We start from the raw sequence: 55,162 nt of genomic DNA, 5'->3' as shown, positions 1-55,162 counted from the left end.
GGATGTCGAGGTCCGGCTGACGCCACGGGCTCCCGCTGCCTGAACTGAGGTGCCAGTGCCGCTCGGAAGTTCACTATCACGCGCCGAGAGCTTTGGGAGGCTATTGCGGCATCGGCGGCACCAACGTCAAGCCAGGTGTCCCGTCCGAGTGGGCCGTATGCCAGACGGAATTGGTCCCGACGGAGCGGTTTTCGCAGGTCTCTTTGTAAGGCTCGCGCTCGACTCACGGGCGTGAGCCGTCCTGCTGCCTGAATCCGGTGCGGCGATCGCCTGGCGCGTCAGCTAGTTCGTAGCCGGCTTCCTGGACTGCAGCGCGTACTTCGGCGATGTCGAGCCTCCGCTCGCTGGTCACCGTGACAGTGTCGCCTTCGAGGTCCACCGCCACGGCGGTAACGCCCTGGATGCGTTCGATCTCCTGGGTGACGAACTCCGCGCAAAGTCCGCAGGCCATCCCGATCACGGTGTGGGCCGTTACGGTCATGACGATATCTGCCTACGGTGGGACGTCTCCGTCGCCGGCTGTCCCGAGCCGACCTGGGTGCCTGCCCCGGCTTCTGTGATGTCCTCGGCCTCGACCGGAACGAACCGGGTGAGCATGTGCGCCTGTCGCATTCGCCCGTCGTCGGCAAACCGCCCGAAGAAGTGCACCTCCATACGGCCTTCCCGCTTCCGGTTCTGGAAGTGCAGGGTGTAGCGGGCGGCGATCCGGTCCCCGTCGGCTATTGCCTCGTGCACCTCCCAGCGAGCACTGGGTTGATGCTTATGTGCCGGACGGGCGTGCGCGATGAGCTTGGTCCGGTCCATCCGGGTGCCGTCGGCGATCTGGACGATGTCTGGTGTGTGGTAGCGGTCGACGATGAGCGCCACGTCCTCGCTGCCGCACACCAGGTCGTGCATGAAGTAGGTGAAGAAGTCGGCTATGAACTGCTTTGGGTTGGTGCGATCGAGCGTGCGCATGCTACCTCCACCAGGCTGCAGTTTCTACGTAACCTTTACGAGCTGTAAGATATAAGTCTCCCAACAAGTTTGGCAAGGTGTAAGAGTTGAGTCCGTCTCCGATGCGTAACCGCCGTGCCGATGCCCGCCGCAACAGGCTCGCCATCCTCGACGCGGCGATCCATCTGCTCGACGCGCAGCCAGATGCCAGCCTCGACACCATCGCCATCGCTGCCGGGATGACCCGGCAGACCATCTACGCCCACTTCCCATCGCGGGAGCATCTGATGGGGGCCGTCGTCGATCGAATGACCGAGGATGCCGTTGCGGCGATGGACGCGGCTGACCCGGACAGCGGACCCGCAGCGGACGCATTGATGCGCGTACTTCAGGCCGGTGCCCGGACCGCAGAGCGGTATCCCGTCCTTACCAAGCGAATCAGTTCCCTCCCGGTGAGCCCGCAGGTCGACCAGGAACGCCACGCACCCGTCGCCGATCGGATCAATCGAGTGATCCAGCGCGGCCAGCAGAGCGGAGAATTCGACAACCGACTCCCGTCCGACTGGCTCGCCGCGGTCGTCATCAAGATCGGTCACGCTGCGGGCGAAGAGGTCGACGCCGGTCGGATGTCGCGCTCCGAGGCGGCCAACGCACTGCGCACCGTCATGCTCCGGGTGCTCGCGGCCCCAGCGTAAGGCTGTCGGATATGGCAGGACGGTCAGCGACAGACGACGCGATCACCGTCTGAGGCCGGAAGCGAGTCGCTGCCACCAGCAGCACCTTCTCGAACAAACGGCTACTGCGGTATAGGCGGCACCAACGTCAAGCTACGTGACCCATCCGAGCGAGACGACTGAGGCTGTGGATCTTCCACCATGGTTGATTTGCCGAAGACCAAAGGCTTCTGCCGTGTGGCTCCGAGAGGCGTCATGGATGTTGCGCCCGCTCGGCCTGCCGGGTTGCCTGTGAAGTGTCGGGAGGATCCTCTAGCCTGACGGAAGGAGGTGACCGACATGATGACCGCAGAACCACATGGGCACAGGGCTGTCGCGCCTTTCCTGCCCGCGCCGGACAAGACACCGCGTGCGATCCGGGCCGCTCTGCTTCCCGAAGAGGTCGGAGACTTCGACCGGGAGTTCCGGGCTGTCATGGCCGAGGCGACGGAGACTCTTGACCTAACGGTGGTGACCTCGTTCGTCGAGCGATGGTGGCGAGTCGCCTGGTCGTCGGCTGACGCCTCGGGCCACCGCGCGATGCTCGACCATGCGGATCGGCTGGTCCGGGGCGAAAACGTGGCCGCCCGATCGTGGGCCGAGACCAAGGCGCGGCTGGGGCTGTAAATGTATGCGGTGGAGATCGAGGACGGCGCGGCCGAGGAGATAGCAGCCCTTCCCAAGGAAGGGCTGCTATCGTTCGCGTCGCTCGTCGACCTGCTTGAGATCCATCCGTGGAGCGGGGACTCTTATAACAGGAAACGTCCCGATGCGAACATGCGTGCACACGCCTTCGGTGATTGTCGAGAAGGCCTGGCCGTTTATCTCATACTCGAAGACCAACTGCGCGTAGTTGTCTTACGGGTTCTCTGGCTTAGTTGACAGCAGCCGATCGCGCACGGCGGTTTGCCAGAGGCCTGATCAGCCGGATTCTGGCTCGCTATTCCTACGGTCATCGCGGCATCGTTGGCACCGGCGTGAGCTGCCCCATCGGCCTCACCACCGGCGAGGCTTGATCGCGGAGCCCGATCTCACGAGTGGCGGGTCCTACTCGGAAGTCGCGCCTGATCCTGGAGCCCGCCCCGCCTAGTGGCGGGCTCCGCCGTGGAAATGGCCCTCGCTTCGCTCGGACCGGGATGTCGTGTCCGCGCTTTCGCGGTGTCCGCACGAATGAGTCGGCGCCACCAACCGGCACATTGGTTATATGGCGGGAAGTGGGTACGAACATCGCACGTTTGACCGACCCGGTCCAGGTCAGCAGCCAGACCGACCTGCCATCCGAGAGGAACATCGATGTCGACCGCGAAGCAGGCCGGCCGGCGGCTGGAGGGTGCGGCCCGGCGAGTGGCCGACCACCCCGTCCTGGAGAAACTCGCCAAAGTCGGATTCGCCTCCCGCGGCGTCCTGTACGCGATCATCGGGCTGGCCGCCCTCCAGATCGCCTACGGCAGAGGTGGGGAGGCCGACAAGAGTAGTGCGATCCACATCGTGCGCGACGCGCCTCTCGGTGACACTCTGCTCTGGGTCATGGCCGTCGGCCTGGCCGCATTGACGATCTGGCACGTCTCCGAGGCCATCTGGGGTCGGCCCGAGGTCCATTACCGCGTCGAGTCCATCGCCAAGGCCGCCGTCTACATCGCCCTTGTGTTCTCGATGGTGGCCCTGCTCACCCAGAACAAGGCCGCCTCCTCGACCGACAGCCAGTCGCAGGATGCCGCCAAGGCGCTGTTCGACCTGCCCGGTGGCCAGATCCTGGTCGCCCTGATAGCGCTTGCCTTGATCGGCTTCGGCGTGTCCTGGATCCACGAGGGGTGGACCGGGAAGTTCATGCGGGACATGCACGTGGCGGAGCCGCGCGCCCACGCTCTCGTGGTCCACATCGGCAAGGTCGGCTATGTCGCCCGTGGCGTCATCGCTCTCGCCGCCGGCGCGCTGATCGGCCAGGCGGCCCTCACATACGACCCCGACAAGGCGGTCGGCATCGACGGCGCGCTCAAGTCGCTCGCTGATACCCCGATCGGTCCATGGCTGCTCGTCGTGATCGCTGTCGGCTTGGTGCTGTTCGCCGTTTACTGCTTCGCGGAGGCCCGCTGGCACCGGGTGTGAGCCGTACGACTTGCGAATGCGGTGGCGGGCGATCGCGGTCACGGGGTGGCGTGGCCGGTGGCCCAGGCCCAGGCGGCGATGCCGACGCGGTTCCGGGCCCCGAGCTTGCGCTGGATGCCGGCGATGTGGTTCTTGACCGTACCGGGCGAGATGAACAGGGCGGTCGCGATCTCGGCGTTGGTGTGACCTTGGGCGACCAGGCGGGTGATCTGGGCTTCGCGATCGGTGAGCCGCGTGCGGTCGGCGCGGTCGGACGCGGGTTGCGGTGGCGCGGTGAAGGCGCGTAGGAGCCGTACGGTGATCTGCGGGCTGATGAGGGTGTCACCCGACATGGCCGCGCGGACGGCTTCGGCGAGGAGGGTGGGGCTGGAGCGTTTCAGCAGGAAGCCGCAGGCGCCGTTGCGCAGTGCGGTGTGGACGTAGTCGTCGAGGTCGAAGGTGGTGACGACCACGACACGGATCGGGTCGTCCACCTGTGGCCCGGCGAGCAGGCGGGTCACCTCGAGCCCGTCGACGCGGGGCATCCGGATGTCGGCGAGCACCACGTCCGGGCGCAGATGGCGGGCCTGTTCGACGGCGGTCGCCCCGCAGGCGGCCTCGGCGACGACGGTCATGTCCGGCTGGGCGTCAAGGATGATCCGGAACGCGCTGCGGATGTTCTCCTGGTCATCGGCGACCAGAACGCGGATCGGCCCGCCGGTCATGCCGTCACCGGCCGGATGTCCCCGCCGGTCACCGGCCCGACGTCCGCGCCGGTCATGCCGTCACCGGGCGGATGTCGCCGCCGGTCACCGGCCGGATGTCCTCGCCGTGGAGCGAGGCGGCCAGCGGCATGGTGGCGGTGACACGCCATCCGTGCGGAGCATGGGGGCCGGCGGCCAGCTCGCCGCCGAGCGCTTCGACGCGTTCGGTCAGGCCGGCCAGGCCGAACCCGCCGCCACGGCCCGCGGTGCCGAGCACGTGGGCGGCGGATGCGGGGCCGGTTCGAGCGTTGTCGGATGGGGGTCCGGTTCGGGCGTCGTCTGTCACGGTGACCTCCAGGGCGCCCCCGGTGAGGTCACCCACGATACGGCGGACGGTGACCTCCACCCGGCTCGCCGTCGCCGCGTGGCGGCGCACGTTGGTCAGTGCCTCCACGACGATCCGGTACGCCGTGGCGGCCACTTCCCGGGGCAGGACGCCATCGGGGTCTTCGAGTCGCGCGTCGATGTCGAGGCCGACCACTGCGGTGCCGGAGCCGGAGAACCGATCGGCCAGATCTCGAAGGTCCGCCAGTGCCGGGAGCGGCGTTCTGCCCGCCGACTCCCCGGCCGCGAGATCGTCCGCGTCATGCAGCATCCGCACGGTCCGGTCCATCGATGCCAGCGCCTGGAGCGCGGCCTGCTCGATGCGCTGGAACGCGGCCACCGCCCGCTGCGGGTCCTGTTCGGCGAGGATCCGGCCGGCCTGGGCTTGGGCGAGCATCCCGCTGACGTCATGGGCGACGAAGTCGTGCAGGTCGCGGGCGAGTTGCGTGCGTTGCGCCTGGCGCGCCGCGCGTACCGAGCGGGCGCGATGGTCGTCCAAGGACCGCAGGTAGAGCCCGACCGTGGCCGCGAGTGCCGCCGACAGCCCCCAGACGGCGAATCCGGCCAACGCCGCGGTGGTCGCGGGCCCCAGCCCGAACCGCAGCAGCAGGACCGGCGTGGCCGCCCCCGCCAGTCCCGCGGCGATCAGCGCGTGGCGGGCGGGCGCGGCGCGTACCACCAGGATGACCAGCACGAGCAGGCTCGCGGACTCGCCGACCATCCAGCCGGTCGCGGAGGTCGCCGCTCGGTGTTCACCGCTGAGCAGCAGGACGCCGGCGGTCGCGGCCAGCGACACGATGCCCGCCCCGCCGGTGACCGCCGCGATCCGGCGGCCGTCGTACGGCCAGGCGGCGAGCACCCCGAGCGCGGCCGCCATCGTCAAGGACATCGGCAGCGTGGCCGGCGGGCCGTACGCGGGCGCGGTGACGATTCCGGTCAGCGCCACCAGGACGGCGACGGCCGCGCCGGTCCGCCGGCGCCACCGCGGGGCTCCGCTGAGTCGTGTGCGCATATCCCGAGCCTAGATACCAAGCCTTTCCCCCGGCCTGTGCCGAACGGCACATTCACCCGCCCGAATCCTCCTCGGCCATGCCGTTCGGCACCTGGGCCGACGGCCCTTGTCTCCTCGACCCTGAATTCAGGAGCACAGGGCCGTGGACAAGGGTTCGCGCCCCCTGGGATGCCTGCGGGCGCGGGTGCGTCCGGACGTGATTCCGGAACAAGATCAATGGGATGTGATGGGGAGATGCTCCGCTGGTGGAGGTACTGGCCGGCCTGGTCCGGATACGCCGCGGCCGCGTGGTCGCTGTCATATGGGGCGCTCGGGCTCTTCTGGGCGCTGGGCGGCGGCGGTTTTCCGTTCGCGTCCGTCGACGACGAGCATGCGACGGGTTCGATCCTGGAGGGCGGCCAGGTCGGGATCGTCGCTCCGGCCATGGCCGTCATCGGACTGGTCGGCGCGATGGTCGCGCCGGCGATGGCCAGGGCATGGGGACGGGGCGGCACCCGTACGGCGCTGGTCGTCTTCGGCTGGGCCCTGGCCGGGACGCTCGCCCTGGTGATCCCTGACTACACCCTGCTCGTGCTGGTGGCCTTCGCCCCGGTGCTGCTGGTGTTCGCCTTCACCGGGGTGCCGGGGCCGCAGGACGGCATCGGGAGCATTTTGTACTGGCATCGGGTGAACCTGATCGTCGTCTTCGCCGGTGGCCTGCTGTGGGCCCTGGCGACCCTCGCGTACCAGAGGCGTACCAGGCAGGCGTGCGCGCATTGCGGCCGGCGGGACGCGGTGACCGGGCGGTGGACGACGCCGGACGCGGCGCGCCGCTGGGGCCGATGGGCGGTCTACGTGGCGTGCGCCGCGCCCGTGCCGTACGAGGTCACCAGAATCGCCTGGTATTTCGGAATCCCGCTCGGCATCCCCGAGGACTTCGCGCGGATGATGCGGGAGACGCCCGGCATGCTGGAGGTGGGACTCGGCTGCGCCATCGCGTCGATCTGCGGATGCGTCCTCACCCACGGCCTCGTCCACCGGTGGGGCGAGGTCTACCCACGCTGGGTCCGGTTCAAGGCGGGCCGGCGAGTTCCGCCGGCGCTCGCCGTGATCCCCGCGTCCGTCATCGCGGTCGTCCTGATACCCGCCGGCCTGATGAACGTCCGGATGGGCGTCGATCTCGCCTCGTGGGGCGCCAACGCGCCGAGCATGCTGTGGATCGTGTGGGGCGCCGCACTCGGCGCCGCCGCCTGCGCCTACGGCCTGCGCCGGCGCGGAACCTGCCGCCACTGCCAGGCGGCCGAGGACGTCGACCGGTGTCTCCGGGAGGGCGATCAGATGCGGCTCTGACGGGCCGCCGCCGGTCGCCACCGTGGCTGAGGGGTACTGCTCACCGCCAAGCGGGCGGTCAACCTGGCCGGGCTGCCGTGGGTTGCCGCCGCCGCCACCGCCGCCGCCGCGGTCGGCGGAACAGACTCAGCTCGGCGACGCCCAGGGCCGGCCCGTCGGCAGGTTCACCACTCGCAGGTCCGGCCCGGCCAAGGCCATCGCCTCCGAGGCGGTGACGGTGGTGCGGAACAGCACCGAGAGCGGATCACGCCCGTGTGCGTCATGCACCGGGATCAGGACCTCCGCGCCGACCGCGCGTGCCCCGGCCACCGCCTGGGCGGGGCCCATCACCAGGCGCGGCCCGAACAGCGGTCGCAGGCCGTTCACCGGGAGCAGTGCCACGTCCACCGGAGGATGCTCGGCCCGGTACCGCTCCAGCGGCGCCACCTCGGCGATCTCTCCGCCGAAGAACACTGATCGAGCACGCCCTCGCCTGCCCTCGCAGCTTCGCCGACTGCGAGCACGCCCGTGAGCAGATCGCGGCTCGTATCCCGCCCGGCCGCGCGCACTGTGGCCCCGACACGTATTGATGCCTGGAGCGAAGTGTCACCACACGCTCCAGGCCGGGGCTCCGGCTCTGCAAGTCGGGTACATCAGGCATCGTCCATCGGACGAGGTGGTGCGGCTTGCGCTGCCTGAGCCGTCGAGTCGCCGCTCGACGGCTCAGGGTCGGCTCAGGTCAGGCTTGCTCCTCAGGGCCGGGAAAAGCGAACGCCTCCAGGTAGCGGAGCGAGGACGACGGCGTGAGCACCCAGCCCTCCGCGTTCGGGTGGGCGAGGACGGACTTCAGCGCGGCGCCGGTGACCTCCCACACGTCCACCGCGAACCCGGCAGGAAGCGTCGCGAACACCTCCTCGTAGGTGACCGGGCCCGCGTCGAGGTCCAGGTGGAATCCGTACCTGCTGACCAGGGCGGCCTCAGCGCCCGACCGGGCCTGGACGGCGTCGAGGTCGGCATCGGCGACCAGTTCGGCCAACGGGCCGCCGCTGGGCGTGCGAACGATGGGCTCGGAGGTCTCGCCGAAGGTGTCGTCCGCGTCGGGCATGCCGCACTTGAAGTAGTACAGCGTGTTCGACGTGAGACCGTCGGGTTGCCTGAGCTCGATCTGGACCGACGTCTGACCTGATGTCGGTGTCTCGGCGTCCCATTCCCAGTCGAGCGTCGCGAGCAGGGCTGTGAAGCTGCCGTTGTGCTTGGTGGGGGATTTGAGGCCTTTCCAGTGCTCGGTGCCGACGATGCGGTATTGGATGAGTTGCAGGCCCGGAGGGAGTCCTTCGAAGGTTCCGTAGACATTGAAGGTCACGGGGCACTTCGTCGCAGTGGTCCGCTCGAATGAGAGGGTGAGTTTCTGTACGGGATTGCCGGCCGATGCGAGTGGGGTGGAAGCCGTACCTGAAAAGGGACGCTGGGGTGCGGCTTGCGCGGAGGGGACGAAAGCGCCGGATGCCAGGATCGCGACGCTCGCCAGCCCTCCGATACGACGTCCAGCCCTACTGGGTAATCCCACGGTCTTCCCATCTGTCGATGACGACAAGGACGAGCGGAGACTAGCCACACCGGCCGACAATTACGCGCGCCGAATGAGTGGAACGTTGACGAGAGAACCGGCCGCGGCTCCCGGCGGTCCGGCCAAGTGCGTCGCACCGTTCCCGTATCTCGCCGCGACGGCATTCGGGAGGCTTACGGCATGCCTGTCGGGTCAGGTGCTCTCGACGGGATCGGAGGTGTGCCCGCCGTTCTCCTCGGGCGAGGCCGTGTGTCGCGCGGCCGGTACCACGATCTCTTCGGTGTCCTTGTCGCGCGTCACCCAGAGATGGACGAGCGCGCCGACGAACAGCACGATCGAGGTCCACTGGTTGATCCGCAGCCCCAGGAACGTGACCGCGTGGTCCACTCCGCCCACCGGGTCGATGCGCAGCCCTTCGATCCAGAACCGCCCGAAGGTGTACCCGGCGACGTAGAGGGCGAACAGGCGGCCGTGGCGCAGCGTGAACCGCCTGCCGGCCATGATCAGTGCGAAACCGAGCGCCGCGTCCCACAGCGACTCGTACAGGAACGTCGGATGGTAGAGCACGCCTGGCTCGCCGCCGTGCGCCTGGTCGATCTCCAGGCCCCACGGCAACGTGGTCGGACCGCCGTACAGCTCCTGGTTGAACCAGTTGCCCCAGCGGGCGATCGCCTGCCCGAACGCGATGGTGGGCGCGACCGTGTCGGCCACGGCGCCCAGAGACAGCCCCCGGCGGCGGCAGGCCAGCCACATGCCCACGCCTCCCAGGGCGACCGCGCCCCAGATGCTGAGCCCGCCCTCCCAGATGAACAGCACCCGGTAGGGCTCCTTGATCGCGCGCGGGCCGAAATAGGTCTGCCAGTCGGTGATGACGTGGTAGAGGCGAGCGCCGATCAGTCCGAAGATCACCGCGGGGAGCGCGAGGTCGCTGATCGTGCCCTTCTCGCCGCCGCGGGCGCGCCAGCGGCGCTCGCTGAGCCAGATGCCGAAGAGGATCGCGACGACGAAGCTCAATGCGTAGGCCCGGATCGGGATGAATCCGAGATACCAGACCCCCTCGGAAGGGCTCGGAATCGAGGCAAGGGGCATGCCGGTGAGGCTAGTGAACCTGAGGCCGCTTGGCCGCCTTCGTGACCTGATCGCAAACTTCTACGGCGTGACGGCGCCGCTGGTCATGCGCGAGCCGCGCGGGTCACGGCCCGGCCCGGACTCACCAGGTTCAGGCGGTGCGGGCCGTTGACGGGCACGCCGCCGGCCCCCGACCGTGAGCGCGGCGGCGGTGAACGCCGCCGCGACGCCTCGCGACGTTGGACGGGCCGGACGGCTCGTCGATCAGTAGGCGCACTGCACCACGACGTCGTCGAGATCGACCTGGGCGGCGTGCCAGTACGGGTTCCGCTGTCCCACGGCGAACCGCAGCACGACGTCGGAGCGTTGCGCCGTCCAGCTCACCGTCTGGAGTTCCCAGCCGTGGATCCAGTCCTGGGTGATCGACTTCAGTGCGATGTACGTCCAGGTGTCAGGGTCGATCACTTCCAGGTTGAACGAGGCCCACTCTCCCCACAGCTCCGTCCAGACGCCGGCGGTGCATCGCGCGCCCGGGTGGAGGCTCACCGGGGTGAGGTGGATGGTCCGCCCGAGCGCGCACCAGTCGCCCCCCGTGTAGGCCGACATGCTGGCCCAGCCGCTCCCCGTGCGCGGCGTGCTCGACGCGCCGCCGAACGACGGGCCGCCGCATCCGCCGTTCACGGTGAACGTCCATCGAGACGCCGGATTCGTCGACGGCTCGAACCCGTCGGTGAGCTGCCAGACCCCCGCGGACGCGGGCCCGGCGGGCACGAGAACCGCTGCGACGGCGATGACCGCCGCCATCAACGCGCGCGACAGTGCTGAGCGCATGAATGAACTCCCACGTCTCGAGTCGGAACCAGGAAAGCAAGGTGAATGGTCCGCGTCGAGAGGGCGCCACTCGCGACGACATTGTCATTCTGGCGGCTGTCGCGGGAGTGTCAATGAAGGGGCGGCCAGATCTTTGTGGGGTGCGAAATCGGCCACGCGGGCGGCCGGTCGCCCGAAAGGCGGCTCCGAAACATTCACGGCGGTTTTCCGGCGGATGACGTACCCGCTGCGGTGAGCACGGTGGAAGTGCGTGTCACCGCGAGCGAGAAATTTCTATGACAAGCCCCGCTGCGATGTGGCGATATTCGTCAGTGCGAGACCCGGCGCGGCGTACCCGGCGGGCGGCACCGAGACGTGGCGCCTGAAATGGTGGACCGGGTGCGCCTGGTCGTGGAATCCGGCCTCGACGGCCACTTCGGCCGGTGGTTCGCCTTTATCCGCGAGGTCGATCGGCCGGTGGCGTCCATCGGAGCAGACGTTCCAGAGCCTTTTCGGAGGCCGACCCCGGCTCGGTGGTGTAGATGTAGAGGATCTGATCGTCGGTACCGGAGACGGGGAAGGCCTCGTACGCGACCGTCAGTTCGCCGACCAGCGGGTGCCGGTACCGCTTGTGCCCGCGCCGATGCTGCACCACGTCGTGTGCCGACCACCATGTGGCGAACTCCGGCGAGGCCGCCGACAGTTCCTCGATCAGCGCCGCGAGCCGGGGGTCGTGCGGGAACAGGCCGACCTGCCGGCGCAGCGAAGCGACGTTGTCCCGGGCGACCTCCTCCCATTCGACGTAACGTTCGCGGGCGAGCGGGTCGAGGAACACCCAGCGCGCGTGGTTGCGTTCGTCCGGGGGGCGCGCGTCGAAGTCGACCATGAGCCTGCGCGCGCCTTCGTTGGTGCCGACGATCGCCAGGCAGCGCCCCAGGATGAACGCCGGCGTGCGGATCGAGTCGAGCACCCATCGCATCGCGGGACGCGGCTCCGGCGATTCGACCAGGCATGTCCGGTCGTCCGGACCCCGGACGAGGTTCACCATGTGTGCGTACTCGTCGTCACTGAGGCGAAGTGTGCGGCCGACGCCCGCGAGGATGTGGTCCGACGGCGAGACGCGGCCCTGCTCGAAGCGGATGTAGTAGTCGACGCTCACGCCGACGAGGTGGGCGACCTCCTCCCGCCGGAGTCCTTCGACGCGCCGTGCGGTGACGCCTTCGGAGATCCCCGCCTCCTGCGGGGTCACCCGTGCTCGCCGGGCGCGGAGGAACTCGCGCAACGGTTCGTTCGTAGGCACATCGTCATTATCCAGGAGCCGAAGGGGGGTCTCCTCGACCCCCTGTTGCCGGGACCGACCGTCCCGTGAAGCCTTCCTGAGCGGGCCGCCGGCTGGTCGACTGGGCGCCGGGTCACGCACGAGCCACAGGAAGGGGCCGACCATGCCGACCATGAAGGCCGCGGTCGTCGGCGAGGTGAACGCTCCGTGGGTGCTGCAGGACGTTCCGATGCCGGAGGCCAGGTCGCATCAGGTGCTCGTGAAGATCCACGCGTGCGGGGTGTGCTACACCGACGCGCTGCTCGCGCAGGGTGTCCTGTCGCTCCGGCCCTTCCCGATGGTGCTCGGGCACGAGGGCGTCGGCGAGGTGGTCGCCGTCGGTGAAGGTGTGACGTCGCGGGTCGTGGGTGATCGCGTCGGCCTGCCGATCACCCAGAGGCCGTGCGGCAGGTGCGCGTTCTGCCGGGAGCGCCATCCCGACAGCTTCGTCACGGCGAACAACTGTGTCGCTCCGGTGCTGACCGGGGTGAACGTGGACGGTGGGCAGGCGGAGTACATCGCCGTCGACGCCGAAGGGACCGTGCTCCTGCCCGATGGGCTCTCGTACGAGTCGGCGGCGCCGACGGTGTGCGCCGGCTACACGGTGTGGGCCGCGCTCCGCCGTGCCGATGCCAAGCCGGGCGCGCGAGTCGCCGTGCTGGGCATCGGAGGGGTCGGGCATCTCGGGATCCAGTTCGCGAAGGCCGCCGGGTACCACGTCATCGCGATGACCCGCTCTCCCGACAAGCACGAACTGGCGCGGCGGCTCGGCGCCGACGACGTCGTGTCCGACGGTGCGGGTTTGAAGGCCGCGGGAGGCGCCGATGTACTGCTGCACACCGCTCCGACGCACGGTCCCGCGGTCGACGCGCTCAAGGGGTTGCGTCCGTGGGGCAAGCTCGTGCTCATGGGGATCTCGGCCGAGGCCACCTTTCCCCTTCCGGCTCTCGCCGTCACGAGCCACGCTTTCGAGATCGTCGGCTCGGCGCACAACGGGCCGGAGTACCTCGCCGAGGCGCTGCGGATGGTCGCCCGCGGTCAGGTCACACCGATGATCGAGATCTTCCCGAAGGAGAGGGTGGGGGAGGCCTACGAACGCCTCCTCACGGGCCGGTTGAGGTTCCGCGCCGTCGTCACGTACTGACGCCGCCGTGAGCGGGCCGCCTGGGCTGCGGCGGTTTCAGGCCGGACGTAGGTAGGAGCGCATCAGAGCGGTGATCTCCTCGGGAGCGGTTCGGGGTGTTCCGGCGTTGAAAGGTGGCCGTGGGGCGTACTCCAGGCCGAGTTGGATCGCCATGGCCACCTCCTCGCCCGCCAGCAAGGACGCCAGGTAGAGCGCCATGTCGATGCCCGCCATCACGCCGCCCGACGTTATGATCTTGCCTGCCCTGACGAAGCGTTCGTCGACCGGCTGCGCCCCGAAGCCGGCGAGCAGGTCGTAGGCCACCCAGTGCGTGGTCGCCTTCACTCCCTCCAGCAGGCCCGCCGCGCCGAGGGTGAGCGAGCCCACGCATACCGAGGTGGTCCACGTCGTGGTGGGATGCGCCGTCCTGACGTAGTCGATCAGTTCGTGGTCCGCCGTGCTGCGCTTCACGTCCTTGGTGCCGGGCACCACCAGGACGTCCGGTCTCGGCACGTCGGCGAAGGAAGCGGCCGCGGTGAGGGTGACCTCCGCGTCGGCGATGACGCCCGGCCGCTCGGCCACGAAGGTGACCGTCGCGCCAGGGACGTTCCGCAGCACGAAGTACGGCCCCAGCGCGTCCATGGCGTCGAAACCCTCGTACAGGGGGATGGCGATATGCATGGTCAGCTCTCCTTGTGGCGGAATCTGCGCCGGTACTCGCCAGGCGAGATCTTGAGGTGGCGGTGGAAGACGCGGTAGAGGGTCTCGGAGGTGCCCAGCCCGACCCTGGCGGCGATGCGGTCGAGCGGTTCATCGGTGATTTCGAGCAGTCGCCTGGCCGCCGCCGTTCTGGCCTGCTCGACGTACCGCGCGGGTGACAGGCCGACCTCGGCCCGGAACACGCGGGAGAAATGGCGGACGCTCGTGTTCACCCGTCCTGCCAGGACCTCGAGCGGCAGGTCGGCGTTGAGGTTCTCCTCGATCCAACCCTGGAGGTCGCGCAGGGGCTCCCGCTTGGGCGTCCGCGCGCTCAGCGGCGTGCTGAACTGGCTCTGCCCGCCCGGCCGCTGCAGGTACACCACCAGCCAGCGCGAGATCTCCCTGGCCAGCTCGTGCCCATGGTCGTGGGCGACGAGCGCGAGCGCGAGATCGATGCCCGAGGTGACCCCCGCCGAGGTCCACACGTTCCCGTCGCGTACGTAGATGCGGTCGGCGTCCACCCGCACGTCCGGATGCTCGCGTGCCAGCAGGTCTCCCACCGCCCAGTGGGTGGTCGCCCGCCGCCCTTTCAGCAGGCCGGCCTCGGCAAGCAGCAGCGTGCCCGAGCAGATGGACCCCACGCGAGCGGACCGCGCGGCGAGCCGCCGGATCTGGGGGACCAGCGCCGCCGTCCCGGCGATCGCCATGCGGCCGGGGAGACCGCCGACGACCAGCAGCGTGTCGATGGGGCCGGACACCTCGCGCAGCGGCGGATCAGCGGTCACCGTGACGCCGGACAAGGAGCGCACGGCTCCCGCGCGGGCGGCGGTGACCTCCACCCGATAGTCGGCGTCCGGATCGAGCAGGCCGGCCGCGGAGAAGACGTCGGCCGGCCCGGCGAGATCGAGCAGTTGGAAGTCGTCGAACAGCACGATCACCACGCGATGGGCCATGTCGCCATGTTCGTCCACCCGTAAGGATGGCCACAAGGACACATACCTTGCAGATCCGGCCATGGCGGGATGCGCTCATCCATGAGCACCTGGCTCGCCGCGTCCACGGTGGCGCCCTGAAGTGGTGCTCCGAGGGCCGGGGCTCCGCCTCGGCGCCTCCGGTGCGCCGTGGGATGGCTTCGACGCGTCGACTCAGTTGGCGGGGGCCGTCGTCTTGTGGGTGGGGAGCAGGGACAGGGCGGTTTCGGCGATCCGCGGGAGGGAGGCGGGGGAGCCGCCGGCCTTGCCGAGGGCTTCGATGCCGCGCAGGACGGCGAGCAGGAGGGCCGCGAGCCGGGCCGGGTCGGCGTCCGGGCTGATCTCGCCGGCCCGCTGCGCCGCCGCGACGCAGGCGGTGAGCATTTCCTCGATGGCGTCGAAGGTGCGGCGGGCGATCGCCGTGATCTGCGGATCGTGTTCGGACAGCTCCGCGGTGCCCTTGGCCAGCAGACAGCCGCGCAGGCAGGTGTCGGCGGCGGTCTCGTCGGCGATGGCCATGATCTGGGCCCGAAGTCGCGCGAAGGCGCCCTCGTCCGGGCCGTCGAGTTCGCGCCGCAGGACCTCGATCAACCCGGTGCAGTAGTCGTCGAAGACGCGCTGGAACAGTTTGCGCTTGTCGCCGAAGGCGCCGTAGAAGCTTCCCTTGCCGAGGCCGGTGGCGGTGAGGATGTCCTCCACGCTGGTCGCCGCGTACCCGGCCGACCAGAACCGGTCTCTGGCGATGCGCAGCACCTGGTTCTCGTCGAAGCTCCGAGGTCTCGCCATGCTCCGCAGCCTATCGGTTCTTGACGGTATCGTCCAGAACAGGCTACGTTGTGGACGGTTCCGTCAAGAACTCGGCGCCCGGCCGGCCTCGCAGGTCGATCGGGCCTGATCCGACGCCGGTCGCGTCGGACGGCGCCCCGACCGCGGTCTGTGCGGTGCGAATCACCACCATCACGCCTTCGAAAGGACATGACATGCTTCCCATGGACGGAAAGACGGCTCTGGTCACCGGAGCCTCCAGCGGTATCGGCAGGGCGATCGCCCGGCGGTTCGCCGACGACGGCGCCCGCGTCTACCTGACCGGCCGGCGTGAGGAAGAACTGCGGGACGCGGCGGCGGAGATGGGTCCCGGCGCCGTCGCCGTGCCGTGTGACGTCTCCCAGGCCGCCGACCTCGACCGTGTCATGGACGTCGTCCGCGGTGACGGCCGGCGGCTGGACGTGGTGGTCGCCAACGCCGGCCTCGGCTCCCTGGCGGGCCTGACGGAGGTCACCGAGGAGGACTTCGACCACGTTTTCGGCGTGAACACCAAGGGCACCCTGCTGACCGTGCAGAAGTCGCTGCCGTTGCTGGCGGAGACCGCGTCGGTGATCCTGCTCGGCTCGACCACCATCCATCAGGGCGTCGAGGGCATGGGCCTGTACGCGGCGTCGAAGGCCGCCATCCGCAGCCTGGGCCGCACCTTCGCCGCCGAACTGGCGCCCCGGGGCGTACGGGTCAACGTCATCACGCCCGGCCCCGTCGTCACTCCCGCCCTCGTCGGGCTGGCGAAGGAGGCGGGAGTCAGCACGGAGGAGTTCCACGCAGGGCTCGCGGCGCAGACGCCGCTCAAGCGGCTGGGCCGCCCCGAGGAGATCGCCGCGCTGGCCGCCTTCCTCGCCGGACCGGAGAGCTCGTTCGTCACCGGCGCCGAGTACGCCGCCGACGGCGGCCAGATCCAGGTCTGAGCCCGCTCGCCCGCACGTTCATGACGGGTAGGGGACGGCGGCGCGGGCCGAGTGAAGGGCGCGCGCCCACCAGGCCGGTTGATCGAGCAACGTCGTGGCGTACCCGGGGGCCGCGGGGTCGAGCGGACGACCGTCCAGCCAGGCCGCGAAGTACTGGGGGTCTCACCAGGTCTGGTCCGCCGCGCGGACGAGCATCTCGTTGACGGCGACGCGCCTGTCGCGGGTGACCATGTAGGACACGGCGTCGGCGATGTCCTGCGGGCTCAGCTTCTCCATGCCCCCGAGCTGCCGGGCGACCGCTTCGCGTACGCCGTCGCGCAGGTGGGTGGCCAGTTCGGTGTCGACGGTGCCGGGCTCCACCACGCCGACGCGCACCCGCTTCGGCTGCAACTCCTGCCGCAGCGATTCGGAGAACGCGGTCACGCCGAACTTGGTCAGGCTGTAGACCGCGGTTCCCGCGCGGGCGACCCGGCCCGCCGTGGAGCTGATCGTGACCAGGTCGGCGACCTGGCGAGGGGAGTCCTGCGCGGCGTCGATCAGATGCGGGAGCGCGGTGCGCGTCACGTGCAGCAGGCCCTCGACGTTGACCGCGAGCATCCGGTCCCACTCCTGCGCGGGCGCCTCCGCGACGGGGCCGGTGAGCATGACGCCCGCGTTGTTGACCACCGTGTCGAGCCGGCCGAGTTCGGCGACGACGCGCTCGACCGCCGCCTCCGCCTGCCGCCGGTCGGTGATGTCCGACTCCAGGACGAGCGTCGTCGTGCCGTCGGCCCGCAGTTCGTCCGCGAGCGCGCGGAGCCGGTCGCCGCGTCGCGCCAGCACGGCGACCGAGGCGCCGCCGGCGGCCAGGGTGCGAGCCGTCGCGGCGCCGATTCCGCTGCTCGCGCCGGTGACGAGGGCGACCGTGCCCTTCAGTGGTGCCGTCATGGTCCGTCCTTCGGTAGGGTCTTAAGCGGAGCACCGTCCGTATAGCGCCCTCACCATATGCGGAGCGTGCTCCGCTTGCAAGCGTGGGAGGGGTCGGTGACGGAGAAGACGGCCAGGCGCATGCGCGCCGACGCGCAGGTCAACCAGGACCGGGTACTGGCGGCCGCCACCCGGGCGTTCGCCCGCGACGGCGCGGACGCCTCGCTCAGGGAGATCGCGAAGGACGCGGGCGTGGGCATCGGCACGCTCTACCGGCGCTTCGCCACCCGCGAGGACCTGGTCTGGGCCGTCTACCGCGGTGAGGTGGACCGCATCTGCGACACCGTGCCCGACCTGCTCGCACGGCACCCACCTGTCACGGCGTTGCGTGCCTGGATGGAGGCATTCCTCGGCTTCCTCGCCGAGAAGCGCGGCATGGCGGACGCGCTCAAGGCCGCGCTCGGCACCGACGAGGACCAGCGGCTGGAGACCCGCGGCCTGATCACCTGCGCGCTCGCGAACCTGCTCGCGGCCGGTGTCGCCGCCGGGCGCCTCCGGCCGGACGTCGCCGCGCTGGACGTGATGATGGCACTCGGCGGGATCTCCCTCATCGCCGGCGAGCCGGAGCGGCACGACCAGGCCGCCCGCCTGCTCGACCTCCTCATGGCCGGTCTGCGGCCCGGTTCGGAAGGGGACGGGAAGCAGGTCCGCTGAACCGGCACGGCATGGCTCCCGCCGCGAACGAGGCGTTACCGGGCCGGTTCCGCGGGTTCCTCGGAGAGCGCGGCGTACGGGTCACGGTCCTCGCCGGCCGCTGTGATCACTTTCAGGAGGCGTAATCGCTCCTCATGCCCGGCTTCGGGGGTGAAGACGATCAGCAGCGGTCCGGGCGGGGGCTGCAGCGGGTAGGCGTCCCATTCGACGGCGATGTCCCCGACGCGCGGGTTCGGGAAGGTCTTGGCGCCGTGGACGCCCTCCCTGACGTCGTGCCGTTCCCACAGCCGGCGGAAGTCAGGGCTGCTGACGCTCAGTTCGGTCACGACCTCGACCGCCCGCGGGTGATCGGGGTCGGCGGAGACGGCGGCGCGCAGTATGCCGATGTAGTCCAACGCCATGGCCTCCCATTCCGGGCATCCGAGCTGGAGATGCTCATGGAACAGGGAGAGGAGCACGTTGCGCCGGTCCGGTGGGAACGCGCGGGGATCGCCCAGCAGCGCCGCGGCCAGGTCGTTCCACGCGAGCATGTCCAGGTGCCGGGTGGCGACGAACGCCGGCAGGTCTATCGCCGCCAGCAGCAGCCTGGTGTTCCTCGGCACCCGGTCCGCCGCACGGCGGGCCGGCGGCCGGGGCCTGCGCGCGAGCTGCGCCAGCCTCATCAGGTGACGTCGGTCCACCTCGTCCAGATCGAGCGCGTCGGCGATCGAGTTCAGCACCGCGTCGGAGGGGCGCGCGCTCCTGCCCTGTTCCAGGCGCTGGTAGTAGTCGGTGCTCAGCCCGGCCAGAGCCGCGACCTCTTCCCGGCGGAGTCCTTCGACCTTCCGTCTCGGACCGGGCTCCAGCCCGAGGTCCTGCGGGGTCGTCCTCTCGCGCCGCGAGCGCAGGAACATGCCGAGCTCCCTGGCCGCTGACCGCTCGTCGCCCATGCTTGAAGTTTGCATTACCGTCGCGTCGCGATGGGGGGCTTCGTCGCGATCAAGATGCCGGAACGTTCACCGTCCGATGCCCCGCCCCTGGCGGACGCGGTGATGAACCCGTGGAACACCTCGGCTCGGGTATGCGCGGCCGGCCCCCGCCATCTCTGCAAGTTTCACAGGCATGCCCGCCGCGCACCGTCCCCGGCCACCCCGCCGGCCGCCGGCTCAGGGACGCGGTCAGGAGCCATCGGCATCGCTCACCTGAGGATTCCCCGAACCACCGCAGGAGCCTTCCGCCGCGCATAGCGCAGGATCGCGGCCTGTCGGTGGCCCTGCCAAACCGTGGTTCACAAGATCCAGGGAGCCCTCCAAGGCGGGCCCTACAGTCGGCGGTACGAGATCAACTCGCCGTGGGCCCCGGACCGCGTCCAACACCCGATCGATGGGAGTCGAGTTGTGAACCTGAGAACACGCGTCACCGTCGTCGTGGCCGCAGCCGCCGCAGGCGCCGGCCTGCTCTCCGCCCCGGCGCACGCGGCCACGCTGATCAGCACCTTCGCCAACTCCGAGGCCGGCGGGATCTTCTGCCACGCGGTGGAGAACTACTTCGAGCAGAAGAAGGCCCAGGAGGAAGGGCACTCCGGCGACTGGTACTACTGCGAGCAGACGCCCACCAACTGGAACCTCTACGAACGCTGAGTCCTCCCGGTACCTTCCGGCGGATCGGTGGTGACGTCGACACGGCAGCGGCGTCGGCCGTCTCTCAGGCCCTGATCCGGCGGCGAGGCCGACCCGCCAGGCCGCGGGCCGTGTCCCCGCAGGGGACGCGGTCCGGGCGTACCACGTCGCTCCTCCCTCGCGGTGCCGGCCTGGTCCGGGTCGCGGCCGGCCTCGGGCGGGGCGCGAAGCCGTCCGGCGCGCCGGCGTGAGCGGTCGCCGGCCGGAGGCCGCCCAGCGGACGGTCAGCCTGTTCGCTGGAGGAGAAGGGTGACGAAGCCGAGGATTCCGCGGTAGCCGTGCAGCCACATGTCGCGGTGCTCCAGAGCGGTCGCGCGAACCGCTTCGGCGTCCGGGCCGGGGTTCTCGTTGGCCCAGCGCAGCAGCGTCCCCGTCCAGGACCACTCGTAGTCATCCCATTCGGACAGATCACTGGTGTAGCCGTAGACGGTGTCGAAACCGGCGGCCTCGGCGGCGGCGACGGTACCTGGCAGGTCCAGCCACTCCGACGGCTCGGCGCCCAGCCGGGTGAGCGCCTCGGACGTCGGCTCCCGCTCCCAGAACGCCTCGCCGACCAGCGCCAGGCCGTTCGGCCTCAGGTAGCGCCGCACGTGGCCGACGGTGGGCTTGAGCCCGCCGAACGCGTGCGTCGCTCCCACGCAGATCACCAGGTCGTACCGCTCGGCCACGGGGAAGTCGGCGGCCGGCCGCTCGTGGAGCCGGATGCGCTCCCAGACGCCCTGCATCTCCGCGTGCCCCTCGGCCGCCTTGATCGCGTCGGCGGAGATGTCGACGCCGTCGGCGGTCGCGTCCTCGTAGAGCGCCAGCGCCCGCAGCGTCCAGGCCGCCTCCCCGCAGCCGAGATCGAGGATCCGCGCCCCCTCGGGCAGCCGGGCCCGGCGCAGCAGCCGGGTCACGTGGGCGCCCGAGACCGGCGCGGCGATGGGATGGTCCCGATGGGCGAGACGGCTGATCATCTGGCGTTCCATGGGACCAATCTGTCCTATCCCCCGCACGCCGCACCAGCCGTATCCCGCACCATCGCGACCGCCGGGCGCGAGTCGCCCGGCTCACCGGCCTTGCGTGGAGGAGGAAGGTGATCGGTGAGGCTCGCCGGCCACCTCGTCTCTTGTGACGTTCGAGGGTCACCCCGTCTCCCGGGAGACCGGGCGGTCACACCGGCGTCCCGCGAGGCTCGGCGGTCACTCCAGAGTCGGAGGGGTGTCTTCGCCGGTCAGGTGGGAGGACTGCTGGGCGAAGGCGATCACGAGGTACCTGCCGTTGGCGTAGCTGACCACGGGGCGCTGGAGCATCTCGCCCACTCTGCGGGCGACCGCCTGGAACAGCTCCACCATCTCCTCGGTGTCGGCGCTCACCCTGAACCGTCCGTGCGCGAGGAGCTGTTCGGCGACGTAGGGGGCGAAGTTCGCCTCGCCGCGAGCTCTTTCGTCCGCGTCGAGAGGCGTGCGCCGGACCGCGGGCCGCGTGCCGAGGGGATGGGCCATCGCTGATCTCCTTCTGGTCGCCGTCGCTCCAGCATGCCAGAGCGGAACGGACATGACCGCCCGTTCCCGGACGGTCTGCCGCCGCTCGCCGGCCGTGACGAGCTCCCGGTTCTCCGCCGATCGTGCTCCTCGGTACCGGCGTAACAGCGGCGTCGCGGAGTCAGGCGCCGACGGTGACGACGATCTTGCCGGTGGCGTGGCCTTCCTCGGCGTAGGCGATGGCGTCGGGGATCTGCTCGAACGGGTAGCGGCGGTCGATGACCGGGGTGAGGCTTCCGGCCTCGATGAGCTCGGTCAGGGTCAGAAGCCTGCTGCGGATGTCCGGGCACCCGACGACGTCGGCCAGGACGACGCGCTGGGGGACGAACGGGCCGAGGGCCAGCGTCGCGAACGCGTGGCCGGCCGGTTGCAGCCATCGGCCCGCCGGCCCGCCGACGACGACGTGGGTCCCCCCGGGCGCCAGCACCCGGCGGCAGGCCGGCGCCGAGCGGCCTCCCGCGTTGTCGAGCAGCAGGTCGTAGCGCTGCCCGCTCCGCGTGAAGTCCTGCCGGGTGTAGTCGATCACCTCCTGCGCGCCGATCGAGCGGACCAGATCGGCGTTGCGCGGGCCGCAGACGCCGGTGACCTTCGCGCCGAACGCCCGGGCGAGCTGCACCGCGAAGGTGCCGACGCCTCCGGAGGCGCCGTTGACGAGCACCTTGTGCCCGGACTCGATCCGTCCGGCGTCGCGCAGGCCGAGCAGGGCGGTGCAGGCGGCCATCGGCACCGCCGCCGCCTGCTCGAAGGACAGGCCGTGCGGCTTGGGCGCCAGCTCGTCCTCCCGGACGCACACGTACTCGGCGAAGCCGCCCCGCTTGGGCATCCCGTACACCTCGTCGCCGGGGCGGAACTTCGTCACGTTCGCGCCGACCGCTTCGACCTGCCCCGCGATGTCGGCGCCCAGGATGTCGATCTTCGGGCCGCGTGGTCCGAGGGTGCCGCCCATCAGGCGCGCGACGTACGGCCGGCCTCTCATGTGGTGCCAGTCGTAGGGCTGGACCGAGGTGGCGCGCACCCGGACCAGCACTTCGCCGTCGCCGGGCACGGGCCTGTCCACATCGGTGAGGCGCAGGTCGCCGGGGGAGCCGTACGAGCGCAGGACGAAGGCCTTCATCACATTCTCCTCATCCACGAAGGGGCAGGATCAATGTAAGAAGCGCGATCAGCGGGCTCATCAGCCGAAAGTACGCCCGTTCGATGGACGAACGGCCGGGAGGAGTCGGACCGGTCCGCCGATGAGCCGCCACGGCTCCCACCGGCACCATCGGCTCATGACCCACGAGAGTCCGACGGTGCGCCCCCCGTTCCCGCAGTCGCCGCCGAGCCGCAGGCCGGTGGCCGGCCGGAGCGGCCCGGCGACCTCCGCCAACGCCACCGCCTCCGCCTCCGCCAATGCCTCCGCCTCCGCCTCCCGCCCGAGGGCGCGGTGGCTCCTCCCCGTCTCGCTGCTCCTGCTCAGCGCGGTTCCGGTGATCGCCGGCGCCGTCCGCATGACCGAGCTGACCGGCGGCGCGGCGGTCACACCGCAGAACGCGCGCTTCTTCGCGGCGCCCGTGCCGGTCATGCTGCACATCGTCGGCGTCACCCTGTACAGCGTCCTCGGCGCCTTCCAGTTCGCTCCCGGATTCCGGCGGCGGCGGCCGCGGTGGCATCGCGCCGCCGGGCGGCTGCTGGTCGTCTGCGGGCTGGTCGCGGCGGCCTCCGGCCTGTGGATGACCCTGTTCTACCCGCGGCCCGAGGGGGACGGCGATCTGCTGGCCGTCTTCCGCGTCGTGTTCGGGACGGCCATGCTCGGCTCCATCGTCCTGGGGTTCGCCGCGATCCGGCGGCGCGACTTCGCCGGGCACCGCGCCTGGATGATCCGCGGCTACGCGATCGGCATGGGCGCGGGAACGCAGGCCGTGACCCAGCTGCCCTACATCCTGGTCGCCGGCATGCCGGCGGAGCTTCCGCGGGCGCTGCTGCTGGGCGCCGCCTGGGTGCTCAACCTCGCCGTGGCCGAATGGGTGATCCGCGCAAGGCCGTCCGGGCTCCGGCGGAGGTCTAGCGCCGTCCTCGCGGACCGTCCCGCCGGCCGGTGAAGGGCACGCGGTTGGTCTCATAGGCCCACATGGCGATCTCGACGCGGTTCCGGGCGCCGAGCTTGGCCATCAGGCTGGCGATGTGGGACTTGACGGTGCTGAGCGAGATGTGGAGCTGGTCGGCGATCTCGGTGTTGGTCCGTCCGCTCGCCACGGTGACCAGGATCTGCTCCTCCCGGTCGGTGAGCGTCTCGATGGGCCGCACCGGCGGTGAGGCCGGCCCGGTGCGGGCGAAGGTCTCAAGCAGCCGCGCGGTGATGCTCGGCGCGATGAGCGCGTCCCCGGCGGCCGCGGCGTGGACGGCCTGCGCGAGCAGCTCCGCCCCGGCGTTCTTCAGCAGGAAGCCCCGGGCGCCGGCCCGCAGAGCGGCGTAGACGTACTCGTCGAGGTCGAACGTGGTGATGACGACGACGGCGAGGGGGTCCTGGACGCCAGGGCCGGCGAGCAGGCGCGTCGCCTCGATGCCGTCGAGGCCGGGCATGCGGATGTCGAACAGGCACACGTCGGGGCGCAGACGCCGCGCGAGCTCGACGGCCCGCCGCCCGTCGGCGGCCTGGCCGGCGACCTCGATGCCTGGCTGGGCGTCCAGGATCATCGCGAGCCCGGTGCGGACGATCTCCTGGTCGTCGGCGACGAGCACCCGGACGGTCACGCCGCCGACCCCTTGCGCGGCAGCGCGGCCTCCACCGTCCAGCCGCCCTCGGGATCGGGGCCGGCCACGCAGGCGCCGCCGAGCAGGTCGGCGCGCTCGATCATGCCGATGAGCCCGTACCCGGGCGAGCCGGAGGGGCGTATCAGGCCGGTGTCCCCGTCATCGTGCACGCGCAGGCGGACCGTCGTGTCGTCGGCGGTGACGCGGACCTGCACGTGGGTGGCGTTACGCGCGTGCCGCAGGGCGTTGGTGACCGACTCCTGGGCGAGACGGTAGATCGCGGCTCCCACCGACGGGGGGACGTCGTCGAGGTCGCCCGCCATCTCGACGTCGACGGACGGGCCGTCGCCGCCCGGGTCCGCGAGCTCGTGGAGGTCGGTGACGCGCCGGCCGGGGGCCAGGTCGGCGGGCCGGTCACGGCGCAGGACGCGCACCATGGCGCGCATCTCGTCGAGGGCGCGCGCCGCCTCGGCCTCGATCACCCGCAGCGCCTCGGTCGCGGCGCCCGGGCGGGAGGCCGACGTGGCCAGGCCCGCCTGCGCGCGGATCGCCATCGCCGAGACGTGATGGGCGACGGTGTCGTGCAGGTCGCGGGCCAGTTGCTCGCGTTCGAGAAGTTTGACCTGGTCCAGCTCGCGCATCCTCGCCGTGGTCCGGTAGCGGAACGTGCCGCCCAGGGCGGTGGCCGCGCACATGACGGCGAGCGCGCCCACCGCGTCGCCCGACGCCATGCGGTGGGTCGCGAGCGCGATGGCGATCGATGCCAGCATGACCAGCGTCCCGATCACGGCCTCGCGGCCGGAGCCCCACCGGAACAGCGCGTACACCACGCACAGCAGGTAGGCCAGGGTGTAGGTCTCCGGGGCCTCGCCGCCGGTGAACAGCGGGGCCACGTTCGTGGTGCCGAACACAATGATGATCATCAGGAGTGGCCGGGTGCGGCGCCACAGCAGCGTGGGCACCAGCCCCAGGGTGACGGCCGTCGAGACGGTCCGCCACGGCAGGTCGGGCCGTACGACTCCTTCGAGCACCGCGAGCGGCACGAGCACGCCCACCAGCGCCCAGTCACGCCACACCCGTCGCGGCGGATCCGGGGCGCGGGGTTCGTCCCACACCGAGCGAAGGAGGGCGCGCACGAAGTCATCGTACGAGAGCCGGTGCCGCTGGGGACCGGCCCGGAGCAGGAGAACCTGCGCACCTTTCCCCGACGCCCCGCCGTGCGCGGCCGGCGGCCTGGCGGCTCAGTGGGCGAGCAGCACCAGGACCAGGCCGGCCAGCGCGGGAACGGTCTGCACGAACAGGATCCTCCGGCTCGCGGTGGCCGCGCCGTAGGCTCCGGCCACGGCGACGCAGACCAGGAAGAACACCCTGGCCTGGAAGCCGGCAGGGTCGGCGGCGACCAGGCCCCAGATCAGCCCCGCGGCGAGGAAGCCGTTGTAGAGGCCCTGGTTGGCGGCCAGCGCCCTGCTGCGCTCGGCGAACTCGCGGTCCATGCCGAACGCCTTCAGCGCGCGGGGAGTCGTCCAGAGGAACATCTCCAGCACGAGGATGTAGACGTGCAGCAGCGCCACCGCCGCCACCACGATGTCCGCGAACACCTTCATCTGATCTCCTCCTGCGTCCGTCCGGCTTGGCGACTTCTCAGCTCGTCCGGCCCCGTGAATTGAAGCACAGGGCCGGAGGCGGGGCCTTGGCTTGCGGCAACGCTCGCAAGAAAGCGTTAGATTTCTGCAGCGAGACGGCAGGATTACGAAAGTAATTCACAGGGCCTTGTGGCGTAAGGGGTTGGGGACCTACTGTCACCTCACCCTCAGGGGCGCTCGTTGGAGCGTTCTGAAGGGCGCTCACCCCCCGAGAGAAACGAGCATGCGATGGTGCGCAGCATCACCGGATCCGTGACGAGGTCGTCCGGCGGGCCACCGCGAAGGGCCGAGAGGATGGTCGCGGCGGCGACCGCGGCCGGGGTCGCCCTCAGCGTCGCGCTCGGCGGCGGCGCAGCCCTCGCCGACACGCGCGCCACGGCCGTCCCGGCCCCCGCCGTGACCCGTGCCGCGCTCGACCCCGCGCTCGTCGCGGGCCGCGGCGCCGATGTCCGGTTCGCCGAGCAGGAGGCCGAGAACGCCGCGACGAACGGCACGCTCATCGGCCCCGACCGCACCGCCTACACGCTGCCCGCCGAGGCGTCCGGCCGTAAGGCGGTCAGGCTGGCCCCCGGACGGTACGTCGAGTTCACGCTGCCGGCCGCCGCCAACGCCGTCACCGTGCGCTACAGCATTCCCGACGCGCCGGCGGGCGGCGGCGTCACCGCGCCGCTGGACGTCACGGTGAACGGCGGGGCCAAGAAGACCATGACGCTCACCTCGCAGTACTCCTGGCTCTACAACCAGTACCCCTTCAGCAACGATCCCGGCGCCGACCTGCTGCACCCCGACTGGTGGATCACCGAGTGCGGCTGCGTGCCCGCCGCCACCACGCCCGCGCCCGCCATCGCCAAGCCGTTCCGCCCGAGCCACTTCTACGACGAGCAGCGGCTCCTGCTGGGCAGGACCTACAAGGCGGGCGACAAGGTGCGGCTCACCGCCCCCGCCGGCGGCGCCGCCGCGTGGACGGTGATCGACCTGCTGGACTCCGAGCTGGTCGGGGCGCCGCACGTCCGGCTCGTCGCGGCGAACGTGCTCGCCTTCGGCGCCGACCCGCTCGGCCGCCGCGACTCCGCGGGCGCGTTCGACAAGGCGATCGCCTTCGCCAGGCGCAACCACCTCAAGGTCTACATCCCGCCGGGCACCTACCAGGTGAACCGCCACATCGTCGTCGACGAGGTGACGATCGAGGGCGCCGGGAGCTGGTACACGATCATCAGGGGCCACGAGGTCGCCCTGAGCACGCCGGCCCCGGACGGGTCGGTGCACACCGGCGTCGGGTTCTACGGCAAGGACGCCTTGGCCGGCGGCAGCAGGAACGTCCACCTGTCCGGCTTCGCCATCGAGGGGGACGTGCGCGAGCGCGTCGACACCGACCAGGTGAACGGCGTCGGCGGCGCGCTGAGCGACTCCACCGTCGAGGGCCTGTACATCCGGCACACCAAGGTCGGCATGTGGTTCGACGGGCCGATGAAGAACCTGCGGATCACGGGCAACGTCATCGTCGACCAGATCGCCGACGGGCTGAACTTCCACACCGGCGTCACCGACTCGCTCGCCGCGCACAACTTCGTCCGCAACTCCGGGGACGACGCCCTGGCCATGTGGTCGGAGAAGACCGCGAACGCCCGCAACACCTTCGACCACAACACCGTGCAGACCCCGGTGCTGGCCAACGGCATCGCCGTCTACGGCGGGACCGACACCACGATCTCCGGCAACCTGGTCGCCGACCCGATCAGGGAGGGCAGCGCCATCCAGGTGGGGTCGCGGTTCGGCGCCGAGCCGTTCACCGGGCACCTGAAGGTCACCGACAACACCACGGTCAGGGCCGGCACCTACGAGCTCAACTGGAACATCGGCCTGGGCGCCATCTGGTTCTACGCCCTGGAGAGGAGCATCGACGCCGACATCCAGGTGACCGGGGACCACTTCCTCGACAACACCTACAACGCGATCATGCTGGTGAGCGAGTGGTCGGTGAAGGACCTGTACTCCATCGACGACGTGCGCTTCAAGGACATCAGGGTGGACGGCACCGGCACCTCGGTGATCAGCGCCCGCGTGAAGGGCTCGGCGTCGTTCGAGAACGTGGACGCGCGCAACGTCGGCGCGGTCGGCGTCAACAACTGCGGCTCGTTCGGGTTCCCCGCCACCGGCTCGGAGTTCTCGCTGACCGACCTCGGCGGCAACGACGGCGGCGGCACCACCGGCCCCTGGCTGGCCCCCTGGGAGCTGCCCAACACCATCACCTGCGACGACCGTCCCCCGGTCGTGGCCCCACCGGCCCCTTCCCCCTGGTGACCTGGGCCGGCGGCGCGGGCGCCTGAGGGGTCACAGGGCCGGGAAGGCGTTGCCCACCAGCATCATGAACTGGTCGTGGTGCCAGTCGCGGGCGGCGGGCGCGTTCGGCAGGGCGTTGGTGGGCGCGGTCCGGAAGTACCGGTTCATGGCGGTGGGGTCGCACATCGGGTCGACCAGCCGGTCGGTGTCCGGCGGCAGCACCGGGCCGCCGGCGCCGTCGGACTCGCCCGGCGGCTTGATCCACAGGTAGGCGTCGACGCCGGGCAGCGGGGCGGCCGCCGGCCGGGCCCCGAGCCCCGCGCCCTTCTGGTTGCAGGGGCCGGCCCGGTACGGGCGCCGGTCCAGGCGGCTCTGGTCCACGTAGGTGTTCACGTCGCCCGAGACGCTCACCGAGGTCGGCCGGGCCGCCCCGCCCCAGCCGTTGCGCGAGGTGTCGATCACGATGCCGATGGAGCCGGGGAAGCCCCTGGTGACGAGGGCCTGGCGCATCGCCGTGGCGTAGTCCCGCTCGTCGATGTAGGGGTTCCAGTCGATGAACCGGCTGGTCTTGATGGACACGCCGTTGATCGTCAGCGACGAGTCGGGCAGGTAGGTCTCCTCGGTGGGGATGTAGTCGGCGACGTTGGTCGCGATGCCGTCCACGCCGTTGACTCCGGCCGCCGACCCCTGCACGGTCGAGGTGATCAGGTCGGCCAGCGGCTGGAACTCGTCGTCCCAGCCCACCAGGCCGGAGTGGGCGGCGTCGAGGTAGGTGTAGACGTTGGGCAGCGGCGCGAGCCTGTCCAGGGCGTACCTGATGCCGGCCTGGTAGACCCCCGACTGCCCGGCGGCCGTGCAGCCGACGGTGTGCCTGCCGGTGACCAGGTCGGCCAGCGAGCGCGGCTCGACGATCGCGGCGATGCGCAGCGCACGGTACTTCGGCTTGCCGACGATGCCGGCGATGGCGTCGACGAACTCGGTCTTGTACCGGTTCAGCCCGTCCTCGGCGGCGTGCAGCTCGGCGGGCGACACCAGGGACCAGCAGTTCTTGTCCGGCAGGTCGTACAGCACGACGGTGATGTAGCCGGCCTTCTGCGCCAGCGCCGCGTCCAGGTGGTTGTCCAGGCTCCTGGTGACTCCGGCCCCGCCGGTGACCTTGGTGATGCGGTCCAGCCAGACCGCGGTGGGGGTCGTCTTCAGCCCGCGGATCCGCTCGGCGGCCGTCCCGCCCGCGGCGCCGGCCGACCTCTCGACGTTGGCCGTCCAGTCCGCGTTGACGTACCCGGTGACGCCCGCGAACGGGTTGTCCACCGGGACCTCGGGCGTCGGCGTCGGGGTGGGCGTCGGCGTCGGCGTGGGGGTGGGCGTCGGGCTCGGGGACGGGGACGGGCTGGGGCTCGGGACCAGGATGACCTTGCACGGCACGCCGTTGACGGCGAAGTCCGTCGGCGGCGGGTTGTCCCTGATCCAGGACCCGTTGAAGCCGATGGTGAAGCTCGGCCCGCTCCACGACCGCCCCTGCGCGGTGACCCGGGCGCCCGACTGGCTCCACTGGGCCGACCAGCCCTGCGTGATCCGCTGGGAGCCGGGGAAGGTGAAGGTCAGCGTCCAGTTCGTGACCGGCTCGCCGTTCCTCACGGTGATGCCCGCCGTGAAGCCGCCCGACCCCGTGCCCCACTGGACCGTGGTGTAGGTGACCTCGCACGTGAGAGCGGCGCCGGACGCCGTGATCGTGCCGGTGACGAGCCCCGCCGCGGCCAGCGCGGCGACCATGATCGTCGTCACGACGGTGCGCCGTAATCGGCCCTTGCCCAGTCCCATGAAAGATCAACTCCATGAACGCGGCCGGGCGGATCGCGCCGTCTCGTCGCGACGGCCGCCGCTCTCCATCCCGATCTGGTACGAGGCGGTGGCGCTCGCGGGTCCGGAGCCTGCCCGTTCGGAGCCTGCCCGTCCGGTGCCCGCTGTTCGGTGCCTGCCTAGAGGTCTACAACAGCGGCGGCGGATCCGCCGTCACGGGCCCGCGACGGCGGGGCGGCCGGCGGGGCACGGGCGTGCCGGTGGCCCGGGCACCTCGGCGAACGCGGCCGGGCGGACCATGGCGGGACGCGCGACGCGGTGAAAGATTCAGTCCTCGGACGGGGCGGCTGCACTCCCGTGCGCGGCGGCTTCGGTTCCGGGACGGGTCCAGACGAAGACGACTTCTTCCAGCGGCACCGCGTTGCCGGTCTCGTTCACGAACGCCACGGCGAGGTGCTCGCCGGTCTCGCGGCTGCGGCGCTCCACGGACGGGCCGGCCTCGTGCGGGCGATGGAGGTCCCCCCACTGCTGGAGCGAGCCGAGGACGACGCGCAGGTCTTCTCCCGCGGGCGTCAGGTGGTAGCCGTTGCGCGCGCGCTTGCCGGGCTCGCTGTAGGGGCGCCGCTCCATGATGCCGGCCTCGACCAGGCGGGCGAGCCGGTCGGTGAGCAGGTCGGTGGAGATGCCGAGACGGGTCTGGAAGTCGACGAAGCGCGTGCCGCCGCTGAAGGCCTCACGCAGTACCAGCACCGTCCACGGGTCGCCGATCACCTCGAGGCTGCGCTGGATCGAGCACTCGGTGTCCAGCATGGCGCGGCGTGTCGTCCTTCTCACCACCCAAGGATACCCCCTAGCTTGCTTTTTCCAAGTGAGATAGCTAGCTTGGTTTAACGAAGCCAGATGGACTCAGAGGAGAGCGACGACAATGAACATCGAGAACGCCGTGGCCGTGGTGACCGGCGGCAACCGCGGGCTCGGCCGCGCCTTCGTCGCGCGGCTGATCGAGCGCGGCGCCAAGGTGTACGCGGCGGCCCGCGACCCCCAGAAGGTCGACGTGCCCGGGGCGGTGCCGCTGCGACTGGACATCACCGACCCCGAGTCGGTGGCGCGGGCCGCCGGGATCGCCGCCGACGCGACCCTGCTCATCAACAACGCGGGGGTCTCGACACACGCCTCCCTGATCGACGGCGACCTCGGCGACATCGAGCTGGAGATGCGCACCCACTTCTTCGGCACGCTCGGCGTGACGCGCGCCTTCGTGCCGGTCATCGAGGCCAACGGCGGCGGCGCCATCCTCAACGTGCTGTCGGTGCTGTCATGGGTGCACCTGCCGCAGTACGGGGGCTACAGCGCGGCCAAGGCCGCCGAGTGGGCGCAGACCAACGCGGTCCGCCAGGAGCTCGCCCCCAGGGGCATCAAGGTGTCGGCCCTGCACGTCGGTTACATGGACACCGACATGGCCGCCTACGTCGCCCCGGAGAACAAGATCGACCCCGTGCTGGTGGCCGAGGCCGGCCTGGACGGCATCGCCGCCGGCACGCCGGAGATCATCGCCGACGAGTTCAGCCGCGGCGTCAAGCAGAACCTCTCCGCGCCCATCGTCTGACCAGGTCTGAACACACGCCTGGACGGTGGGCGCCGGCCGTCCCTTTCTCGTCGTCGCGGCGGTCGCGCGCCGCGGCCGTCTTCCATGAGCGCCACTTCCTCCCCGTTCAGCCTTCGTCGGGTGTTTCCCCGGAGGCCATGCGTGATCGGCAGGTTGGACGCGTGGCACCGTCGAGGCCCTTCCCGCTCACGCGGGATCGGGCGTCGCGGGCCACCGTCATGACCGTCGCCGTGCCGCCCGATCAGGGGGAAGCGGCTCCCGCATGGAACGAGATACACACTGATGACCGGTTTTCGCTCGGCCGCCGCTGCCGCCGTCCTGGCCGGGGCCGCCGCCCTCGCCTTCCCCGGCGCCGCGATGGCGGACCCCGGCGTGTCCGCCGCGCACCACAAGAGCTTCGACCTCCAGGCGCACCGGGGCGGGCTCGGACTGGTGGTGGAGAGCACCCTGGACTCCTTCGCCAACGGCCTGCGCGTGGGCGTCAGCACCCTTGAGCTGGACATCCAGATCACCGAGGACGGCAAGGCCGTCGTCACCCACGACCGCAAGGTGGACGGCCGCAAGTGCCAGGACACCGGCCCGGTGTCCCCCGGCGACCCCGAGTACCCCTACGTCGGCAAGTACATCAACACCCTCAGCCTGGCCCAGGTGCGGAGCCTGGACTGCGGCTCCAAGCCGCTCGCCGAGTTCCCCGGCCAGCGCCCCGCGCCCGGCGCGCGGATGCCGCTGCTGAGCGAGGTGTTCGACCTGGTCAAGCGCTTCCACGCCAACGACGTGATGCTGAACGTGGAGACCAAGGTCGAGGCCGGCGCGCCGGAGCAGACCGCGCCGCGCGAGCAGTTCGTCCAGGTCGCCGCCCAGGAGATCCGCCGGGCGCACATGCTGCGCCAGGTCACCATCCAGAGCTTCGACTGGGGCTCGCTGATGCGCATGCGCGAGGTGGAGCCGCGGCTGCCGCTCGTGGCGCTCACCGACTACACCTTCCTGCAGACCGGGCAGCCGGGTGCCTCCCCCTGGCTCGGCGGCATCGACGTGGACGACTTCGGCGGCGACCCGCTGAAGGCGATCAAGTCGTTCGGCGCCGACGCGTTCTCGCCGGTGCACGGGTTCCCGCAGAACGGCAAGGTGACCGACCCCGGGTACCGGCCCTACGTCACCGGGGCGATGGTGGAGGAGGCCCATGGCCTCGGGCTGAAGGTGATCCCCTGGACCGTCGACGACGAGCCCACGATGAACAAGCTCATCGACGACGGCGTGGACGGCCTCATCACCGACTACCCCGACCGCCTTCGCACGGTGCTCGACGCCCGCGGCTTCAAGCTCCCCAAGCGGTACTCCGGCCCGCGCGCCTGACCGGCGCCCGCCACGCCCTGCCGCCGCACGCCCCGGCCCGTCGAAAGGGGCCGGGGCGCCGGGCGCTCAGTTCGCGGGGGGAGCGGGCGTCGGGGTGGGCATCTCGTTGTCCCACTCGGTGGCCTGCCACAGCACGGCACTGCTGCCGGTGATCTGGCTGCTGCGCGAGTCGAAGGTGGCCGTGCCGTTCTCCACGTCGGCGTCCTCGGCCGCGGTCACCGTGATCAACTGCGGCCTGTTCCAGTTGGCCGGGGTGAAGGTGATCGACGAGGACTGGCTGAGATCGGTGTCGCCGTACACCCGCGCGGTGCCGACGGTGACGTCACCGGGAGGCTGCCGGTTGAGGGTGACCTGGACGCTCGCCGACCGCCCCTCGCGCACGGTGATCGAGGTGGGCGAGATGACGATGCGCAGCGGGGCCGCGGGCGTCGGAGTCGGGCTCGGGCTCGGTGACGGGCTCGGTACCAGGGTGACCTTGCAGGACACGCCGTTCAGGGTGAATGCCGTCGGCGGCGGGTTGCTTCCGGTCCAGGCGCCGTTGAACCCGATGGTGAACGAGGTGCCCGACGGCCCCCAGGCGTTGCTCTTCGCCGTGACGTTGGATCCGGACTGGCTCCACTGGGCCAGGAAGCCCGACGTGATCTTCTGCGAGCCGGGGAAGGCGAAGTTCAGCGTCCAGCCGGGGGCGACCGGCTCGCTGTTGCGGATGTCGAGCATGGCGAGGAAGCCGCCCGCTCCGGTGCCCCACTGGTTGACGGTGTAGGTCACCTCGCACGCCGGCGCGGCCCTGGCCGCGGTCACCGTCCCGAGGACCAGCCCCGCCGTGGCGAGCGCCGTTGCCGTCGCCACCGCCCCGAAGCCACGCGCTGCTCGGCCTGTGCCGAATCCCATAGATCGCTCCATGCCGTAGAAGGGATCTTGCGGGAAAGTGCGGCCCTCGGCCGGCACCGTCCCTGTTACATGAGTGGCGCTCTGCTTCAAGATTCGACGAGTGATCGCCGAGGTGTACAGCCGATTTCCCTGCGCGGCCAGCGGACGTGCGGCCCCCGGTCGTTCGATGAGCCCAGGATCTCGGCGGACATGTCATGACATGTCCGGAACTGGCCACGGGATGAACGCGACCGAGCTGAAACTTTCATCACTCGCTGGAACCCGAACCGTGAGACGCCTGCTCGACCGGATTCCCCCGTCGCCCCGGGTGCGCCCGCTCCGGCGCTGGGAGGGTGCTACCGGTAATACGATCGGTTCGTGCGGTACGGCATCCTCGGGCCCGTCGAGGTGCGCACGGAGGCGGGGGAGCCGATCCCGGTGGCCGGTGCCCGGCCGCGGGCGCTGCTCGCCCTGCTCCTGCTCGACGCGGGCCGGCCGGTCAGCGTGGCGAGGTTGATCGACGGCCAGTACGGCGACCGGCCGCCGGCCGACTCGGCGGGCGCCGTCCAGGCCCACGTGTCCCGGCTGCGCAGGGTGCTTCCTCCCGGCGCCATCGAGTTCCACGACGCGGGCTACCGGCTCGCCGCGGACCCCTCGGACGTCGACGCGCACCGCTTCGAGCTGCTGGCCCGCGAAGGCCGCGAGTCGCTCGCGGCCGGGCGGTACGAGCAGACCGTCGCCGTGCTGCGCGAAGCGCTCGCGCTGTGGCGTGGCCCGGCCCTGGCCGACGTGGCGGACGCGCCGTTCGCCCCGCCGCAGGCGTCCCGGCTGGAGGAGTTGCGGCTGTCGGCCCGCGAAGACCTCGCCGAGGCCGAGCTGGCCCTGCCCGCGGGCACCTCCTCCGGCGAGCTGCGGCGGCTGGCGGCCGCCCACCCGCTGCGCGAGCGCCTCACCGGCCAGCTGATGCGAGCCCTGCATGCCGAGGGGCAGCGGGCCGCGGCGCTCGCCGTCTTCGCGGACGCGCGGCGGCTGCTCGCAAACGAGCTGGGCGCCGACCCCTCGCCGGAGCTCTCCGCCCTGCACCTGGCCCTCCTGCGGGACGGCGACGGAGGCGGCGCCGGCGAGGTGCGGCGGCGCGCGCCGTCCCGGCTGCCCGCGCCGCTCACCGGCTTCGTCGGACGCGAAGACGAGCTGGCCCGCATCGACGCCCTCCGTGACCGCCGCCTGGTCACCCTGACCGGCCCCGGCGGCACCGGCAAGACCCGGCTCGCCGTCGAGGCCGTCCGTCGCCAGGGGCGGGAGAGCTGTTTCGTGGACCTGTCGGCCGCCGACGGCGACGGCCAGATCGCGCCGGCGGTACTCGCGGCCCTGGGGCTGCGCGAGAGGGGGTTGCATCCACCCCTGGCCGGCGGCGGCGACCCGGAAGAGCGGCTGCTCGTGGCGCTCGCCGACCGCGAGCTGCTGCTCATCCTGGACAACTGCGAGCACCTGGTCGCGGGCGCCGCGGCGCTCACCCGCCGGCTGCTCGACGCCTGCCCGTCGCTGGCCGTGCTGTGCACCAGTCGCGAGCCGCTCGGCATCACCGGCGAGACCCTGGTCCCGGTGCCGCCGCTCGCGGTGCCGCCCGAGGGTACCGGCGAGGCCGCCGCGCTCGGCTATCCCGCCGTGCGGCTGTTCCTGGAGCGGGCCGCCGCCGTACGGCCGGGCGTGACGATGCGGCCGGAGTTCACCGAGATCTGCGTCGCGCTGGAGGGCCTGCCGCTGGCCATCGAGCTGGCGGCCGCGCGGCTGCGCGCGTTCGGCGCCGACGAGATCGCCGCCCGGCTGGCCGAGCACGGGCGCTTCGCCCTGCTGTCCAAGGGCGACCGCACCGCCGCGGCCCGCCACCGCACCCTGCACGCGGTGGTGGACTGGAGCTGGAGCCTGCTCACGCCCGAGGAGCAGGCGCTCGCCCGCCGGTTCTCGGTGTTCGCCGGCGGCGCGACCCTTTCGGCCGTCGAGCGGGTCTGCGGCTCGGGCGAGCTGCTCGCCGATCTGGTCGACAAGTCGCTCGTCGAGGCAGAAGGCGGGCGTTATCGCATGCTGGACACCATCCGGCTGTTCTGCGCGCGGCGGCTGGAAGAGTCAGGCGAGCAGAGCCGGGTGCGGGCCGCGCACGCCGCCTGCTACCTCGATCTGGCGCGACGCGCCGATCCCGGGCTGCGCCGGGCCGAGCAGCTCGACTGGCTGGCACGACTGTCGGCCGAGCACGCCAATCTCGGCGCCGCGCTGCGCCACGCCGCCGAAGCCGAACCCGCGAACGGGCTGCGGCTGGTCGCGGCGCTCGCGGCGTACTGGTGGCTGAGCGGGCGGCGCGGCCAGGCGACATCCTTCGCGCTCCGCCTGCTCGACCGGTTCGGCGACGAGCCGCCCGCCGGGCTTGCGGAGGAGTACGTCCTGTGCGTGCTGCAGACCGTGCCGTACGCCACCCCGGAGCGGTGGGCGCGCGCCGAGGAGATCATGCGATCGCTGAGCGGGGTGGTGCGCTACCCGTTCCTCAACGCCCTGTGGGGGATGGCCGCCGGGCCGCCCGGCGCCGGGAACGTCGTCCAGCGGGCGCGAATGCTCGGCGCCGACCCGTGGAGCAGGGCCACCGCCCGGCTCGGCGAGTCGCTGCTGCTCCTGCTCGACGGAGAGACCGCCGGCGCCGAGCGCGGGCTGGAGGCGGCGCTGGCCGCCTTCGGTGACCTCGGGGAGCGGTGGGGCATGGCCCAGGCGATGGAATGGCTCGGGCTGATCGCCGGCCGGCGCGGCGAGTGGGAACGGGCGAAGCGCCTGTGGGGGCGGGCACTCGACCTGCACGAGCAGCTCGGCGCCCTGGAGGAGATGGTGGGCGTGCTGGGGCGCAGAGCCGGCGGGCTGCTACGTGAGGGCGACCTCGCCGCGGCCCGCGCCGACCTGGACCGCGCCGCCGGCCTGGCCCGGGTCGCCGGCCCGGCGGCCCGGTCCCCGTCCGTGGAGCTCGGGCTGGGCGAGTTGGCCCGCCGGTCCGGGGACCACGACGAGGCCCGGCGACGCTACGGCGCGGCCCTTTCGTCCGCGGGCGGCGGCTTCGGCGCCGACGGCATCAGAACGGCGGTGCACACCGCGCTCGGCCGGCTGGCGGAGGCCGTGGGCGACCGCGCCGAGGCCGAGCGGTGTCACGGCGAGGCGCTGCGCCTGGCCCGTACGACGGGAGCGGCGCCGGCCGACCTCGCCGACGTCGCCGAGGGCTGCGCGGGGGCGGCCCTGCTGGCCGGCGCGGGGGAGCGGGCGGCCTTCCTGCTCGGCGCCGGAGTGGCCCTGCGCGGCACGGCGGTCGCCGGTGACGCCGACGTGGCCCGGGTCGCCGCCGGCGTCACCGACCTGATCGGCCCCGACGCCTTCGCCACCCACTTCGCCACAGCCGCCGCCCTCCCCCGCCCCCAAGCCGCCCAAGCCCTCTGATCGAAGCGCGGCCCCCGAGCCCGACTCGATTTCCGTCACTCATTCCACTTCGCCGGGCGTTGAAAGAGTCGCCCATCTTGGCCAACGACAGCCTCGGGGAGCAGCGAGGCTTGAAGGTGCTTCTCGGGTATCGCGAACGACATCACCCGTCCTGAGAAGTCGTGCTTCGGGCCAACGCGGCCCGGCGGGCATGCGATCATGACTGGCCGCTTGGGGGCCAGCCGAAGCGAGGCGTCAATCGCGGGGCGAAAGTCCGTGTCGGTCGACATGAGCAGCGACATGTCACCGTAGGAGGACGCCGCATCCATGGTCATGGCCACGGCGAGCGCAACATCCGTCAACTTCTCCTCGTACGTATGGAACGTCTGCGAAGGATCACATGCGCAGGTCCATCGAGAGCCGCAGTCCCTGCACCGCGCGGTCTTCTTCTTGAAGTGACCGCGGACGATTTCCACCTCTGGACAGCGCGGCCAGAGCGGCAAGGTAGGTCTCCTGCCTCAGGGCGGCATCGGGTTCACCCTTGACGATCGCTGTGAAGTACCTGACCTTCAGCACTACGTCATCCCGCCGGATCTCCCGCACCAACTCGACGAGGTCCAGCCACAGGTACGCGCGGCCGTACTTACTCTTCAGCCCGTGGTACAGGTGGAAGCCGTCGACGTAGGCGACCACATCCATCAGCAGACACCTCCAACGTTGGCCGGCCTCGCCGATGCTAGCTACAGTGGAGGTACACGAAGTTGGTTACGGCCAACTGGGCGGCCCCGCAAGGGGCCGCATTTTTTTGTGGCCGCGGCACTATTCGCCCGTTCCATGCCGGTTAGGGGCGATGACGCCATGGCCGCCGCCGAACTGCGCACCTCCACACCGCCCCTACCGCCAGAGAGCGTCCTTTGACGCCCTGGTGACCTTCACCGACGGCTGGCGGCGGCGACACCAAGGCGACGGACACAGACGCGGGGGAGTGTCGGTGGGGTGTCGGTGGGGTGTCGGTGGGGGGCGGGAGGGTCGGGGGCATGGAGAACTCGAACATTTTGATCTCGGGGGCGGGCATCGGCGGGCCGGCGTTGGCGTGGTGGCTGCGCCGCTACGGGTTCGGCGTGACCGTCGTGGAGAAGGCTCCGGGCCCGCGCCCGGGCGGGCAGGCGATCGACTTCAAGGGCGAGGACCAACTGTCGGTGCTGCGCCGGATGGGCATCCTCGCCGAGGTGCGGCGCAGGCAGACCGGCGGCGCCGATGTGCGGATCGTGGACGCGGACGGCCGGTCGATCGCCGTGATGCCGGGCGAGTTCACCGGCGGCGACGTGGAGATCCGGCGCGGCGACCTGTCGGAGATCCTGTACGACGAGAGCGTGGCCGCGGGCTGCGCGTACGTGTTCGGCGACTCGATCACCTCGCTGACCGAGGCGGCGGACGGCGTCCACGTGACCTTCGAGCGGGGCGCCCCCCGCACGTTCGACCTGGTGGTGGGCGCGGACGGCATCCACTCCAACGTCCGTCGGCTGGCCTTCGGCCCGGAGCGCGACTTCGTGAGGTTCCTCGGCTACTACTACGCCCTGGCCGAGCTTCCGCCGGGCGGATCGGACGGCGACGGGGACGGGACGGGGGTGATGTACAACGAGCCAGGGCGGATGGTCTCCGTCGGTGGCCCCAAGGCGCCCGCGTTCTTCGTCTTCGCCTCGCAGGAGCTCGCGTACGACCGGTACGACACCGAGGAGATGAAGCGCCTGATCATCGACGCCTACGCCGGGATGGGGTGGCGTACCCCGGAGATCCTTGAGCGGGTGCGGCAGGCACGGGACCTGCACCTCGACACGATCAGCCGGGTGCGGGCCGGCCGGTACGCGCGAGGTCGCGTCGCGCTGCTCGGGGACGCCGTCTCCGGCAACACGCTGGGCGGGTTCGGCACCGGCGTGGCGGTGGTCGGCGCGTACGTGCTGGCCGGTGAGCTGGCGCGGGCCGATGGCGACCACCACGCCGCATTCCGGCGGTACGAGGAGGTGATGAGCCCGTACGCGAAGGTCGCGCGCAGCGGCGGCAACGCCGGCGGCTTCCTGGCCCCGGCTTCGCGCGCGGGGATCTGGATGCGCGACCAGGTCTTCCGGCGGAGTCTCCTGCTGAAGATGATGATCAAGATGACCGACATGTTCGCCACGAACATCAGCCTTCCCGACTATCCGGCTCCGGTGGACCGTGGCCGCCGCGCGGCCGAGCCCCGCTGACGGCCCGGCGGGCGCCGCGCTCTGGTGGGCACGGCGTCCGCCGGGTGCTCGGCACGGGATGCGTGGCCCCGTGGAGACGCGGCCGGAACGGGTCCGGCGGGAGAGGTCGGCTCTGATGCCCCGATCAGGCGACCCGGTGGTCACATCAGGCGGAGAGGGTCTCCTCGGTGACCTTCCAGAGGCGGGTGGCGGCCTCGGAGTCGAGGGCGTAGGCCGCCACGCCGGTGCGGGTGCCAGGCTCGTGCGGACCGGCCTCATTGCAGTCCTCGAAGTACCGCCCGCCGACGCCTTCCACCAGCGGGGAGGCGGCGAGCAGCACCGAGGTGGCGGCGCCCTGCTCGGGGGTCTTCCAGTCGGGGGTGGACGCGCCGCCCGCGCTCATCTGGGCGCGCAGCCGGTCCAGCTCCTCCATGGTGACGTGCCTTTGCAGGTTGGTCCGGATGCCGCCCGGGTGCAGGGCGTTGACGGTGATGCCGTCGTCCGCCCACCGCGTGGCCGCCTCGACCGCGAACAGCACGTTCGCCGTCTTGGACTGACCGTACGCGGTCCACGGCTCGTACGGGCGCTCCCGGAAGTGGATGTCCTCAAAGACGACCGGGGAGCGCAGGTGGGCGGCGGAGCTGACGGACACGACGCGCGCGCCGCCGGCGGCGGCCAGCGCGTGGTGCAGGCCCGTGGCGAGCGCGAAGTGGCCGAAGTGGTTGGTGGCGAACTGCAGCTCCCAGCCCTCGGGCGTCCGGGTCTCGGGGGCGGCCATGACTCCGGCGTTGTCGACCAGGATGTGCAGTGGGCCGTCCCACGCGGACACGAAGCCGGCGATCGAGGCGCGGTCGGTGAGGTCCAGCGGCGCGACGCCGACCCGCTCGGCGCCGGTCGTGGCGGTGATGTCCTCGGCGGTGCGCCGGCCGGCGTCCAGGTCGCGGACGGCCAGGGTGACCTCCGCGCCGGCGCCGGCGAGCGCGCGGGCGGTCTCGATGCCGATGCCGGAGGCCCCGCCGGTCACGATGGCGCGTCGACCGGTGAGGTCGACGCCGTCCACGACCTCGGCGGCGGTGGACGCGGCGTTGAACGGCGTGGTGATGCGTGATGTCGCGGTCATGGTGATGCCTTGCCTGTTCTCACTCGGCGGTCGCGGTCGGAGGTCCAGGCGGTACGCTGAAACCGGAGGATCCTCCAGTAAGTGGCACTCTAATCGGAGTTTCCTCCGGTTAGCAAATCCCGTCCCGTGATGGAATGGTCGGCGAAGGTCCCGCCGGTCGGGCGGACGCCGAGCCGCCGGCAGCGAGGGCGCTCGAGGAGAGGTCCCCGCGGGGATGAGGAGGAATACGTCGTGTCGGTCACCGGTCCGCGGCCCCTGCGCGCGGACGCCCAGCGCAACCGCGACCGCCTGCTGTCCGCCGCCGTGCGCGCGTTCGCCCACGACGGGCCGGACGTGACGCTCGACGCGATCGCCAAGGACGCGGGCGTCGGCATCGGCACCCTCTACCGTCACTTCCCGACCCGCGAGGCGCTGGTCGAGGCGGCCTACCGCAACGAGCTGGCCCGGCTGTGCGACGCGGTGCCCGGGCTCCTCGCCGCCCTGCCGCCGGCCGGGGCGATGCGCGACTGGATGGACCGCTTCCTCGACTACATGACGACCAAGCGCGGCATGGCCGAGGCGCTGCGCGCGGTCATCGCCTCCGGCGGCGACCCGTACGCGCACAGCCGCGACCGGCTCATCGGCGCCGTCGAAGCGCTGCTGCGCGCCGGGGCCGAGGCGGGCACGCTGCGCGGCGATGTCGCGCCCGCCGACGTGCTGACCGCCCTGAGCGGCGTGACCCTCGCCGCCGGCGCCCCCGCGCAGCGCGACCAGGCCGGTCGTCTGCTCGACCTCCTCCTGGACGCCCTGCGCTTCGGCGCCGCCCCCTGACCCGCCGCGAGGCGGGCCGGCGCCGGGCCGCCGAGCACGGCGAGCGCGCGGAGACCGGTCACGCCGCCGGCGGGATCCCGCTCACCGTGGCACGGCCCTGACGGTCGCGGCGGCGCTGAGCTGGGTGGCGGGGTTGCCCCGCCAGTGGGAGCCCGCGCCGACCTCCTCGCCCTTCATCAGGAAGGAGTCGGAGTCGAGCGTGGCGTCCTCGCCCATGCGGACGCCGTAGTGGACCAGGGCGTTGGTGCCGATGCTGCACCGGGCGCCGATGGCGATGCGGTCGGACTTGAAGGTGCCGTCCTCCAGCGAGTGGGCCTGGATGAGGCTCTTCTGGGCCAGCGTGCACTCGTCGCCGACGGCGACCAGCGTCCGCTCCGGTATGTAGCAGCCGTCGTCGAAGATCCTGCGCCCGACGCGCACGCCGACCAGCCGCCAGGCGAGGTTCTTGTACGGGGTGCCGTTGAGCAGGTCCAGGTAGAGCGGGTTGGTGAGCTTCCACATGCGCTCGTGCCACCAGTAGTAGGGCTGGTAGATCGAGCAGAAGCGCGGGCGCAGCGTCCGGAAGCCGGTGGCCAGGCGTTCGACCAGCGCGAAGTAGGCGATGGTGAAGACCACGCCGCCCCCGAGGGCGGCCGCGATCGCCGCCGGGCCCGCCGTCTCGTACAGGCGGGCGGCGGCCATGGCCAGCAGGAGCAGGCCGAGGACGTGCAGCCACCGGGTGAGCAGGTGCAACGCGATGGTCACCGTGTTGTGCCGGTTCTTGGCGGCCAGGCGGCGGCGCAGCTCGTCGCCGGTCTTCAGGTCGTCGAAGCGGCTGTCGCGCTGCACCGAGCGCGGGATCTCGAAGCAGGGCGAGCCGAGCAGGCCGACGTCCTGCCGCGGCGGCCCGTCGATGGGCAGCATGACCTTGGTCGCCAGCAGGCAGTTGTCGCCGGCGCGGCTCTGGGCGGGGTAGGCGATGTCGTTGCCGACGAAGGTGTGCGCCCCGATCGCCGCGCGCGACAGCCGGAAGGTCCCGGCGGAGAAGTCGGCGTTGACGATCGACAGCCCGTCCGACACCATCGTGCCGCTCCCGATCGTGGCCAGGTACGGCGACTCGTGCTTGTGCTGCAGGCCGAAGTTGGACCCGGTCTGCTCGACCTTGGACAGGTCGTACCCAAGGACGCGCACGTAGGGGACGATCCAGGAGCTGTCGCCGAACAGGTGTGTGAAGACCTGCGCGTTGGTGACCCGCGAGATCGCCCGGTGCGCCCAGTAGTGGAAGCCGTAGAGCGGGTAGACCCGGCCTTCCCGCAGGGTCCGGTGCAGCAGGCGGGGCACGGTGGCCAGGAAGGCGAGCGCGGCGATCAGCCCGCCGAAGTAGATCGCCGCTGAGGCGGCCAGCGCGTCCCGGTAGGGGGCCCACGCGGTCAGATCCCTGGGGCGTGCGGTGTCGGCCCACCCGGACAGGACCGGGAACCGGGTGCCCAGCCAGTGCAAGCCGCCGATGCCCAGCGGCATCCACACGGCCAGCAGGGTCAGCAGTTGCATGGCGCCGAAGCGGGTCCTGCGCCACCGGCCGGCGTCCGCCGGTTCCAGGGCCAGGTGGTCGGGGGCGCCCGGCTGGGCGGGCGAGCCGTGCCAGCGCTCGCCGTCCGGCACCGACTGCGACGACTGGAGCGAGGAGGAGTGGCCGAGCTGGGCCCGGTCGCCGATGGAGGCGCCGATGTCGACCACCGTCTGCTCGCCGACGAACGCGCCCTCGCCGATGGTGACCGGCCCGATCTCGATCATGCCGGCGCGGGCCCGGTAACAGGTGAAGAAGGAGTCCTTGCGGATCACCGTGCCGCGGCCGATGGTCAGCAGGTCGGTGCAGACGGGGACGTTCCTGGACAGGATCAGCGTGCCGGGGCCGATCCGCGCGCCGAGCGCCCGCAGGTAGAGCACGTACAGCGGGGAGCCGGGGAACATCGCGAGCGGGCTGCTGCGCACCAGCGTCTTCACCGCCCAGAACCGCAGGTAGGCAGGGCTCCAGACCCGGATCGCCCCCGGTTTCCAGCGGCCGGCGAGCGCCCACTTGGCCGCGATCGGCGCCGCGCACAGGGTCAGCAGAACGCCCGCGCCGCACACCACCGACCGCGCGTAGATCTCGGCCGCGCCGGTGGCGCCGGCGATCCAGTGGTAGCAGCGGGCCAGCAGCAGCGCGCCGAGACAGGAGTAGCCGAGGAACAGCAGCGCCTGCGCCAGCCCGCACAGCAGGTACGCGGCGGTGCCGGCCCGGGCGGGTGCCCGGGTCGCCGGTACGGCGGGAGCGCCGGAGGCGGCCACGGGCGCGACGCCATCGAGGGTGCCGTCGAAGGCGTCGTCAAGGGCGCCGTCGCGGGCGCCGTCGAGGGCCGCCGCCAGGTCGCGGACGGTGGGGCACAGGTAGACGTCCTTGATCGACACCGGGGGCAGGTCGCCGCGTTCCCGCACCCGGGCGCAGAACCGCGTCATCAGCAGCGAGTTGGCGCCCAGTTCGTCGAAGAAGTGGCTGTCGACCGACACCTGCTCCACGCCGACCACGCCGGCCAGCACGTCGGCGAGTGTGCGCTCGGCGGCGGTCGCCGGGTGCACGCGGGGCCGCGCCGTGGACAGGGCGCGGGGGCCGGTGGGGGGCGGCAGGTTCCTGCGGTCGGCCTTGCTGCTCAGCAGCATCGGGATGCCGGGCAGCGGCTCCAGGTAGGCCGGGATCATGTACCCGGGCAGGCGCCCGCGCAGCTCGCGGTAGACGCGCTCGGGGTCCACCTCGGGCGCGTCGCCGCGCGAGCTGTAGTAGGCGACCAGCTCCACCACCCCCGGCTCCGGCTCGTGGGTGTCCACGACGGCCTGGGCGACGCCGGGCACCTGGAGCAGCACCGACTCGATCTCCGACAGCTCGACCCGGTAGCCGTTGATCTGCACCTGGGTGTCGATGCGGCCGTGGTACTCGATCTCGCCGTCGGCGTTGATCCGCCCGAGGTCCCCGGTCCGGTAGATGCGGCCGGAGGGGTTGTCGGGGATGCCGAGGAAGTCGGGGATGAACGCCCGCTCGGTCAGGTCGTCGCGGTTGACGTACCCGCGGGCCAGCCCGACGCCGGCGATGCCGATCTCGCCCAGCTCACCGGGGGGCAGCGCCCGGGGCCCTGCCGGGTCGAGGACGGCGACCGCGTAGGTCGGCAGCGGGACGCCCAGCGTCACCGGCCGCGCGGGGTCGAGCACCGCCCAGGTGGCGGTGACGGTGGCCTCGGTCGGGCCGTAGACGTTCAGGAACCGGCGGCCGGGACGGTGCCAGCGGCGCACCAGGTCGGCCGGGCACGCCTCCCCCGAGACCAGCAGGAACCGCAGGCCGGGCAGGTCCTCCTCCAGGGTGGCCAGCAGGGTCGGCACGCAGCACAGCGCGGTGACCCGCCGGGCGCGCAGGAAGTCGGCCAGGTCGCGGCCGAGCAGCGTCGCCCCCGGCGGCCGGGGCACGAGCGTCGCCGCCGACAGCAGGGGCACCCAGATCTCCTCCACCGAGAAGTCGAAGGCGATGGTCATGCCCTGGTACACCCGCTCGCCCGGCGCGATGCCGTAGGCGTCGACGGCGACGCGGACGAAGTTGCAGATGGAGGTGTGCTCGACGGCCACGCCCTTCGGCCGGCCCGTGGAGCCGGAGGTGTAGACGATGTAGCACAGCTCGCCGGCCGGTCGCCCGTGCTCACCGTGCTCACCGTGCTCACCGTGCTCATCGTGCTCACTGTGCTCACTGTGCTCACTGTGCTCATGGCGCTCGCCGTGCTCGCCGCACTCGTCGCGGGTGAGCCGGCGGCCGTCCTCGGCCTCGATCAGCGGCTCGGCCTCGTCCAGGCACAGGATGGGGGCGCCGGCGTGCTCGACCCGGTCGCGCAGGTGCGTCAGGGTCAGCACGGCGCGCACGCCGGCGTCCTGGACGATGTAGGCGATGCGGTCGGCGGGGAAGCCCGGGTCCAGCGGCACGTACGTCGCGCCGATCTTCGAGACGGCGAGCATGCCGGCGTAGGACCACACGGCCCGGTCGAAGACCAGCGCGACGCGGTCGCCGGGGCGCGTGCCCCGTCCCAGCAGGTGGCGGGCGAGCCGGTTGGCCCGCGCGTCCAGCTCCTCGTAGGTGAGCGTGACCTCTCCGGCGTCCACCGCCCGCCGGTCCTGCTCGCCCGCGGTGCGCAGCCGGTCGCACAGGTCCTCGAACAGGTGGTGCAGGCGCTCGCCGTCCCACCGCCTGGACGTGTACGGGCCGCTCGCGCCGACGAGCACGTGCCCGGGCGGCGGCCGGTCGGCGCGCCGGGCGTCCTGGACCTCGGCCTGTCTGGTCATGCTGCCTCCATCAACCTCCCGCGGACCCCCGTGGCGACCGGCCGTCAGGCCGGCACCGGGCAGCACGCGGCGATGGCCTCGACGAGGATGGAGCACCCGGTCTCGACGACGTCGGCGGTCACGTTCAGGGGAGGCAGGATCCGCACGACGCAGTCGGCGCGCCCGCCGACCTCGATGATCAGCCCCCTGCGCAGCGCGACCTCCTGGACGCGGTGCGCCAGGTCGGTGGCCGGGGCGCCGTCGCCGGGGTCGGCCAGCTCGACGCCCCACATCAGGCCGACGCCGCGCACCTCGCGGACCCACGGGCCGACGGTCAGCGGGGCCAGCCGCCGGGCGATCTGCTCGCCTCGCCGCCGGACGTTGCCCAGGACGTCGTCGCGGCGCATGACGCGGACGGCCTCGGCCCCGGCGGCGAACGCGAGCTGGTTGCCGCGGAAGGTGCCGATGTGCGCTCCGGGCGCCCACACGTCCAGCCGCCGGTCGTACAGAATGATCGCGACGGGCAGGCCCATGCCGCTCAGGCCCTTGGAGGCGACGATCACGTCCGGTTCGATGTCGTACCGCTCGAAGGCGAACCAGGTGCCCGTGCGCCCGCAGCCGGTCTGCACCTCGTCCACGATGAGGGGGATGTCCAGCTCGCGGGTCAGCTCGCGCACCCGGCGGACGAACGCCCGGCGGGCGGGGATGACGCCTCCCTCACCCTGGACGATCTCCAGGATCACCGCGGCGGGCAGCGGGACGCCGCCGTTCCCGTCGCGCAGCGACCGTTCGAGCTGCCCGGCGCAGTTGGTGTCGCAGGTGCTCGGGACCAGGCCGAGGGGGCAGCGCGCGCAGTAGGAGTAGGGGGAGAAGTGGACGCCGGGCACGCCGTTGGCCACCGGCTGCTTCTGCCGCACCAGGCCGGTGAGCGCCATGGCCGCGTGGCCGCTGCCGTGGAAGCCGCCCTGGAACGCAACGACGTCCCCACGGCCGGTGGCGATCTTGCACAGCTTGACCGCGGCGTCGACGGCGTCGCCGCCGGTGGGCCCGCAGAAGTGGACCTTCATGCGGTCGCGCATCCCGGCGGGGAGCATGGAAAGCTGCGCCTCGGTGAAGGCGTCCTTGGCGGGGGTGGGGAAGTCCAGGCCGTGGGTGAGCCGGGTGAGCTGCGCCGTGGCGGCGCGCACCAGTTCGGGATGGTTGTGCCCGAGGGAGAGCACGCCCGCGCCGGTCAGGAAGTCGATGAAGACGTTGCCGTCCAGGTCGCGCACGAAGCTGCCGGACGCCTCCGCGATGGCGATGGGCAGGCGGCGCGGGTAGGTGCGCGCGTTCGACTCGCGGACGGCCTGCCGGCCGAGCAGTTCGGCGGAACGGGGACCGGGCAGGTCGCACTCCACATAGGGGTGGGGAAGAATATCGGATTTGGCGCTGGGATCGGCCAGACTCATCGGGCTCTCCTCTCAAGGCCGCCGACGTGCTGGTTCCTTTCAACGCGGGCCGACGTGTTCGCTCCTCCTGTTCTGCTGCTTTCCGGCCGGCTTCGCATATGTAGTGGCTTGGTCCGGTATCGACGGTCGAAGAGGCCCTTCGCGAGTCATGGCCTCAGGTACACGGTTACGATTCCACCGGGCCTACCTGCACAAACTCCTCAATCCACCCCGCATTACGGCAAGTGCCGCATTCGGTGTCCCGTGCGCGGCTGCCTCTTTTCCGGCGTTCTTCTGGCCGGACGGAAAAGGGCGCCGGCCGCCTGCGGAATGCGCTCCCCATCAAAGTTTTGCGGGCACCTGACGTTATCCGGGCGATACGGCGGTGCGCGGGCGACCCTCGGAGGGTAGGGGTCGATGATGCCGACTTGCGGAGCAAAGCGCACTTTCCGGGGTCGGCCTGGTAGGTGAGGAAATGGTATCGAGTTCCGCGAACCGTCGGCCGGCACAAGGGCTGCCCGCCGACGCCACGAGCTTCGTCGGACGCCGGCAGGAGATGGCCGAGGTCAAGACGCTGCTGTCCAGGTCCCGGCTGGTGACCCTCACCGGGTTCGGCGGGGTCGGCAAGACGAGGCTGGCCGCACGGGCCGCCCAGGACGTGCAACGGGCCTTCGCCGACGGCGTCTGGTTCGTCGACCTGTCCGCCGTGGACGATCCTGACCTGCTCGTCCCGACCCTGCTGGAGGTCCTGGAGATCGAGGAGCGGTCCAGCCGTCCTTCGATGGCGGCGCTCGCCGATCACCTGGCCGACAAGAAGGCCCTGCTCATCCTGGACAACTGCGAGCACATGCTGCACGACTGCGCGATGCTCGCCGATGACCTCCTGGCCGTCGCGGACGGGGTGAGGATCATCGTCACGAGCAGGGAGCCGCTGCGCATCCACGGCGAGCGCACCCTCGTCGTGCGCCCTCTCCCCGTCCCCGACGGCGGCGGGGTGAACCTGTCGACGCAGGCGCTCGCCGAAGTGGACGCGGTGCGGCTGTTCGTGGAGCGCGCCGACGCGGTGCTGCCGGGCTTCTCGGTCACCGACGACAACCGCGACGCCGTGGAGCAGATCTGCCGGCGCCTGGACGGCATCCCCCTGGCCATCGAGCTGGCGGCGGTACGGCTGCGCGCGCTGTCGGTCCAGCAGCTCCTCGACCGGCTGGATGACCGGTTCAGGATGCTGACGACCGGGTCACGGACGGCCGCCCCGCGCCAGCGGACGCTGCGCGGCCTGGTCGACTGGAGCTACGGGCTGTGCACCGAGCCCGAACGGCTCCTGTGGGCCCGCGCGTCGGTGTTCTCCGGCGGTCTGGACCTGGAGGCGGCCGAGGCGGTCTGCTCCGGCGACGGCATCGCCCGCGAGGACGTCGTGGACGTGATCAGCGGCCTGGTGGACAAGTCCGTGCTGGTGCGTGAGGAGCACTCCGTGGGCGTGCGCTACCGGCTGCTGGACACCGTCCGCCAGTACGGCAGAGACAGGCTGGCCGAGTCCGGTGGGCAGGCGGCGCTGCGGCGCAGGCACCGCGAGTTCTACCGCGCGCTGGCGCGGCAGGCGCAGGCGCTGGTCTTCACCAGCGCCCAGCTCCACTGGCAGCGCAGGCTCCGGCTGGAGCACCCCAACCTGAGGGTGGCCCTGCACGCCTGCTTCGACGACGGCGACGCCGAGGACGGCCTGCGCATGGCCACGGACCTGCTCTACCACTGGAAGACCATGTACCTGGTCGGGGAGGGACGCCGCTGGCTGGAGGACGGCCTGGCCAAGGTCACCGCGCCGTGCGAGTCACGGGCCTGGGCGCTGTGCTGCGCGAGCTGGATGGCGATCATGATGGGCCACGACCAGGCGGCGGCCGGGATGGCCGACGAGGCGCGGGAACTGGGGGAGACGCTGGATCTGCCCTCCTTGATCGCCTACGCCTCCCTGTTCTCGGGCATGGCGGCGGTCTACCGCGGCGAGATCGACGCGGCGGTCGAGATCTACGAGCGGTCGCTCGCCGGACATCGCGCCGCGGGGGACGAGCGGGGTCAGGTACTGACCCTGACCAGGCTCTGCCTCACCTACGGGCGCAAGAGGGACGTGGAGCGGGCGGCCGCGGCCGGCGAGGAGGCGATCCGCATCTGCGACGCCCGCGGCGAGAGCTGGCACCGCGCCTATGCCGTCATGGCCCTCGGCGTGCTGGCCTGGCGCGAGGGCGACATGGCGCGCGCCGTCGCCCTGGAGAAGGAGAGCCTCCGGTTCAACGGCACGCTGGACGACCGGCTCGGCGTGGGGATCAACCTGGACGTGCTCGCCTGGGTCTCCGCCGCCGAACACGACTACGAGCGGGCGGCCCGGCTGATCGGCGCGCTGTGGAACATCTGGCAGACGTCAGGCAGGCCGCTGTTGCAGTTCGGCCACCTGCTCGTCTACCACGAGGAGTGTGAGGCGAGCATCCTCCAGGCGCTCGGCGAGCCCGCCTTCCGGTCGGCGCTGGGCCAGGGCGCGCGGCTGTCGTTCGACGAGGCGCTCGCCTACGCCATGGAGGAGAGCACGCCCGCCGTCCCGAGCGCGCGGCCCGCTGCCACCTCCTCGCCGCTGACCCGCAGGGAGATGGAGATCGCCCGGCTGGTCGCCAAGGGGCTGAGCAACAAGGGCATCGCCACGACGCTGGTCATCGCGCAGCGCACGGCCGAGGGGCACATCGAGCACATCCTGAGCAAACTCGGCTTCCACTCACGTGCGCAGATCGCCGTGTGGGTGGCCGAGCAGGATCGGCGCGCGGCGGCGCAGGACAGCCGCGGCCTCTCATCGGCCATGGCGTCGCCGGACGGCCGGGCGGCCGGCGGGGCCCGGCGCCGGCACTGACGGCGGACCGCCCGGCGGCCGAACCGCCGGGGAGCGAAACCGCCGGGGAGGAAACCGCGGGGAGGGAAAGCGCCGGAGGGCGAACCGCCCGGGGCGAGATCGGCCGGGGGCCGGCGAGCCGGGCCTGCCGTCGGGACGCCGGGACGCCGGGTGCGGGCCCCGCCGGCCGCCCCGGCGTCACCGGGGGAGGGGGCGGGCCCGGAGGGCGGCCCGGGAGGCTGGTCGCGCCGTCAGTACGGGAGCATCCTGCGCCCGGACGGTGTGCGCAGGTCCTGGACCTCCTCTGCCAGGCGGCGCCGCGCCCGGCGCATCTGGAAGCGGCGCGGCCGGTACGCCTGCCCGTCGGCGGGGACCGCGGCGGGATCGGTCCGGCCGCGGCGCGGATCGTCAGTCATCGTCCCCGTTCCCCTCGGCGCCGGCCGGCGTGCCCGCGGGCTCGCAGGCCAGTTCGAACCAGACGACCTTCCCGGTGGACAGCGGGTGGCTGCCCCAGGATGTGGAAAGCGCTTGCATCAAGTACATGCCGCGTCCGCCCTCATCCCCCTCGTGGACCTCCCGGACCTGGGGAAGGGCGGGGTTGGTGTCCTGGACCTCGCAGCGCAGAGTCCCGTCGTCCATGGCGAGCGACATGACCGCACCCCACGAATGGCGCATGGCGTTGGTGACCACCTCGCTGACCAGCAGTTCCACCACGTCGGACTGCGCCGCGAGCCCCCAGTCGGACAGCTTGCCGCGCACCCGCCTGCGGGTCTTCGGCACGGTGGTCGGCTCGGGGACCAGCACCCATGACGCGCGCTTGCCGCTCTCGCGCGCCGGCCAGAGATGGACGGCGGCTCGGGCGTACCTGTGGGAGGACGCCCCGGGCGTGTAGGTCGTGGTCATGCGGCACATCCATAGGCGAAGCGGTGGACGGGAGGGACGCTGCGGCCGTCGGGGAGCAGCTCACCCGTGTCGTCGAAGACGACCACACCGTTGCAGAGCAGCCCCCACCCCTGTTCCGGGTGGAACGCCACGAGGCAGGCCGCTTCGTGATCGACAGCGTTCGCCGGCGGGCACTGCGGTTCGTGTTGACACATGGCTGGCACCTGAATCCGATGTGATCTCTCGTTGGTGGGCTGTGGTCTTCACCGACATGTCGAGCATCGCCCAACGGGCACATACCTAGTAACGGGACAACTACCCCCATTGATACCCATTCCACGCAAACGGGTACTGATTCTTTACCTTGGCGGGTGTCTGGCCTGACCGGCGGAGACGAACCCGGCCCGGGCGATCTACCTCACCATCGGCCGCCGCGCCCCTCGCGCGGACCTTCTCGCGGAATCCGTTGACACGCCTTCGCGGATAGTGCTTCGATTCGTTAGTAAAGTTTCCTAACGAGTAGTGGAGGCCAGATGCCGATCCCCCCGGCTCTACGGCACTTGCGCGCGCGCGTCCTGGTGGCGCCGGCGCTGGCCGTGGCACTGATCCCGGCCTGCGGCGCGGGCGGGAACGCGGCCGTCGCGGCCACGGCCGGCCACGCGGCGACGGCGGCGGGCAAAGCGCAGGTGAAGGCAGCGGCGGTCGACCTCACCGACCCGCACAAGAAGGACATCGCCATGCAACTGGTGTCGAGCGCGGAGAACTCCTCGCTCGACTGGCGCGCCCAGTACGGCTACATCGAGGACATCGACGACGGGCGCGGCTACACCGCCGGCATCATCGGGTTCTGCTCCGGCACCGGGGACATGCTGGAGCTCGTCGAGCTCTACACCCAGCGCAAGCCGGGCAACGTCCTGGCAAAGTACCTGCCCGCGCTGCGCTCGGTCGACGGCACCGACTCCCACAAGGGACTCGACCCGAACTTCACCAAGGACTGGAAGACCGCGGCCAAGGACACCGCCTTCCAGACCGCCCAGAACGACGAGCGTGACCGGGTGTACTTCAACCCGGCGGTCAAGCAGGCGAAGACGGACGGCCTGCGCGCCCTCGGCCAGTTCATCTACTACGACGCCATCGTCATGCACGGCCCCGGCAACGACTCGGTCAGCTTCGGCGGCATCCGCAAGACCGCCCTGAAGAAGGCCAAGCCGCCGGCGCAGGGCGGCGACGAGAAGACCTACCTCAACGCCTTCCTCGACGCCCGCAAGGCGGCCATGAAGACCGAGGAGGCCCACAGCGACACCACCAGGGTGGACACCGAGCAGCGGGTCTTCCTCAAGGCGGGCAACCTCGACCTCGACCCCCCGCTGTCCTGGAAGGTCTACGGCGACAGCTACCACATCGCCTCCTAGCCCGCCCCGGCGGACGAACGCGGCGGGCCCCCACCGGAAAGACCGGTGGGGGCCCGTGTCGCGTGTGAGGCGGCCTCAGCGGGCCGGCGGGCGCGTGCCGGGGGAGCTCACAGGGCCCGCAGACCCTGGATCACCTCGCGCAGCAGGCGCTCCTCGGGCAGCTGCGACACCGTCGCCGGCGGCCGCACGGAGACGAGCTGGTGGTCGCGCAGGTCGCCGAGCAGGACGCGGGTGACCCCGAGCGACAGGCCGCTCTCGGAGGCCAGGTCGACCACGGACATGGGCTGGGCGGCGCACATGCGCAGGATCAGCAGGTGCTCGGGGCTGAGCCCCGGATGCGGCCGGCCACCCGGCTCGGCCCTGACGATCGCGACCATGTCGAAGGCGGGGCCCGTGGGCCGGGTGCGGCCCCGGGTGACGGTGTAAGGACGGATGAGGGGACCGGCGTCCTGGTCCAGCCAGCGTTCTCCCTCGCTCATGACGCGTTCCCCTCACCCTCGTGCGCCCGCTCCCAGCCCGCCCGGAATGAAGAGAACATGTCGGGAGAGGGCTGGAGCGGTTCGGCGTCGGCGCGATCTTCGCGCGGGCCGCCCGCCTGCTCCGCCGCCCGGCCGGGCGCCGGCGCCGCCTCGCGGAGCTGAGGCGCCAGGCTGGCCTGGCGCACCCGGTGCGGCAGGCCGGTGGCACGGCGGCGCCCCTTGCCGTCGTCGCCGGCGCCGTTCGCCCCGTTGGTCCTGTTGGTCCTGCTGGCCCCGTTCGCCTGGTGGGCGCCGCCCGCCTCGGCGGTGGAGCGGTTCGCCGCGGAGGGCTGGCCGTTGCCGGCGCCCAGCGCCGCGGTCAGGCTCCGGCCGGCGCCGAACCATCCTTCCTGCCCGGTGAGGTCCCGCACCGAGTACGGCTCGGGGGACGGCTCGCTGGGTATCACCAGGTTCTCGGGCACCAGCACGATCGCCGTGGTGCCCCCGTAGGGCGAGGGCCGCAGCGAGACGCGGATCTCGCGCCGGGCCGCGAGCCGGCCGACGACGAACAGGCCGAGCCGGTCGCTGTCGGCCAGGTCGAACTCCGGCGGGTCGGCCAGCCGCTGGTTGATCTGTTCCAGCTCTTCGGGGCTGAGGCCGAGGCCCCGGTCCTCGATCTCGATCGCGAAGCCCCGGGCGACCATCTCGCCGCGGACCTCGACGTGGGTCTGCGGCGGCGAGAACATCGTCGCGTTCTCCACCAGCTCGGCGAGCAGGTGGATGACGTCGGTGGCGGCCGTCCCGGCCAGCGACATGCTCTCCGGCATGGTCACGTGCACGCGCAGGTAGTCCTCGACCTCCTCCACGGCGGCGCGGACGACGTCGTACAGCGGGATCGGGTTGCGCCATCCGCGTCCGGGGACGGCGCCGGACAGGATGATCAGGCCCTCGGCGTGCCGCCGCATGCGGGTGGTGAGGTGGTCGATGCCGAACAGCTCGTCGAGCAGTTCCGGCTCGGTGACCTTGCGCTCGATGGCGTCCAGCATGGTCAGCTGGCGGTGCAGCAGCGACTGGTTGCGGCGGGCCAGGTTGAGGAAGACCTTGCCGACGCCCTTGCGGATCTCGGCCTGACCCACGGCCGCCTCGATGGCGGTGGTCTGCACCGAGGTGAACGCCTCGCCGACGTTGGCGATCTCCTCGGTCGGCCCGGCGGCGATGGGCGGGGTCTCGGCGGCCACGTCGACGTCCTCGCCCTGGCGAAGCCGCTGGACCACCCGGGGCAGGCGCTGGCCGGCCAGCTCGAGCGCGGCGCGCTGCAGTTCGATCAGCTCGCCGGTGATGCGCCGGCCGAACCGGACCGAGACGTAGAGCGAGACGCCCACGGCGATGATGCCCAGCAACAGGGTGAGGACGATGCGCCACAGGATCACGCCGGCGAGCGGGACGGCGCGGTCGGCGATCCGCTGCGACACGATCGCGTTCTGCCGGTCGAAGGCCTGCGTCAGCGACAGGATGTTGGGTCCCCAGCTGCCCGAGCCGCCGGGCAGCCTCCTGCCGGGCTGCACGTCCTGGGTGACCTGGTCCTCCACGGAGGCGAACCGGGTGTAGGTCGGGGAGTTCTGCAGCACCAGGTACGGCTGGCGCAGGTCGGGGTCCAGGAGCTGGAAGCCCATGTCGTAGACCATCCTGCGCTTGGTCACCATCGTGGTGAACACCGTGCGCTCGTCGCTGGTCATCGAGCCCGCGCGCACGACGCCGGCGAGCAGGGCGGCCTGCTCGCTCATCAGGTCGCGGCTGCGGTCGATCAGCGTGACGGCCCTGGTCGGCGGGCCTATCTCCAGGTCGCCGGCGAACTTCAGGCTGTCGTAGACGCGGCCGACGGCGTCGGAGATCAGGCGGTAGGCGTCCAGGGTCAGCAGCCGGCTGAAGCTGCGCGAGTCCACCCGCGCCCGGATGTCCGGCAGGCGGTGGGTGGTCTCGATCAGCTCGGTCACCCGCTGGTACATCTGCGGGCTCGACTCCTGCTCGGCGGCGCTGTCCAGGACGGCCTTCTCCAGGGCGGCCCGCGCCTGGTCGGTCCTGACGCGCTGCGCCTCGAGATCGCTGCGGTCGGTGGCGGCGCCCGAGCTGAGGTAGATGACCGACTGGTAGCGCTCTTCCTGGATCTGCGAGGCGACGTTTCCGGTGGGGACGACCAGCGTCTCGTAGATCGTCCGGACCCGGAGAAGATCGAGACCGCTCTGGACGGTGATCATCGCCGAGTACGCCCAGATCCCCAGCAGGGACAGCAACGGCACCAGTACCAGGGTCAGGATCTTAACTTTGATGGACCTTTTACGCCCGCCCATGTGACCTCGCAGGGGAACCGCATCGTTACACGCGGGTTATTGGTGGCGAAACAGTATCAACGTGGGTCAGGGGGAGGTAGGGCCCTTGAGTAACTAAACGGGGGTGTTTCGGAGTAGTAACCATCCCATACTGGTCAATGTCGTCTGGTTGTCAGACAATATTTCCCATGCAGCACCACCCCTCCTCGAACCTCGCCGGAACGGCCGCCGTGGTGGCCGCCGCCGTCCTGTGGGGCACCGCCGGGACGGCGGGCGCCCTCGCGGCCGGCGGCACGGCCGACCCCGTGACGCTGGCCGCCGCCCGCCTGGTCATCGGCGGCGCGGTCCTCGCCGCGGCGGCCGGGC

The 55,162-nt window shown here is 71.5% G+C and carries 52 protein-coding genes (1 of these 52 cut by a window edge); 19 read left to right on the top strand and 33 right to left on the bottom strand.

Annotated features, from left to right (window positions below):
• Positions 1–43, top strand: the 3' portion of a protein-coding gene (locus tag ACFQSB_RS36550; protein WP_380831616.1) for a helix-turn-helix transcriptional regulator. Its footprint begins 257 nt before the window's first position; the window shows 43 of its 300 coding nt (coding positions 258–300); its start codon lies off the left edge, out of view; it ends in the stop codon at positions 41–43.
• 180 nt (positions 44–223) lie between these two features.
• Here the strand turns inward: ACFQSB_RS36550 and ACFQSB_RS36545 are convergent, their stop codons facing one another.
• Together ACFQSB_RS36545 and ACFQSB_RS36540 are read right to left on the bottom strand one after the other, a co-directional pair.
• A complete protein-coding gene (locus ACFQSB_RS36545) occupies positions 224–481 on the bottom strand; it encodes a heavy-metal-associated domain-containing protein (protein ID WP_380831615.1) in 258 nt (85 codons plus the stop codon).
• Complete coding sequence (locus tag ACFQSB_RS36540) at positions 478–957, bottom strand: nuclear transport factor 2 family protein (protein WP_380831613.1); 480 nt, start codon at positions 955–957, stop codon at positions 478–480. Before ACFQSB_RS36540 ends, ACFQSB_RS36545 begins: the two co-directional genes overlap by 4 nt.
• A gap of 101 nt (positions 958–1,058) precedes the next feature.
• Between ACFQSB_RS36540 and ACFQSB_RS36535 the strand changes: the two genes are divergently transcribed.
• From ACFQSB_RS36535 to ACFQSB_RS36520, 4 genes are all read left to right on the top strand, one after another.
• On the top strand, positions 1,059–1,631 hold the full coding sequence (locus ACFQSB_RS36535) for a TetR/AcrR family transcriptional regulator (protein ID WP_380831611.1): 573 nt from the start codon (positions 1,059–1,061) through the stop codon (positions 1,629–1,631).
• 318 nt (positions 1,632–1,949) lie between these two features.
• On the top strand, positions 1,950–2,276 hold the full coding sequence (locus ACFQSB_RS36530; protein ID WP_380831627.1) for a DUF6247 family protein: 327 nt from the start codon (positions 1,950–1,952) through the stop codon (positions 2,274–2,276).
• 9 nt (positions 2,277–2,285) lie between these two features.
• Positions 2,286–2,531 (top strand): hypothetical protein, encoded by a 246-nt coding sequence (locus ACFQSB_RS36525; RefSeq protein WP_380831610.1) that lies wholly within the window; start codon positions 2,286–2,288, stop codon positions 2,529–2,531.
• A 411-nt stretch (positions 2,532–2,942) separates the two neighbouring features.
• The gene (locus ACFQSB_RS36520; RefSeq protein ID WP_380831608.1) at positions 2,943–3,755 is read left to right on the top strand and encodes a DUF1206 domain-containing protein; all 813 of its coding nucleotides are present in this window, start codon (positions 2,943–2,945) and stop codon (positions 3,753–3,755) included.
• A 38-nt stretch (positions 3,756–3,793) separates the two neighbouring features.
• Here ACFQSB_RS36520 and ACFQSB_RS36515 read toward each other — a convergent pair whose 3' ends face one another.
• Positions 3,794–4,459 (bottom strand): response regulator, encoded by a 666-nt coding sequence (locus ACFQSB_RS36515; RefSeq protein WP_380831606.1) that lies wholly within the window; start codon positions 4,457–4,459, stop codon positions 3,794–3,796.
• 52 nt (positions 4,460–4,511) lie between these two features.
• Positions 4,512–5,834: a sensor histidine kinase gene (locus ACFQSB_RS36510; RefSeq protein WP_380831605.1), complete on the bottom strand. Its 1,323-nt coding sequence runs from the start codon at positions 5,832–5,834 to the stop codon at positions 4,512–4,514.
• Between the two features lie 234 nt (positions 5,835–6,068).
• On the opposite strand from ACFQSB_RS36510, the gene ACFQSB_RS36505 reads away from it, so the two are divergent.
• Positions 6,069–7,163, top strand: a complete 1,095-nt coding sequence (locus ACFQSB_RS36505; RefSeq protein WP_380831603.1) for a hypothetical protein — start codon at positions 6,069–6,071, stop codon at positions 7,161–7,163.
• Between the two features lie 126 nt (positions 7,164–7,289).
• On the opposite strand, the gene ACFQSB_RS36500 is transcribed toward ACFQSB_RS36505, so the two are convergent.
• The 5 genes from ACFQSB_RS36500 to ACFQSB_RS36480 all read right to left on the bottom strand — a co-directional run bounded on the left by ACFQSB_RS36500 (position 7,290) and on the right by ACFQSB_RS36480 (position 11,887).
• Positions 7,290–7,733, bottom strand: coding sequence for an MBL fold metallo-hydrolase (locus ACFQSB_RS36500; protein WP_380831625.1), 444 nt, complete (start codon positions 7,731–7,733; stop codon positions 7,290–7,292).
• Positions 7,734–7,881: 148 nt separating this feature from the next.
• Positions 7,882–8,505, bottom strand: a complete 624-nt coding sequence (locus tag ACFQSB_RS36495; RefSeq protein ID WP_380831601.1) for a 5'-nucleotidase C-terminal domain-containing protein — start codon at positions 8,503–8,505, stop codon at positions 7,882–7,884.
• 396 nt (positions 8,506–8,901) lie between these two features.
• The gene (gene lgt / locus ACFQSB_RS36490) at positions 8,902–9,798 is read right to left on the bottom strand and encodes a prolipoprotein diacylglyceryl transferase (RefSeq protein ID WP_354837895.1); all 897 of its coding nucleotides are present in this window, start codon (positions 9,796–9,798) and stop codon (positions 8,902–8,904) included.
• A gap of 243 nt (positions 9,799–10,041) precedes the next feature.
• Positions 10,042–10,608, bottom strand: a complete 567-nt coding sequence (locus ACFQSB_RS36485) for a hypothetical protein (RefSeq protein WP_380831600.1) — start codon at positions 10,606–10,608, stop codon at positions 10,042–10,044.
• A 433-nt stretch (positions 10,609–11,041) separates the two neighbouring features.
• Positions 11,042–11,887: a helix-turn-helix domain-containing protein gene (locus ACFQSB_RS36480; protein WP_380831598.1), complete on the bottom strand. Its 846-nt coding sequence runs from the start codon at positions 11,885–11,887 to the stop codon at positions 11,042–11,044.
• A 142-nt stretch (positions 11,888–12,029) separates the two neighbouring features.
• Here ACFQSB_RS36480 and ACFQSB_RS36475 point away from each other — a divergent pair, with 142 nt between their 5' ends.
• Entirely contained in the window at positions 12,030–13,049 is a 1,020-nt protein-coding gene (locus tag ACFQSB_RS36475) for an alcohol dehydrogenase catalytic domain-containing protein (RefSeq protein WP_380831596.1), read from the top strand.
• Positions 13,050–13,085: 36 nt separating this feature from the next.
• On the opposite strand, the gene ACFQSB_RS36470 is transcribed toward ACFQSB_RS36475, so the two are convergent.
• The 3 genes from ACFQSB_RS36470 to ACFQSB_RS36460 form a co-directional block, all read right to left on the bottom strand.
• Entirely contained in the window at positions 13,086–13,709 is a 624-nt protein-coding gene (locus ACFQSB_RS36470) for a DJ-1/PfpI family protein (RefSeq protein WP_354837903.1), read from the bottom strand.
• A gap of 2 nt (positions 13,710–13,711) precedes the next feature.
• On the bottom strand, positions 13,712–14,680 hold the full coding sequence (locus tag ACFQSB_RS36465; protein ID WP_380831594.1) for a GlxA family transcriptional regulator: 969 nt from the start codon (positions 14,678–14,680) through the stop codon (positions 13,712–13,714).
• A 192-nt stretch (positions 14,681–14,872) separates the two neighbouring features.
• A complete protein-coding gene (locus tag ACFQSB_RS36460) occupies positions 14,873–15,484 on the bottom strand; it encodes a TetR/AcrR family transcriptional regulator (protein WP_380831592.1) in 612 nt (203 codons plus the stop codon).
• A 194-nt stretch (positions 15,485–15,678) separates the two neighbouring features.
• Between ACFQSB_RS36460 and ACFQSB_RS36455 the strand changes: the two genes are divergently transcribed.
• Complete coding sequence (locus ACFQSB_RS36455; protein WP_380831590.1) at positions 15,679–16,431, top strand: SDR family NAD(P)-dependent oxidoreductase; 753 nt, start codon at positions 15,679–15,681, stop codon at positions 16,429–16,431.
• 162 nt (positions 16,432–16,593) lie between these two features.
• Here ACFQSB_RS36455 and ACFQSB_RS36450 read toward each other — a convergent pair whose 3' ends face one another.
• Positions 16,594–17,358 carry an SDR family NAD(P)-dependent oxidoreductase gene (locus tag ACFQSB_RS36450; protein ID WP_380831588.1) on the bottom strand — a complete coding sequence of 255 codons (765 nt, stop codon included), beginning with the start codon at positions 17,356–17,358 and terminating at the stop codon, positions 16,594–16,596.
• A 96-nt stretch (positions 17,359–17,454) separates the two neighbouring features.
• Between ACFQSB_RS36450 and ACFQSB_RS36445 the strand changes: the two genes are divergently transcribed.
• Positions 17,455–18,051, top strand: coding sequence for a TetR/AcrR family transcriptional regulator (locus ACFQSB_RS36445; RefSeq protein ID WP_380831586.1), 597 nt, complete (start codon positions 17,455–17,457; stop codon positions 18,049–18,051).
• A 35-nt stretch (positions 18,052–18,086) separates the two neighbouring features.
• Here the strand turns inward: ACFQSB_RS36445 and ACFQSB_RS36440 are convergent, their stop codons facing one another.
• The gene (locus ACFQSB_RS36440) at positions 18,087–18,980 is read right to left on the bottom strand and encodes a helix-turn-helix transcriptional regulator (protein ID WP_380831585.1); all 894 of its coding nucleotides are present in this window, start codon (positions 18,978–18,980) and stop codon (positions 18,087–18,089) included.
• A gap of 447 nt (positions 18,981–19,427) precedes the next feature.
• Between ACFQSB_RS36440 and ACFQSB_RS36435 the strand changes: the two genes are divergently transcribed.
• Positions 19,428–19,670, top strand: coding sequence for a hypothetical protein (locus tag ACFQSB_RS36435; RefSeq protein ID WP_380831583.1), 243 nt, complete (start codon positions 19,428–19,430; stop codon positions 19,668–19,670).
• A 263-nt stretch (positions 19,671–19,933) separates the two neighbouring features.
• Here ACFQSB_RS36435 and ACFQSB_RS36430 read toward each other — a convergent pair whose 3' ends face one another.
• The 3 genes from ACFQSB_RS36430 to ACFQSB_RS36420 all read right to left on the bottom strand — a co-directional run bounded on the left by ACFQSB_RS36430 (position 19,934) and on the right by ACFQSB_RS36420 (position 22,346).
• The gene (locus ACFQSB_RS36430) at positions 19,934–20,677 is read right to left on the bottom strand and encodes an SAM-dependent methyltransferase (protein WP_380831581.1); all 744 of its coding nucleotides are present in this window, start codon (positions 20,675–20,677) and stop codon (positions 19,934–19,936) included.
• A gap of 213 nt (positions 20,678–20,890) precedes the next feature.
• The gene (locus ACFQSB_RS36425) at positions 20,891–21,193 is read right to left on the bottom strand and encodes a hypothetical protein (protein ID WP_380831580.1); all 303 of its coding nucleotides are present in this window, start codon (positions 21,191–21,193) and stop codon (positions 20,891–20,893) included.
• A gap of 160 nt (positions 21,194–21,353) precedes the next feature.
• Positions 21,354–22,346 (bottom strand): NAD(P)-dependent alcohol dehydrogenase, encoded by a 993-nt coding sequence (locus ACFQSB_RS36420; RefSeq protein ID WP_380831578.1) that lies wholly within the window; start codon positions 22,344–22,346, stop codon positions 21,354–21,356.
• Positions 22,347–22,503: 157 nt separating this feature from the next.
• Here ACFQSB_RS36420 and ACFQSB_RS36415 point away from each other — a divergent pair, with 157 nt between their 5' ends.
• Complete coding sequence (locus ACFQSB_RS36415; RefSeq protein WP_380831576.1) at positions 22,504–23,313, top strand: DUF2306 domain-containing protein; 810 nt, start codon at positions 22,504–22,506, stop codon at positions 23,311–23,313.
• Here ACFQSB_RS36415 and ACFQSB_RS36410 read toward each other — a convergent pair.
• The 3 genes from ACFQSB_RS36410 to ACFQSB_RS36400 form a co-directional block, all read right to left on the bottom strand.
• Complete coding sequence (locus tag ACFQSB_RS36410) at positions 23,276–23,965, bottom strand: response regulator transcription factor (protein WP_380831575.1); 690 nt, start codon at positions 23,963–23,965, stop codon at positions 23,276–23,278. The genes ACFQSB_RS36415 and ACFQSB_RS36410 overlap by 38 nt on opposite strands.
• Entirely contained in the window at positions 23,962–25,101 is a 1,140-nt protein-coding gene (locus tag ACFQSB_RS36405; RefSeq protein ID WP_380831573.1) for a sensor histidine kinase, read from the bottom strand. Before ACFQSB_RS36405 ends, ACFQSB_RS36410 begins: the two co-directional genes overlap by 4 nt.
• 105 nt (positions 25,102–25,206) lie before the next feature.
• Complete coding sequence (locus ACFQSB_RS36400) at positions 25,207–25,569, bottom strand: DUF1304 domain-containing protein (RefSeq protein ID WP_380831571.1); 363 nt, start codon at positions 25,567–25,569, stop codon at positions 25,207–25,209.
• A gap of 333 nt (positions 25,570–25,902) precedes the next feature.
• On the opposite strand from ACFQSB_RS36400, the gene ACFQSB_RS36395 reads away from it, so the two are divergent.
• Complete coding sequence (locus ACFQSB_RS36395; RefSeq protein ID WP_380831570.1) at positions 25,903–27,909, top strand: glycosyl hydrolase family 28-related protein; 2,007 nt, start codon at positions 25,903–25,905, stop codon at positions 27,907–27,909.
• Between the two features lie 30 nt (positions 27,910–27,939).
• Here the strand turns inward: ACFQSB_RS36395 and ACFQSB_RS36390 are convergent, their stop codons facing one another.
• Together ACFQSB_RS36390 and ACFQSB_RS36385 are read right to left on the bottom strand one after the other, a co-directional pair.
• On the bottom strand, positions 27,940–29,709 hold the full coding sequence (locus tag ACFQSB_RS36390; protein WP_380831568.1) for a glycoside hydrolase family 6 protein: 1,770 nt from the start codon (positions 29,707–29,709) through the stop codon (positions 27,940–27,942).
• Positions 29,710–30,015: 306 nt separating this feature from the next.
• Positions 30,016–30,522, bottom strand: a complete 507-nt coding sequence (locus tag ACFQSB_RS36385; RefSeq protein ID WP_380831566.1) for a winged helix-turn-helix transcriptional regulator — start codon at positions 30,520–30,522, stop codon at positions 30,016–30,018.
• Between the two features lie 91 nt (positions 30,523–30,613).
• On the opposite strand from ACFQSB_RS36385, the gene ACFQSB_RS36380 reads away from it, so the two are divergent.
• Together ACFQSB_RS36380 and ACFQSB_RS36375 are read left to right on the top strand one after the other, a co-directional pair.
• Positions 30,614–31,294, top strand: a complete 681-nt coding sequence (locus ACFQSB_RS36380; RefSeq protein WP_380831564.1) for an SDR family oxidoreductase — start codon at positions 30,614–30,616, stop codon at positions 31,292–31,294.
• Between the two features lie 282 nt (positions 31,295–31,576).
• Entirely contained in the window at positions 31,577–32,647 is a 1,071-nt protein-coding gene (locus ACFQSB_RS36375; protein WP_380831562.1) for a glycerophosphodiester phosphodiesterase family protein, read from the top strand.
• 66 nt (positions 32,648–32,713) lie between these two features.
• On the opposite strand, the gene ACFQSB_RS36370 is transcribed toward ACFQSB_RS36375, so the two are convergent.
• Complete coding sequence (locus ACFQSB_RS36370; RefSeq protein ID WP_380831560.1) at positions 32,714–33,538, bottom strand: cellulose binding domain-containing protein; 825 nt, start codon at positions 33,536–33,538, stop codon at positions 32,714–32,716.
• Positions 33,539–33,895: 357 nt separating this feature from the next.
• On the opposite strand from ACFQSB_RS36370, the gene ACFQSB_RS36365 reads away from it, so the two are divergent.
• Complete coding sequence (locus ACFQSB_RS36365; RefSeq protein ID WP_380831558.1) at positions 33,896–36,982, top strand: BTAD domain-containing putative transcriptional regulator; 3,087 nt, start codon at positions 33,896–33,898, stop codon at positions 36,980–36,982.
• A gap of 35 nt (positions 36,983–37,017) precedes the next feature.
• Here the strand turns inward: ACFQSB_RS36365 and ACFQSB_RS36360 are convergent, their stop codons facing one another.
• Together ACFQSB_RS36360 and ACFQSB_RS36355 are read right to left on the bottom strand one after the other, a co-directional pair.
• Positions 37,018–37,323: a PIN domain-containing protein gene (locus ACFQSB_RS36360; protein ID WP_380831556.1), complete on the bottom strand. Its 306-nt coding sequence runs from the start codon at positions 37,321–37,323 to the stop codon at positions 37,018–37,020.
• A 34-nt stretch (positions 37,324–37,357) separates the two neighbouring features.
• Positions 37,358–37,660: a PIN domain-containing protein gene (locus ACFQSB_RS36355; RefSeq protein WP_380831555.1), complete on the bottom strand. Its 303-nt coding sequence runs from the start codon at positions 37,658–37,660 to the stop codon at positions 37,358–37,360.
• Positions 37,661–37,998: 338 nt separating this feature from the next.
• Here ACFQSB_RS36355 and ACFQSB_RS36350 point away from each other — a divergent pair, with 338 nt between their 5' ends.
• Positions 37,999–39,204, top strand: coding sequence for an FAD-dependent monooxygenase (locus ACFQSB_RS36350; protein WP_380831553.1), 1,206 nt, complete (start codon positions 37,999–38,001; stop codon positions 39,202–39,204).
• A gap of 145 nt (positions 39,205–39,349) precedes the next feature.
• Here the strand turns inward: ACFQSB_RS36350 and ACFQSB_RS36345 are convergent, their stop codons facing one another.
• Positions 39,350–40,303: an SDR family NAD(P)-dependent oxidoreductase gene (locus ACFQSB_RS36345; protein WP_380831551.1), complete on the bottom strand. Its 954-nt coding sequence runs from the start codon at positions 40,301–40,303 to the stop codon at positions 39,350–39,352.
• 231 nt (positions 40,304–40,534) lie between these two features.
• Here ACFQSB_RS36345 and ACFQSB_RS36340 point away from each other — a divergent pair, with 231 nt between their 5' ends.
• Positions 40,535–41,113 carry a TetR/AcrR family transcriptional regulator gene (locus ACFQSB_RS36340; RefSeq protein ID WP_354917216.1) on the top strand — a complete coding sequence of 193 codons (579 nt, stop codon included), beginning with the start codon at positions 40,535–40,537 and terminating at the stop codon, positions 41,111–41,113.
• Positions 41,114–41,194: 81 nt separating this feature from the next.
• Here ACFQSB_RS36340 and ACFQSB_RS36335 read toward each other — a convergent pair whose 3' ends face one another.
• Both ACFQSB_RS36335 and ACFQSB_RS36330 read right to left on the bottom strand, forming a co-directional pair.
• Positions 41,195–45,445, bottom strand: coding sequence for a Pls/PosA family non-ribosomal peptide synthetase (locus tag ACFQSB_RS36335; RefSeq protein WP_380831549.1), 4,251 nt, complete (start codon positions 45,443–45,445; stop codon positions 41,195–41,197).
• A 44-nt stretch (positions 45,446–45,489) separates the two neighbouring features.
• Entirely contained in the window at positions 45,490–46,872 is a 1,383-nt protein-coding gene (locus tag ACFQSB_RS36330) for an aspartate aminotransferase family protein (protein ID WP_380831547.1), read from the bottom strand.
• 454 nt (positions 46,873–47,326) lie between these two features.
• Here ACFQSB_RS36330 and ACFQSB_RS36325 point away from each other — a divergent pair, with 454 nt between their 5' ends.
• Positions 47,327–49,738 (top strand): ATP-binding protein, encoded by a 2,412-nt coding sequence (locus tag ACFQSB_RS36325; protein ID WP_380831545.1) that lies wholly within the window; start codon positions 47,327–47,329, stop codon positions 49,736–49,738.
• 230 nt (positions 49,739–49,968) lie between these two features.
• On the opposite strand, the gene ACFQSB_RS36320 is transcribed toward ACFQSB_RS36325, so the two are convergent.
• From ACFQSB_RS36320 to ACFQSB_RS36310, 3 genes are read right to left on the bottom strand one after another with little or no spacing between them, the layout of a single operon-like run.
• Positions 49,969–50,133 (bottom strand): hypothetical protein, encoded by a 165-nt coding sequence (locus tag ACFQSB_RS36320; RefSeq protein WP_380831543.1) that lies wholly within the window; start codon positions 50,131–50,133, stop codon positions 49,969–49,971.
• A complete protein-coding gene (locus ACFQSB_RS36315) occupies positions 50,126–50,620 on the bottom strand; it encodes an ATP-binding protein (protein ID WP_354837963.1) in 495 nt (164 codons plus the stop codon). The genes ACFQSB_RS36320 and ACFQSB_RS36315 overlap by 8 nt, the downstream gene beginning before the upstream one ends.
• Positions 50,617–50,814 carry a DUF5999 family protein gene (locus tag ACFQSB_RS36310; RefSeq protein ID WP_354837965.1) on the bottom strand — a complete coding sequence of 66 codons (198 nt, stop codon included), beginning with the start codon at positions 50,812–50,814 and terminating at the stop codon, positions 50,617–50,619. Before ACFQSB_RS36310 ends, ACFQSB_RS36315 begins: the two co-directional genes overlap by 4 nt.
• Positions 50,815–51,132: 318 nt before the next feature.
• Between ACFQSB_RS36310 and ACFQSB_RS36305 the strand changes: the two genes are divergently transcribed.
• Positions 51,133–52,011 carry a chitosanase gene (locus ACFQSB_RS36305; RefSeq protein ID WP_380831541.1) on the top strand — a complete coding sequence of 293 codons (879 nt, stop codon included), beginning with the start codon at positions 51,133–51,135 and terminating at the stop codon, positions 52,009–52,011.
• A gap of 107 nt (positions 52,012–52,118) precedes the next feature.
• On the opposite strand, the gene ACFQSB_RS36300 is transcribed toward ACFQSB_RS36305, so the two are convergent.
• Positions 52,119–52,490, bottom strand: a complete 372-nt coding sequence (locus ACFQSB_RS36300; protein ID WP_380831539.1) for a DUF742 domain-containing protein — start codon at positions 52,488–52,490, stop codon at positions 52,119–52,121.
• Entirely contained in the window at positions 52,487–54,817 is a 2,331-nt protein-coding gene (locus ACFQSB_RS36295; protein WP_380831538.1) for a sensor histidine kinase, read from the bottom strand. Before ACFQSB_RS36295 ends, ACFQSB_RS36300 begins: the two co-directional genes overlap by 4 nt.
• Positions 54,818–55,162: the final 345 nt, after the last annotated feature.

The organism is Sphaerisporangium rhizosphaerae (assembly GCF_042665155.1).
GTDB classification, from domain to species: Bacteria; Actinomycetota; Actinomycetes; order Streptosporangiales; family Streptosporangiaceae; genus Sphaerisporangium; species Sphaerisporangium rhizosphaerae.
The sequence above is the reverse complement of the archived record's forward strand: the minus strand, read 5'-3'. Positions and strand labels throughout refer to the sequence as shown.

Bases quoted from the DNA above. Each gene is read 5' to 3' on its own strand.
- ACFQSB_RS36380 (WP_380831564.1), top strand. From the start codon at position 30,614: ATGAACATCGAGAACGCCGTGGCCGTGGTGACCGGCGGCAACCGCGGG.
- ACFQSB_RS36320 (WP_380831543.1), bottom strand. From the start codon at position 50,133: ATGACTGACGATCCGCGCCGCGGCCGGACCGATCCCGCCGCGGTCCCC.
- ACFQSB_RS36465 (WP_380831594.1), bottom strand. From the start codon at position 14,680: ATGGCCCATCGCGTGGTGATCGTGCTGTTCGACGACTTCCAACTGCTC.
- ACFQSB_RS36530 (WP_380831627.1), top strand. From the start codon at position 1,950: ATGATGACCGCAGAACCACATGGGCACAGGGCTGTCGCGCCTTTCCTG.
- ACFQSB_RS36545 (WP_380831615.1), bottom strand. From the start codon at position 481: ATGACCGTAACGGCCCACACCGTGATCGGGATGGCCTGCGGACTTTGC.
- ACFQSB_RS36470 (WP_354837903.1), bottom strand. From the start codon at position 13,709: ATGCATATCGCCATCCCCCTGTACGAGGGTTTCGACGCCATGGACGCG.
- ACFQSB_RS36535 (WP_380831611.1), top strand. From the start codon at position 1,059: ATGCGTAACCGCCGTGCCGATGCCCGCCGCAACAGGCTCGCCATCCTC.
- ACFQSB_RS36345 (WP_380831551.1), bottom strand. From the start codon at position 40,303: ATGACCGCGACATCACGCATCACCACGCCGTTCAACGCCGCGTCCACC.
- ACFQSB_RS36305 (WP_380831541.1), top strand. From the start codon at position 51,133: ATGCCGATCCCCCCGGCTCTACGGCACTTGCGCGCGCGCGTCCTGGTG.
- ACFQSB_RS36330 (WP_380831547.1), bottom strand. From the start codon at position 46,872: ATGAGTCTGGCCGATCCCAGCGCCAAATCCGATATTCTTCCCCACCCC.
- ACFQSB_RS36300 (WP_380831539.1), bottom strand. From the start codon at position 52,490: ATGAGCGAGGGAGAACGCTGGCTGGACCAGGACGCCGGTCCCCTCATC.
- ACFQSB_RS36475 (WP_380831596.1), top strand. From the start codon at position 12,030: ATGCCGACCATGAAGGCCGCGGTCGTCGGCGAGGTGAACGCTCCGTGG.
- ACFQSB_RS36335 (WP_380831549.1), bottom strand. From the start codon at position 45,445: ATGACCAGACAGGCCGAGGTCCAGGACGCCCGGCGCGCCGACCGGCCG.
- ACFQSB_RS36485 (WP_380831600.1), bottom strand. From the start codon at position 10,608: ATGCGCTCAGCACTGTCGCGCGCGTTGATGGCGGCGGTCATCGCCGTC.
- lgt (WP_354837895.1), bottom strand. From the start codon at position 9,798: ATGCCCCTTGCCTCGATTCCGAGCCCTTCCGAGGGGGTCTGGTATCTC.
- ACFQSB_RS36510 (WP_380831605.1), bottom strand. From the start codon at position 5,834: ATGCGCACACGACTCAGCGGAGCCCCGCGGTGGCGCCGGCGGACCGGC.
- ACFQSB_RS36520 (WP_380831608.1), top strand. From the start codon at position 2,943: ATGTCGACCGCGAAGCAGGCCGGCCGGCGGCTGGAGGGTGCGGCCCGG.
- ACFQSB_RS36315 (WP_354837963.1), bottom strand. From the start codon at position 50,620: ATGACCACGACCTACACGCCCGGGGCGTCCTCCCACAGGTACGCCCGA.
- ACFQSB_RS36395 (WP_380831570.1), top strand. From the start codon at position 25,903: ATGGTCGCGGCGGCGACCGCGGCCGGGGTCGCCCTCAGCGTCGCGCTC.
- ACFQSB_RS36505 (WP_380831603.1), top strand. From the start codon at position 6,069: ATGCTCCGCTGGTGGAGGTACTGGCCGGCCTGGTCCGGATACGCCGCG.
- ACFQSB_RS36515 (WP_380831606.1), bottom strand. From the start codon at position 4,459: ATGACCGGCGGGCCGATCCGCGTTCTGGTCGCCGATGACCAGGAGAAC.
- ACFQSB_RS36370 (WP_380831560.1), bottom strand. From the start codon at position 33,538: ATGGGATTCGGCACAGGCCGAGCAGCGCGTGGCTTCGGGGCGGTGGCG.
- ACFQSB_RS36420 (WP_380831578.1), bottom strand. From the start codon at position 22,346: ATGAAGGCCTTCGTCCTGCGCTCGTACGGCTCCCCCGGCGACCTGCGC.
- ACFQSB_RS36310 (WP_354837965.1), bottom strand. From the start codon at position 50,814: ATGTGTCAACACGAACCGCAGTGCCCGCCGGCGAACGCTGTCGATCAC.
- ACFQSB_RS36460 (WP_380831592.1), bottom strand. From the start codon at position 15,484: ATGGCGAGACCTCGGAGCTTCGACGAGAACCAGGTGCTGCGCATCGCC.
- ACFQSB_RS36390 (WP_380831568.1), bottom strand. From the start codon at position 29,709: ATGGGACTGGGCAAGGGCCGATTACGGCGCACCGTCGTGACGACGATC.
- ACFQSB_RS36540 (WP_380831613.1), bottom strand. From the start codon at position 957: ATGCGCACGCTCGATCGCACCAACCCAAAGCAGTTCATAGCCGACTTC.
- ACFQSB_RS36450 (WP_380831588.1), bottom strand. From the start codon at position 17,358: ATGACGGCACCACTGAAGGGCACGGTCGCCCTCGTCACCGGCGCGAGC.
- ACFQSB_RS36350 (WP_380831553.1), top strand. From the start codon at position 37,999: ATGGAGAACTCGAACATTTTGATCTCGGGGGCGGGCATCGGCGGGCCG.
- ACFQSB_RS36425 (WP_380831580.1), bottom strand. From the start codon at position 21,193: ATGGCCCATCCCCTCGGCACGCGGCCCGCGGTCCGGCGCACGCCTCTC.
- ACFQSB_RS36415 (WP_380831576.1), top strand. From the start codon at position 22,504: ATGACCCACGAGAGTCCGACGGTGCGCCCCCCGTTCCCGCAGTCGCCG.
- ACFQSB_RS36375 (WP_380831562.1), top strand. From the start codon at position 31,577: ATGACCGGTTTTCGCTCGGCCGCCGCTGCCGCCGTCCTGGCCGGGGCC.
- ACFQSB_RS36355 (WP_380831555.1), bottom strand. From the start codon at position 37,660: ATGGATGTGGTCGCCTACGTCGACGGCTTCCACCTGTACCACGGGCTG.
- ACFQSB_RS36400 (WP_380831571.1), bottom strand. From the start codon at position 25,569: ATGAAGGTGTTCGCGGACATCGTGGTGGCGGCGGTGGCGCTGCTGCAC.
- ACFQSB_RS36455 (WP_380831590.1), top strand. From the start codon at position 15,679: ATGCTTCCCATGGACGGAAAGACGGCTCTGGTCACCGGAGCCTCCAGC.
- ACFQSB_RS36325 (WP_380831545.1), top strand. From the start codon at position 47,327: ATGGTATCGAGTTCCGCGAACCGTCGGCCGGCACAAGGGCTGCCCGCC.
- ACFQSB_RS36430 (WP_380831581.1), bottom strand. From the start codon at position 20,677: ATGGAACGCCAGATGATCAGCCGTCTCGCCCATCGGGACCATCCCATC.
- ACFQSB_RS36295 (WP_380831538.1), bottom strand. From the start codon at position 54,817: ATGGGCGGGCGTAAAAGGTCCATCAAAGTTAAGATCCTGACCCTGGTA.
- ACFQSB_RS36440 (WP_380831585.1), bottom strand. From the start codon at position 18,980: ATGGGCGACGAGCGGTCAGCGGCCAGGGAGCTCGGCATGTTCCTGCGC.